Raw genomic sequence first — 56,027 nt, 5'->3', positions numbered from 1 at the left:
TGCCTGGCCAGTCGCAGCTGGAGAATGGCGTGAGCCCGCCGATGCGGGCTGCTGCGGGGTCAGCGGGCAGCATCTTCACTGAAGCAGACCCGTTCGTCGAATTCTCCTCGCTTGCCGATATTGAAGGACTGCACCGGGCGGTGATAGCCCATCACGCGGGTCCAGATTTCGCAGCGGGTGCGTTGCTCGTCATTGAGGGGAGCGGCGTCTTGGCCGGGGAGGCGGGTGGGAGGAGTCATGTGCTTTTCCTTTCTTAACAGGGCTTATGAAGACTGGCGCGCCAGCAGTTCCGCGTCGCAGCGCGGGCAGAATTCGTGATGGCCGGACAGATAACCGTGCTTGGGGCAGATCGAGAAGGTGGGGGTCACCGTGATATAAGGCAGGCGGAAGCGGGACAGCGCGCGCCGCACCAGTTCGCGGCAGGCGTCGGCGCTGCTGACCGCCTCGGTCATATAAAGGTGCAGCACGGTGCCGCCGGTGTATTTGCGTTGCAGCAGCTCCTGGCGTTGCAGGGCTTCGAACGGGTCGTCGGTGAAGCCCACCGGCAATTGGCTGGAGTTGGTGTAATAAGGATGAGCGTCGCTGCCGGCTTGCAGGATGCCGGGATAGCGTTTGCGGTCTTCCTTGGCGAAGCGGTAGGTGGTGCCTTCCGCCGGGGTGGCTTCCAGGTTGTACAGATGGCCGGTGCTTTCCTGGAACTCGACCATGCGCTGGCGGATGTGGTCCAAGTAGTCGCAGGCCAGCTGGTGGCCCTCGTCGCTGGTGATGTCGATGCGATCGGCGCTGAAGTTGCGGATCATTTCATTGATGCCGTTGACGCCTATGGTGCTGAAATGATTGCGCAGCGAGCCCAGGAAGTGACGGGTGTATGGATAGAGGCCGTCGTCGATGCGCGCTTGCACTTCGCTGCGCTTTTTCTCCAAGGCGTCGCGGGACAACTCTAGCAAGCGGTCGGTTTCGGCCAGCAGCGCGGCGTAGTCGCCGGCGAAGCGGTGGCCCAGACGCGCGCAGTTGATGGTGATCACGCCGACGGATCCGGTTTGCTCGGCGCTGCCGAACAAGCCGTTGCCGCGTTTGAGCAGTTCCCGCAAGTCCAGTTGCAGCCGGCAGCACATACTGCGCACCATCTGCGGCTCCAGGTCGGAGTTCACGAAGTTCTGGAAATAGGGCAGGCCGTATTTGGCGGTCATTTCGAACAAGAGGTCGGTATTCTCGCCGTGCCAGTCGAAGTCGCGGGTGATGTTGTAGGTGGGGATGGGGAAGGTGAAGGAGCGCCCCTTGGCGTCGCCGGCCAGCATCACTTCGATGTAGGCGCGGTTGATCATCGCCATTTCGCGTGCGCAATCGCCGTAGCGGAACGGCATCTCCTCTCCACCCAGCACCGGAATCTGCTCGGCGATGTCGTCCGGGCAGGTCCAGTCGAAGGTCAGGTTGGTGAACGGGGTTTGGGTGCCCCAGCGGCTGGGCACGTTGAGGTTGTAGATCAGTTCCTGGACGCACTGGCGCACGTCGGCGTAGCTCAGCCCGTCTTTTTTGACGAAGGGGGCCAGGTAGGTGTCGAAGGAACTAAACGCCTGGGCGCCGGCCCACTCGTTTTGAAGGGTGCCGAGGAAGTTGACGATTTGGCCGCAGGCGGAAGACAGATGGCGCGGCGGCGCGGATTCCACCTTGCCGGGAATGCCGTTGAAGCCATTTTGCAACAGGGTGCGCAGCGACCACCCGGCGCAGTAGCCTGACAGCATGTCCAGATCGTGGATGTGCAGATCCCCCTGACGGTGGGCCATGGCAACTTCCGGCGCCAGCACCCGCTCCAGCCAGTAATTGGCGGTGAGCTTGCCGGCGATGTTGAGGATCAGGCCGCCCAGGCTGTAGCCCTGGTTAGCGTTGGCGTTGACCCGCCAGTCGGCCCGGTCCAGATATTCGTCGATCGCGGAGATGGCATCCACCATGGCGGTGGGCGCGGAAGCTGTGCTCATTTCTATATCTAGTGAAGTTATCGAATGGTTGGCACTATAAATTGTGTTTTATGGCCTGTGTGGCTGAGGTGGCGATAACTTGACGCGGATCAAGCGCGGCGCTTTTGGGCGACGGCGGCGCTTGCCTGGTGGGGGGAAATAGGTCGTGGAGTGCGATTATCGTGTTGTTTGCGGCGACGCATGGCTTATGCTGGATGGGTGCCGTCGTGCTGCCGATGCCGCTCCGCGGCGATCATCGTTGCCCCTGCGGCATATTGTTGCCAACTTGATGCTGTTTCATTGAGTCTGTTGCAACAAACTCATGGCATTCAGCCCGAATCAGGTGCATACTTGGATTGCATAGAAAATAGGGCGATGTATTTTCAACTAGGCTGTAAAAACTATATGACAAAGTGCGCTCCGTGAGCGGTGCAGTGGGGAAGCTGCGGTCGGTTCTGTTCCTGGCGTGGATTTGTCCATGAAGATGCATTCACAACAATTTGCAAGTTCTTCTTTAATCATTAAAGGGTATGGTGTACCCTTTTTAAAGAGATACTACTTAATAATGTTATCAGCATTGTCAAATCCAGGGCGTCCGTCCGGGCGTGAAGGGTAGGCGATGCCGAGCCTGGAACATCCCTGATTATGGACACCTTAAAAGCATTGATGGTCTTCATGACCACGGCGGAAAACGGCAGTTTCTCCGACGCCGCGCGCAAGCTGGGCGTATCCCCGGCCGCTATCAGTCAGAGCATTGCTCGGCTGGAGCAGGAACTGGAGGTTCGCCTGTTCAACCGCACCACGCGCCAATTGACGCTGACCGAGGACGGGCGCCGTTTCTACGCCCAGTGCCGCGGGCCGGTCAACAATCTGGATTCGGCGATCAATCAGTTGAAGGCCAGCCGCGACGAGCCGGCCGGCCATCTGCGGGTCAGCATGCCCAACTCCTTTGGCCGGCGTTTCATCTTGCCCATCATGGGCGAGTTCTGCGAGCGCTACCCCAAGGTGCGGGTCTTCTTTGGCCTGGACGACCACTTTAGCGATTTGATCGAGGACGGCTACGATGTGGGGGTGCGTTCCGGCATGATGCCGGACAGCCGCATGGTGGCGCGCAACTTGGCCCAGATGCCGCTCTACGTGGTGGCGTCGCCGGGGTATTGGGATTTGCATGGCCGTCCGAGCGCTCCGGAGGAGTTGAGCAACCACGATTGCATCAATTTCCAGTTCCCGACTTCCGGCCGCCTGTTCAAGTGGGAGTTCGATCGCAAGGGCGAGCGGATTCCGTTGGAGGTCAACGGCACTTACACGCTGAACGAGATGGAGGCGGTGGCCGAGCTGGCGCGTCTGGGCATGGGCGTGGCCCAGTTGCCGGGTCATGAGGTGGTGCACCTGATCCGTTCCGGCGAGCTGGAGCCGGTGTTGACCGATATGGTGTCGCTGGAGCGCTCGATTTACATCTGCTTCCCGCATCGCGATCACATCGCGCCGCGCACACGGGTGTTCGTTGATTTCGTCGTGGAGAAATTGGCGGATCATCCGGACATCATGGCGGATCTGCCGGGCCTGGATTTGAGCGCCAAACGCAAGGCGGCTCAGAAAAACTCAGTCTGATCCCGTCTCCGCTTCATCCGAAAGTCAGCGCTCGCGCTGGCTTTTTTGTTGTCTTTTTACCGCTGCGAGCCATCCTTTCTCTCTGGTGTTGTTAAATATAATGAGCGCGTGTATTGTGTTTTTATACCAATCATGAACGGACGCCACGCGTTCGCTCTGCCAAGGAGACAGCTATGAACGCGCCGGCCCGACAAGAACATACCCGCTCTTATTACGCCGCATCGGCCAATCCGGCGCCGGAGCGCCCGTCCTTGCAGGGGGCTTTGCAGGTCGATGTCTGCGTGATCGGCGCCGGCTACACCGGCTTGTCCGCGGCGTTGCATTTGGCGGAGCGCGGTTATCAGGTGGCGGTGCTGGAGGCGGCGCGGGTGGGCTGGGGCGCATCGGGCCGCAATGGCGGCCAGATCGTCAACAGCTACAGTCGCGATATGGATGTCATCGAGCGCCGGCACGGCAAAGCGGCGGCCGAGGGGCTGGGCGCGATGGCGTTCGAAGGCGGGCGCATCATTCGCGAGCGCATCGAGCAGTACAACATCCAGTGCGATCTGAAAAACGGCAATGTGTTCGCCGCTTTCACCCAGAAGCAGTTGGATGAACTGGCGGCGAAGAAGCGTTTATGGGAGCGCTACGGCCATACCGGTTTGCAGTTGGTGGATCGCGAGGGCATGCGGGGCATCGTGGCGTCGGATCAGTACGTCGGCGCTTTGCTGGACAATTGGGGCGGGCATATTCACCCCTTGAACCTGGCGCTGGGCGAAGCGGCGGCGCTGGAGTCCCTTGGCGGGCGGATTTTCGAGCAGTCCGCGGCGCTGAAGATTCATCCCGGCGGCCGGGTGCGGGTGGAGACCGCCGGCGGCGAGGTTGGTTGCCGCTTTCTGGTGGTGGCCGGCAACGCTTATCTGGGCGATTTATTGCCGGCTTTGGCGGAGAAGAGTCTGCCTTGCGGCACCCAGGTGCTGACGACCGAACGGTTGCCGGAAGCGCTGGCCAAGAGCCTGTTGCCGGGAGACCACTGTGTCGAGGATTGTAATTTCCTGTTGGACTATTACCGGCTGACCGCCGACAACCGGCTGTTGTACGGCGGCGGCACCGTGTACGGCGCGCGCGATCCGGGCGAGGTGGAGCGGCTGATCCGCCCCAAAATGTTGAAAACCTTTCCGCAGTTGGCGGATTACAAGATCGAGTTCGGGTGGACCGGCAATTTCTCGCTGACCTTGTCGCGGCTGCCGCAGGCCGGGCGCATTGGCGACAATGTCTATTACTCGCAGGGGTGCAGCGGCCACGGCGTGACTTACACCCATCTGGCCGGGCGTTTGCTGGCGGAGGCCATTGACGGCGACAGCCGGCGCTTTGATCGTTTCGCCGGCCTGCCGCACTATCCCTTCCCCGGCGGACGCGCGTTCCGCGTGCCAATGCTGACCATGGGAGCGTGGTGGTACGGGCTCAGGGACCGCTTGGGGCTGTGAGTTAGTCGTCGGGGGCGAGGCGCCGCTCGCGGTTGGCGCTGCCGGCTTCGCCCACCACGCGGTTGCGGCCCGCGTTCTTGGCCGCGTACAGATACATGTCGGCGCGGTGCAGCAGGGTCTCCGGCATGTCGTCCAGGGTTTGGGTGGCCACGCCGATGCTGGTGGTCAGGCGGTTCACCGCCGGCAGTTCGGTCTGCGCCAAGCGCTGGCGGATATCATCGGCCAGCGCCATCGCCCCGCTCTGCTCGGTTTCCGGGCAAATCAGCAGGAATTCGTCGCCGCCCCAGCGCGCCACCGTGTCCAACTGGCGCGCGCGTTTTTGCAGTAGTTGGCCAAAGGCGGCCAGCACTTGGTCGCCTGCCAGGTGGCCGAAATTATCGTTGACGTCCTTGAAGTGGTCGATGTCCAACAGCAGCACGGAGAAGGGCCGTCGGGTACGGTAGGAGCGCTCGGTTTCGCGTTCCAGGATGGTGTTGGCCTGGCGACGGTTGGCCAGGCCGGTGACCGCGTCTTGGCCGGCGATGGTGTTGAGCTCTTGCAGCATGGCGTGGGATTCGCGGGCGCGGCGGTAGGCGAACAGCGCCAGCGATACGGCCAGGTTGACGCAAAGCAGCAGCGCCAGCGCCATGGTTTGCGCATTGACGTCGCCGGAGTTCAGCCACTGGTAACGCTGGGCCAGCCAGAATATCAGCAGATTGGCCAGGAGCAGGGTGGCCAAGTCGAGCAAGATCTGCCGGAGGCTGAACAGGCGTGGCTTCATGGGGCTTGGGCCGTTTCCGATGAGTGCAGGCCGCCGGGAGGCGGTTAGATTGCGTTGATTCTTTTCGGATTAGCCCAAACTTGGCCCGGCCACAAGGAGTGCGCGCCGGCAACACGTTATAAGCACCTGTTCACGAACTGCTGAGCGTTGGCGATACGGCCGTGAAAACAAGCTAAAAACATTCATGCACCACTCGTGTATTCCGCTTTTTCGCTCGTTTTCGCCTTTGCTCGCGAGACGTTTAACAGGTGATTAAACGGCCATGAAGCGCCCCAGCGGCGTGGCGCTCCAGTCCACGCTGTCCAGCAGGTTCTTGACGATGAGCCCCAGCTCGGTGTCGCCTTCAATCAGCAGTTTGCGGTGAAAAAACAGCGTGTCCGGGTCTTCCTCGCGCAGCATCATCCGGGCGAAGTCGGCCAGCGTGGCGGAGAGCTGCAAATCCGGCGCGTGGTCTTCCTGGTCGCGGCGGAAGCCTTGCTCGTCGGCGCGGAAGCGCAGGGTGAGGCCGGCGTCCAGCACGCGGATGGCGAAGCGGCGGCCGGTCAACAGCGCCATGTCCGCGGGCAGCACGCCGCGCCGGGTCAGTTGATTGAGGCTGGCGGCCAGTAGCCAGGCCGGCGGCGCGGCCGGCAGCCGGGACAGCAGTGCCGCGGCGGCGGAGGGCAGGGCTAGATCAGGAATGCGCATGGGAGGCTCCTATGGCTTGGTTGCCGGCCTGGCCGCGCCAATAGCCGTCCACCAGTTCGGCGTCGGCGTGGCGGCTACTGGCGGACAGCAGCGCGTCCGGATCGGCGCCGTCCAGCGCTTGGCGGAACAGGGCGACGATGTCGCCGGTGGCGCGAGATTGCGGGCTGACGCGCACGGCGTCAACGCCGATGGCGGACAGGCCGCGCAGATGCGGCAGCAGGCTATGGCAGCCGGCGGACAGGGTCTGGATGCCGTTGAGGGTGAGGAAGTCCTGCTGGTCCTGGGTGCGCATGGTCAGTCCGTCCGGGTGTTCCAGACAGCGGAACTGGCAGTCGTCCTTGCTCAGATTGTAATGACGGGCGGTGAAGCAACGCGCGGAGAGCGCCAGCGGTAGCTTGCCCCAGGCGAACAACTCGGTGGCGATCGGCGCGCCGATCTCGGCGTAGCGGGCCAGCAGTTGAGCCAAGGTGGCGCGGTCCATTTCCACCGGCGGCATCCAGCGTTCGGCGCCCCAGTCGCGGATCAGCTTCAGGGTGTCGGCGTTGTAGATGTTGAGGTGCGGGCCGGCGACGAAGGGCAGGCCGTGTTCGCGGGCCAGCTTGATCGCGCCCAGGTCGTTGGCTTCCAGCGCGATGTCGCCGTTGGCGGCCAGCTGGCGCGCGCGGCGCAGGTCGGATTCGCTTTCCAGCAGCGCCTGACAGCTGAGGGTGACGCGTTTGCCGGCGGCGGCCAGGTCGCGCGCTAGCGAGATCCAGTCCTGCGGCCGCATCTGCTGGCGGCGCGAGCACACTACTTCGCCCAGATAAATCCGGTCCAGCGGCCAGTCGGCGGCGGCGGCATAGAAGTCCAGCAGGGTGTCGCGCGGCCAGAAGAACAGCACAGGCCCCAGCGTCAATTGCAGATTGAGGGTTGTCATTGTCGGTTTTCCATGGGGGCGGCGCTCATTTCCACGGCCGGTTGTAGGCGCCCAGCGTCTGTTGCTGTCCTTCCGACACCTTGTTCAGCGCCTGGTGCCAGGCCGGGCGCGCCTGGAAGCGCGCACCATCGCGGCCGGCGGCGTCCAGCGCTTCGCGCAGCGCTCGCGTCACCTGAGCCACGTAGGCCGGGCTGCGCTGGCGGCCTTCCACCTTGATGGCGGCCACGCCGCTGGCGATGATTTGCGGCAGCATGTCCAGCACATTGAGGCTGGTGGGTTCTTCCAGCGCGTAATAGGTTTCGTCGCGCACCTGGAAGCGGCCCTTGCACAGCGTGGGGTAGCCGGCGGGTTCGTCGTCGCGGTAGCTGTCGATCAGGATGTGGTTGAGGCGGGCGTTCATGCGCCGCTCGTCCGGTTCCCAGCGCACGAATTTCGCCGGCGAGCACACCCCGTGTGTGTTGGGCGATTCGCCGGTGGCGTAGCTGGACAGCTGACAGCGGCCTTCCACCATCACGCACAGGCTGCCGAAGCCGAAGACTTCGATTTCGACGTCGGTGTGTTCGATCACGTGGCGCACTTGATCCAGGGTCAGCACCCGAGGGAGCACGGCGCGGCGGATGCCGAACATGTCGCGCGCCAGATTGATGGCTTCGTAATTAGTGGCCGAGCTCTGCACCGACATGTGCAGGCGCAATTCAGGGTGGCGTTCTGCGGCGTAGGCCATCAGGCCCAGGTCGGCCAGGATCAGCGCGTCGGCGCCCAGGGCCGCGCCTTGGTCCACCGCCGCGCGCCAGCGGCCGGCGTCTGCGCCTTGGGCGAAGGTGTTGATCGCCAGCAGCACTTTGCGACCGTGGCGATGCGCATAGGCGATGCCTTCGCGCGCGCTGGCGTCGTCGAAATTCAGCCCGGCGAAATTGCGGGCGTTGGTCTGGTTTTTCAGGCCCAGGTAAACGGTGTCGGCGCCGTTGTCCACCGCGGCCTTGAGCGCCGGCAGGCTGCCGGCGGGGCAGACCAGCTCGGGCAGGGATGTGTGCAGAGCCATCTTGGTCGGTCCGGTTTAAAACCCGCCGACGATAACAAGCCCCGCGTCGCGGGGCCTTGTTCTGGGTCAAGCGCAGGCGGGGCGCCTGAAGAGTCAGAAGAAGGGCACCACCATCTTGGTCTTGGCCACCAGCACGATGTAGAACACCGCGGCCAGCGCGCAGAGGAAGGCGATCAGCCGGGTTTGCGGCGTTTTGCCGCGGCGCAGCGCGATGGTGCCTAGCGCCACGTAGAGCACCAGGCCCACGACCTTGGCCAGCAGCCACGGGCTTTGCAGGATGGGCCAGCCGCCCATGACCACCAGCGCAATGGCACAGCCCAGCAGCAGGGTGTCGATGACGTGGGGCAGGATGCGCACCGGCTTTAGCGCCAGGAGGTGCTGTTTGCCGCCCAGCATCAGGCCGCCGCGCACGGCGAACAAGAGAATCGACAGATAGGCGAAGCCCATGTGGGCGTGTTTGACGATCAGATAAGGATACATAGGCGTCCGGAAGTTAAAAACCTGTTGAATGTCCGCTGCGCTTGGTGAAACCTTGGGCAAGCTTTAGGGCTTGAGCGCGCTTAACGATAGCGCGCCCATAATACCCGCGCCGCGCCCGTTTGCGGGTTCGGCGTGCCGCCGCCGTCGCCCGGCAAACCGTTCTGACCGCTGATGTCGATCACGGTTTCCGCGCCCAGGCTGTTCAGTGGCCGGTTCGGCGGCGGAGCGCCGGGCGGCCGGCTTTGCAGCGCCGCGCTGACAGGGCCGTAGATATGCGTGCTGCCGGCGGTGTCCAGCGTGTCGCCGGCCAGCACCGCGCCGTGTATCCGATTGCTGGCGCCCAGCTTGATCTTGCCGCCGCTGAAAGCTTGGGCCGCATCGTAGCCGCCGGCCAGCAAGGCGATGCCGAGCAGAGGGGATTCGCGCAGCGAATTCCGGTCCGCGCCGCAATGGTTCAGCGGATAGACGCCCGGGAAGTCCGCGCTGCGGCATACGCGCGCCGCGCCGGCCTGGCGCAGGCTCCACAGTTCGACATTGCTGCTGGTTTCGATGTGGCCGGTGGCAAGGAGGGTGTTGTCCAGCCGGCCGTACAGCGACAGATTGCCTTCGAACAGCACCACGCCGGGCAGCATGCCCAGCGGCGGTTTGAGGCGCAGCAGCCATTGCTGCGCGTTGCTGCCGGCGAGGCAGCTTTCCGCATCGCTTTCGCACAGACGCAAAACCGGCTGGCCGGTCACCGTCGCGCAGCGCCTGCCGTCGGCCTGCAAGGCTGGACACAGATCATTGCGCTGCCAGTCCTCGGCCCGCTGCCGGCCCAGGCGGTAGACCGCGCCGTCCGGCACGCCGGCGACGTGTTGCAGCCGGATCCGGATGCGCTGCAGCGCGTCGGCGGAGCGGTCCGCCGGGTCCCAGTAGACGATGAGGTTGGCGGCGTCGCGGTAATCGTTGGCATTGATGCGGGTGGCGCCGAGGCGGAATTCCGGCACGGGCTCCAGCGGCACTTTCAAGCCGGCTTGGTGGCGCACCCGCATGGTGTTCGGCGGCGCTTGGCGCGACTGGCCGGCGGCGTCGAAGATCTGCGCGCCGTTGTGGGTGAAAGCGCCGCCAATGATGCCGTCGTCGATGTTGGCGTTGCCGCGGGTGTCCAGCAGGCCCTGGGCGCGTAGCGCGTTCAGCCGGTTGCCGCTGCTGGAGCGCACATCCCCCTGGCTCAGCAATTGCGCGGAAATGGCGACGTTGCCGGCCAACGTCACGTCGCCGATGGCCGTCAGCCGGCCCACCCGCTCGCCGCTGCTGCTGACCGCGCCGTTGGCGGCGGCGGTTTCCACATCGCTGCCATTGCCCATGGTGATGTTGCCGCGCGCTTTCAGCGTCAGAAACTGGCCGCTGTTGACGCGGATGTCGCCGTTGCTCCACAGGCTGAGCGGGGCCTGGCCGTCGCCGCGGGCCGGATTGCCCTGGAACAGGATGTCGCCGGTGGCCTGGATCGCGCTGACGCCGGTCAGGCTGCCGCTGGTGTCCACCGCGCCCTCCACTTGCAGCAGCGCGTCTTTGGCGCCGGTGACCACAATATTGCCGCTGGTGGACAGGCCGCCGCGGATTTGCGCCGCGGCGTTGGCGGTCGGAGGCGGCGGCGCGCCGTTTAATTGGTAAACCACCTCCAGCGTCACCGTGGCGTCGCCGCTGCGAGCGGTGATCCAGGCCGCCGCTTTGTCGTCGTCGACCACGGCGCCGCCGGCGCGCGGCGCCGGCAGCAGTTTGATCTGAAGGGCGTCGGCCAGCCCCTGGCTTGCAAGCGGCAAGCTGGCGCGGTCCAGGCTCAGCGCGGCGCCGTCCTGTTCCAGCGCCTTCAGTTGCGCCGGCGTCAGCGCCGACAGGTATTGCCGTACCAGTTCCGCGCCGGTCCAGGCGCGCCACTGCGCTTCGCTATTGCCGCGCAAGGAGCGGGTCAGTTCCTGCTGGCCGCGCAGGTGGTGCATGCCGCCCAGGGCCAGCGCGGTCAGGGCCATGCCGGTGAGCAGCACCATCAGCACCGCGGCGACGCCGCGTTGCCGGCGCGGCGGGAGGGAGCGAGCCTTCATGAGGGGGCCGCCAGATTAGTCAGGCAACTGGCGAAGCTGCGGCTCTCGCCTTGCTGTGTGTTGTCGTAATTGAGCAGCAGCTGGGGAAAGGTCTGGCTCGCCGCCGTTGCCGCCGCATAGGGCCAGCAGGGCTGCCCCAGCCGCAAAGCCATGTTGAGCCTATGGCGCGGCGGCAGCGGGCCGGTCAGCGCCCGCGCCCGCCATTGCGAAGGCTGGCTTAGAGCGTCTGAGATGACGGCGCAGTCGTCGGCTTGCAGCTGGTACACGACGCTGTTCTGGCCGGCTTCGCCCAGCCGGGCCACGCCGCGGCAGGCGTAAGCGCCGGCGTCCAGCTGCGGGCGGTAGCGCCACACCGCGGCGTTGCCGCTGCCGGAGGCCGCCGGCGCGGCGCTGAGCGCGGTGACGGCGCCGTCGGCGTTCAGGCGCAAATCGCTTATCGACAGCAATAGCAGGTTCTGCTCGCGGCCGCCGCCGGCGCCGAAGCCGGCTTCCTGGGCCTGCTGCTGCACGCTAAGCAAGGCCGCCATCAGCTGGCTGTCCCGCTGCGCCAGCTTGGCGCTGCCTTGGTCCGGGTCGAACACGCTGCGCGCGGTCTGTCGATACAGGGTCAGCATCGCCAGGGTGGTGATCAGCGCCAGCAGCATGCCGATCAGCAGCTCCAGCAGGCTAAAGCCAGAGGCGCGTTTATTCATGATTGCTCAGGGTGAGAGTGGACGATGCCGCGTCTTGCAGCTGCAAGGTCTGGCCGCGCAGGGCGGCCTTGGCGGAGATCTCGGCGCCGCCGTTTTGCGCTTGTCCGCGCAAGGTCACCGCGGGCGCGGAACGGCAGGCCAGCCGCGCGGTGGCGTTGACGCCGCTGGCCAGCGGCCAGTTGCCGGCGCTGTCGCAGGGCAGGCCGCCTTGTTGCAATTGTTCCCGCGCCTTGCTCAGGGTCAGCGCGTGCTGTTGCAGTTGCTGTTGGCTGCCCAGACTGCGCGCATTGACAAAAACAATGCCCAGGCCGGTCAGCATCAGCAGCAACATGGCGATCAGGCTTTCCAGCAGGCTGATGCCGCTTTGCGCCTTATAAGTCACCGCTGAGTTCCTGTTGAGTCCCGCGAATGCAGTAGGCGGGCCGTGTGCCGCAGACAACGCCGGCCGCTTGCGTCGTCAGCGGCTGGCCCTGGTTGTTCAAGGCCAGGCATTGCGCGGCGGGCGTCGTCAGGCAACTTGTCCCCAGCGTCACCGGGCGCGGCGCGGCGGCGCGCCACAGCGCCGCGCCGCGGCAGCGTTCGCCCTGGGTGCCGCTGGCCGGCGCGCCGGCGAATACGCACAGCTGGCCTTCGGCGCTGGACATCAATACCGCGGCCGCTTGGTCCGGCGGCGCCGCCTGCGGGTTGCTCAGAGCCGCGGCCTGGGTTTGGGCGTAGGCCCGCGCCAACTGGCTGCGCGCCAGCGCCAGCTTGTGGGCGTCGCTCCAGCCTTGCGCCAGCGGCACGCTTAGCAGGGCCAACAGGCCGATCAGCGCCAGCGTCGCGCACAATTCCATCAGGGTCAGGCCGCGCTGGCGGCGGGGAGGGGTCACCATTGGGTCTGGCACGCGGAGGTGCTGGTGTTGGCGCTGTGATCGGCGCCGCTGAGTTTCAGCACGCAGCCGGACAGCTGCGGACCGACGCCGCTGGCGGTGAGCAGGAAGCTGCCGCTCTGCGGTTGGTAACCGTAGTTGAATTCCGTTTGAGCGGGTTGCCAGCTGTTGTTGCCCAGCGCGGCGCGGATGGCGCTGGCGCTGTCCGCGCTGGCGGCGGGATAAGCCAAGTGCAGCAGTTTGTGGTTTTCCAAGGCCAGGCTCAAGGCCATCAGGTCGCTCTTGGCGGTATTGGCCTTGGCCGCCTGCACATGGCGCTGGTAGGACGGCACCGCCACCAAGAGCAGGATGCCGACGATGGCGGCCACTACCATCATCTCGATCAGGGTGAAGCCGGAATGGCCTTGAGGCCGGACGGACGCGCTCACGACATCGCCTCGTTAAATAAATGTCATATTTTAGCGGCATTGGATTTATATTGGTATTGATTGGCATCAATATGCTTTGTAAGTATCCAATTGAGGGGCTAGCCGCTCACGATGAACAGGGGCGCGGCATAATCTGCCGCGCGCGGCGCATGCGGCCGATCCGGGGCGCGGATGCTACACTTGGCCTGATTTCACCACCCGTCGATTCCCTCATGCTGCTTCTTTACCAGTCCAACCGCTTGGAGCAATTGGGCCAGCTTTTTTGCGGAATGAGCCAGAGCTTGCCGCTGTCCGACCCGTTCGCGCCGGAAACCGTGATCGTACAGAGCCGCGGAATGGGGCGCTGGATCACGCTGGACCTGGCGCGCAGCAACGGCGTGGCCGCTAATCTGGACTTCGTGTTGCCGGCGGCCTTCGCTTGGCGGCTGATGCAGCGGGTGATGCCGGAGCTGCCGCGCAAGTCCTCGTTTGCGCCGGAAGTGCTGAGCTGGAGGCTGATGGAGCTGCTGCCAACCTTGGAGGGCGAGCCTTTTCTCGCGTTGTCGCGTTATCTTGAGGGGGGCGAGGCGGCCTGTTTCGAACTGGCCGGCAAAGTGGCGGACATCTTCGACCAATATCTGGTGTTTCGGCCGGATTGGATCCGCGCCTGGGAAGCCGGCCAGTTGCAGGGCTTGGGCGAGGACGAAGCCTGGCAGGCCGCGCTGTGGCGGCGGCTGGCAGACAGCGACTCCAGCCGCCATCGCGTGCGCATGCTGGATGAATTCTTCGCTGAACTGAAGGCCGAGCACCTGCCGGAACGCGTGACGCTGTTCGGCATCGCCAGCCTGGCGCCCATGTATCTGGCCCTGGTCAAGCGGCTGTCCCAACTCACCGACGTCTGCCTGTTCACCCTCAACCCCTGCGAGGCGTATTGGGGCGACATCGTCGACGCACGCCGCAAGCTCAAGCTGAGGCAAAAGGGCGATTTGTTCGCCACCGAGGGCCATCCCTTATTGGCCTCCTTGGGCAAGCAGGGGCGAGACTTTTTCGAGTTGATCGCCGAAGACAGCGAGTTGGACGCGCGTCCCTTGTTCGAGGTACCGCGCGGCGATGCGCTGCTGGCGCGGCTGCAACGCGACATCCTGCAATTGAACGACCCCAAGGACGCGCCGCGACCGCTGGCGGCGGATGACGATTCGGTGCAGATCCACGCCGCCCACGGGCCGATGCGCGAATTGGAGGTGCTGAAAGACCGCTTGCTGGCGATGTTCCGCGACGACCCGGGGCTCAATCCCGCCGACGTGGCGGTGCTGACACCGGACATCAATAGTTACGCGCCCTATATCGACGCCGTATTCGGCGCCCGTCCGCAGGAGGACGCGGCGCCGGATATCCCTTATAGCATCGCCGACCGCCGCATCGCGCGGGAAGAGCCGTTGCTGGCCAGCTACGCCGCCTTGCTGGATCTGGCGGACTCCCGCTTCGCCGCCGATCAGGTGTTGGCCTTGCTGGATGCGCCGGCGCTGCTGCGCCGCTTTGGTTTGGACGACGCCGACGTGCCCTTTGTGCGTCAATGGGCGCGTGAAGCTGGCATTCGCTGGGGGCGGGACGCCGCGCACAAGGCGGCGCTGGGCTTGCCGGCGGACCCCTTGTTTACCTGGCGCTGGGGTTTGGACCGGCTGTTGCTGGGCGCGGTGTTGCCGCCGGCCTTGGCCGGAGACGACAGCGGTCTGTACGCCGGCCTGCTGCCGCACAGCAGCGCTCAGGGCCAGCTGGCGGAAGCGCTGGGGCGTTTCGCCGCTTGCTACCGCGAACTGGAATGCACGGCGGAGGAGTGGGCGCTCCCGGCCAGCCCGGCGCGGTGGGCTGAGAGGATGCAGCAGGCTTGCGAGCGTTTGTTCGACGCCGACGCTGACGACGAGAAAGCGCTGGAAGTACTGCGTGGCGCGCTGGCGGAATTGGCGGAGGACGCGGAGCTGGCCGGTTTTGAAAAGCAGGTGGGCTTGCCGGTGGTGCGGGATTGGCTCAAGCGCAAGCTCACGCTGGCCTCTCCGCTGGGCTTTCTTTCCGGCGGCGTCACCTTCTGCGCGATGGTGCCGATGCGCTCCATTCCCTTCCGCGTGCTGTGTCTGATCGGCATGAACGACGGCGCTTACCCGCGCGACGAACGCCCGGTCAGCTTTGATCTGGTGGCGCGCCATCCGCGCCGCGGCGACCGCTCGCGCCGCTTCGACGACCGCTATCTGTTTCTGGAGGCCATCCTCTCCGCGCGCGAAAAACTGTATTTGTCCTATGTGGGGCAGTCCGCCCGCAGCGGAGAGACCCTGCCGCCGTCGCCGCTGATCGCCGAGTTGCTGGACTGCTTCTCCGCCATGTGCGGCCAGGATCTCGGCCGGACGTTGACGGTGCGCCATCCGCTGCAGCCATTTTCGCCCGCCGCCTACGACGGCGCGGATCCGCGGCTGGCCAGTTTCGAGCCCACCTTCGCGGCGGCCTTGTCGCAGCCGGAGGCCGCGCCACGCTCCTTCGCCGGCGCTTTGCCGCCGGCTGCGCTCAGCGGCGTGGTCAATCTGCATGACTTCATCCGCTTCTGGCGCAATCCGGTGCGCGCTTGGCTCGCGGACCGGCTTGCCATCCGTCTGTTTGGCGGCGACGAGGAATTGCCGGTGCGCGAGCCCTTTGCCGTGGACGGAGACGCCAGCCAGGCGGTGCGCAGGCAACTGGTGGACGCCATGTTGCACCGCCGTCCGCAAGCGCCGGTGCGAGAGCGCGTCGCCGCCGCCGGCCTCTTGCCCCCGGCCGCGTTGGGCCGGGCCTGGCTGGTGGAGGAGGCGCGTTCCAGCGTCAAGCTGGCGGCGCGGCTGCCGGCCGCTCTGAGCCGGGACGTTCTGCCGCCGCAGCCGGTCCATCTGCACGCGGCCGGTCTCACCCTGGTGGGCGAGCTCACCGGATTGCGTCCCGAAGGTCAGCTGGACTTTGTCGTCGGCAAGATCAACGCCGCCCAGCGCGTGGCCCTGTGGCTGAGCCACCTGATTCTGTGCGCGGCGCGGCCGCCTGGCGTGGCTTGCCGCACCGTCTGCTACGACGACACCGGCAGCCTGCTGCTGGAGGACGAGCCGGAGGCTCTGGCCTTGCTGGAGCCGTGGCTGGCGCGCTGGCGCCAGGGCCAGGATCAGCCCTTGCCTTGGTTCGGCCGCACCAGTTGGGCTTACGCCGAGACCTTGGCGGCGGAGCCGGAGCGGCGCGACAAGGCGATGCAGAAGGCGCTGGAGAAGTGGGATCCAAGCTTTGTTCGCGAAGGCGGCATGGCGCAAAAGGACGAGGCCGCGATCGCATTGGCCTTTCGCAATCAGCAGCCGCTGGACGACCCTCTGTTCGCCCAATTGGCGGAAACACTGCTGCTGCCGCTGGCGGAACGGCTGCAGGGCGGCGGCGAGGATTGAGGCGGCAGACGCCGGTTTATTCCTCCGGATACGGCGCTTCGAAGTGCTGCTGGTACAGGGCCTGGATCGCCCCGTCCCGCCGCATGCTGGTCAAGGCCTGCTGAAAGGCCTCCACCACCGGCCGCGGCACGCTGCTTTTGCTGAAGATGAAATAAGCGCCTCCGGTATTCCAGACTGGAGCGAGCGGCACGACCTCCGGTTCCGTAGCCTGGGCCTGCAGCGCTGCGCGCATGGTGGCGCTATTGGCCAGCAACAGGTCTAGCCGCTTGGCCCGCAGTTTTTGGACATTGATGTCCAGAGTCGGCCCGATATCCACGCTGACCGTGGGCGGCGGCTGTTTCAGCCAAGCGTCTATATTCGTCCCGTAGCTATCGCCGCGGGTGACGCCGAGGATGAGCTTGCCGTGCTTGCCCAGGTCCTCCAGCCGGTGCGTCGGCCATTGCGCGACGCGGCTGCGCAGGCCCCACAAACGCACGGTGGTGGGGCTGTAAGCCCAGACGAAGCGGGCGAAAGACTCGCGCTCCGGCGTTTTCAGCGCTTCCATCGCCAGGTCCACCAATCCGTTTTTCAGGCTCAGCAAGGTCCGCGGCCAGGGCATCTGCTGATAGTTGAGCCGGCAGCCGGTCCGGCGAGCGGCTTCGTTGAGCACGGCGACGGAGTAGCCGTCCAGCTGTTGGCGCGCGGACAGGTAGTGGTATGGGGGCCAACTGTCCCACCCTACGCTCAACTCCCGGCTGCAGACGCTGGGTGTCAGCGGAGGTGCGGCCTGAGCCAGGCCGACGCATAGCGCCGCGGCGCAGATCAATCCGTGGACAGCGGCGCGGAGAGTTCCGGCTTGCAGGCGGCGCATGGCTAGGCTCCAGCGGGAAATGCTTCACTATAGCTGGGCGGTTGGGGATAACTTGACGCTCTCGCTTCAGCCTGTGGATAAGGCTCGCTCATAACACCCCTGACCCTGCGTTGCGCTTCCTGAGGGTGCGACTTGTACTGTGTGGGAGGTTCTCTGCGAGGTGCGGCTCTGGGCGGGGAGGCGGAGGGCGGCGGAAATGCGAAAAGGGTCAGCTTGCGCTGACCCTTTTCATTTTGGTGGCGAATCAGGGACTCGAACCCCGGACCTGCGGATTATGATTCCGTCGCTCTAACCGACTGAGCTAATTCGCCATGAAGACTTGTCGAAAACAATTCTTCGCAAACTGTGGTGGCGAATCAGGGACTCGAACCCCGGACCTGCGGATTATGATTCCGTCGCTCTAACCGACTGAGCTAATTCGCCACGTTTTTCGATGCACGAGTGCACCGAGACGCGAAATATACGCAGCCGAAAGCCGGCTGTCAACAAGATTCTCGCGGCGGCCGTCTCACAGTGTGTAGCAGCGATCGCCGCGCAGAAACCCGCTCCAGTCTATGCTCACGCCCTTGCCGAAGCCTATGGCTTTGAACAGCTCGCCCATTTCCGACGGAGATAGTAGTTTTTGGACCGCTGCGGCATGCGGCAGATAACCGGCGGCGTCTGCCGGGTCCAGTTGCTCCAGTAATTGAGTGATGCCGGCGTTGATCAGGAACTGGGCTTGGGTGGTGTAGCCGATCAGGTCCAGGCCGGCGTCTATGCCGGCTTGGGCCGCCGCGCTGAAATCAACGTGGCAGGTCAGGTCCATCAGGCCGGGAAGGAAGAAGGGATCGTCCACGGTATGGTGGCGGTAATGGCCTATCAGTGTGCCCATATGGCGCTGCGGGTGATAGTACTCGGCGGCGGGGAAACCGTAATCCAGCAGCAGCACGGCGCCGCGCGCCAGCTTCTGCGCCAGGGTGTGGATGAAACCGATATTGGCCGGGCTGATTTCCGACAGATAGTCGTTGTGACGCGGCTCGATGGCCTGGGCCAGTTGCAGTAGTTGCGGGTCCTCGATGGCGCGGTCCGCCCAGATGAAGCGTTCGCCGTCCAGCGCCACGCCGCGCTGTTGTGGTTCGGGGGTCCAGTGGATCAGCTCGCAGGGCATGGCGTCCAGCACTTCGTTGCCGATGATCACGCCGTCCAACTGCTCCGGCAACTGGTCCAGCCACTGCACGCGCTCGGCCAGATGGGGCAGAGCTTGGCGGATATTATGTTGCTGGCGCTCGATCAGGTCCGGGGACAGGTCGACGATGCAATAGCGTTCCGGCAGCGCGTCCAGCGCTTGCAGTTCGCTGAGGATGTCGATGGCGAGTTTGCCGGTGCCGGCGCCGAATTCGTAGAGAATGTTGGCGGTTTGCGGCAGCAGCTCCGCTAGCTGGCGCGCCAGCGCGCGGCCGAACAAGGCGCTCATTTCCGGCGCGGTGGTGAAGTCGCCGGCCGCGCCCAGTTTACGGCTGCCGGCGGCGTAGTAGCCAAGGCCGGGCGCGTACAGCGCCAGTTCCATGTAGCGGGAGAACGGCATCCAGCCGCCGCGCTGGCGGATTTCCGCCTGGATGGCGTGGACGAGGCGTTGGCTGATGGCCAGCGCGTCGGCGCTGGCTGCGGGTAAGGTGGTCATGGCGGGCATCCTGCTACAATGTGCCGCGATTGTGGTGGAAACTGGCGGACAGGAGAAGAGGGTGACGCTATTTTACCGTTGGATGGCCGGCTGCGCCGGCGGCCTGATGCTGGGACCGGCGCTGGCGGCGCCGCAGTGGACGGTGAGCAAGCCGTATCCCGACAACCCCTTGCAGGTGGCCAGCCTGGACGGCGAGGCGACGGTGGGGCGCAGTCGTTTTCCAGTGATGCTGGAGCTGGCCTGCCGAGCCGACAGCCCGCCGCTGCGGATGTCGCTGCATGTGTCCGACCAACTGGGCGGTTGGGACGTGCGCCCGTTCGAGGGGCCGGGCGGCCTGGGCGAGCGCCGCAAGCTCAAGCTGGACATGGCGGGTTTGCGCCGCGGCACGGACAGCCACTTCGCGGGTTGGTACGAGGCGGACGGGCGCTTTGTCTTCGAGTGGCCGTCGCAGGGTGAATTCTTCGCCTGGCAGTCCGCCACGCACAAGGAGTTGTTGGTGACGATAGACGGAGCTAGCCGCAAGCACGGCAAGTTGGAGGCGCGCTTCACGCTGCCGCCGTCCAGCGAGGCGGCTCTGGCGGTGGCCCTGCCTTGCATGGGCAAGAAGTAGGCGTTGCGGCCGGCGTCATCGCGGCGCAACGCGTGTATGGGAGCCTGCGGCTGCAGGCGGAGATTCAGAGGAGCGGGAATGGCGGGTCAGGGGACGACAGGGGAACAGAGAGTGGCGCTGATCAGCGGCGCGGCGCGGCGCGTGGGCGCGGGCATCGCCCGCCATTTGCATGCGCGCGGCCTGCGGGTGGTGTTGCACTATCGCGGTTCGCGCGGCGAGGCGGAGGCCTTGGCGGCGGAGTTGAACGCGGCGCGGCCGGACTCCGCGCGGCTGCTGCAGGGGGATTTGCTGGACACGGCGGCCTTGCCGGCGCTGGCGGCGCGGGCGGTGGCGGCATTTGGGCGGCTGGACGGTCTGGTCAACAATGCATCCAGTTTCTTCCCCACTGAGGTGGGCCGGATCGACGAGGCGGCCTGGCATGATCTGATGGGCAGCAATTTGAAGGCGCCATTATTCCTGTCCCAGGCGCTGGCTCCCGAGCTGGCCAAGCGTCGCGGGGCCATCGTCGGCATCGCCGATATCCATGTGGAGCGGCCAATGGCTCGGCATGTGGTCTACAACCTGGCCAAGGCTGGTCATGCCCAGCTGATTCGCAGCCTGGCGATAGAGCTGGCGCCGTCGGTGCGGGTCAACGGCGTCTCGCCCGGGGTGAATCTGTGGCCGGAGGATGACGCGTCTTTCGATGCGGCGGAGCGCGCGGCGATAGAGGCCAGTATTCCCTTGCGCCGCACCGGGGTGCCGGAAGACATCGCTCAGGCGGTGGCCTTCTTGTTGTTGGACGCCGGCTACGTCACTGGCCAGATTCTGGCGGTGGACGGCGGCCGCAGCGTGGTGTTGTAGGCGCGGGAGGGATCGGCCGCGCCCGCGCCATATTCGTCGTCATGGATTTCGCCGCGGAAAAACAGTAAAATCGCCTGTTTTTCAATTTCTTAGCCGTACTCCATGTCCGAAGCAAGTAGCGTCCTCGACGACAAGGCCAAAAAGGCCGTGTTTGAAGGCAATAAACTGGCCAAGCGCCTGCGCCACCATGTGGGTGACGCCATCAATGACTTCAATATGATAGAAGAGGGCGACCGCGTGATGGTCTGCCTGTCCGGGGGCAAGGACAGCTATACCTTGCTGGACATTCTGCGCGGCTTGCAGAAGTCCGCGCCTATCGATTTCTCCATCGTGGCGGTCAATCTGGACCAGAAACAGCCGGGCTTCCCCGAGCATGTGCTGCCGGAATATCTGGACTCCATCGGCGTGGAGTACCGCATCGTCGAAGAAGATACCTATTCCATCGTCAAGCGGCTGGTGCCCGAAGGCAAGACCACTTGCAGCCTGTGTTCGCGGCTGCGCCGCGGCATTCTCTACCGCGTGGCCGACGAATTGGGCGCGACCAAGATCGCGCTGGGTCATCACCGCGACGACATCCTGCACACTCTGTTCCTGAATATGTTCTACGGCGGCAAGCTGAAATCCATGCCGCCCAAACTGGTGTCCGACGATGGTCGCCACATGGTGATCCGCCCGCTGGCTTATTGCCGCGAGAAGGATATTGAACGCTACGCCGCGCTGCGCGAATTCCCCATCATTCCATGCAATCTGTGCGGCTCGCAGCCCAATCTGCAGCGCCAAGTGGTCAAGGAAATGGTCAACGACTGGGACCGTCGCTTCCCCGGCCGGCTGGAGAGCATGTTCCGCTCGCTGCAAAATGTGGTGCCGTCCCACTTGGCCGACACCGCGTTGTTCGACTTTGCCGGCCTGAAGACCGGCGACGCGCCGTTCGAAGGCGGCGACACTGCTTTCGACAAGGAAGAATTCCGCGATCCGCCGCCGCCTAGGGACGACGAGGCCGAAGCAGCCCCGAAGAAGCGCACCATCAGCATTCTGGATTCGCGTAATCCAGCGGGCGAGGGCTCCGGCTGTGGCGCGTAGGGCCTTGCATCCGTTCCGCCGCCGCGTGCGCGCCGCTGTGGATGAAATGCCGGAGGTGGAGATATCGGAGGCCGGCAATATCCGCTCGCTGCATCTGGGTTCGGAAACCATACAGAGTTCTATGGATCTGGATGACCCCGCCGAACTGGTGTTGTCGTATAGCCGGGCGATGATGGGTTTCCTGTTGTGGAACGACGAACCGCAGCACATTTTGCAGATTGGGCTGGGCGGTGGTTCGCTGGCGCGCTTCATCGATGAATATCTGCCGGACACGGTCAGCGTGGCGGTGGATATCAACCCTCAGGTGATCGCGGTGGCGCGGGCTTTTTTCCAGCTGCCGGAGGAAGGCGACTTTTTCGAGATCATCGAGGCCGACGGCGCGGACTACGTGAAAATTTTCCGCGGTTCCACCGATGCCATCCTGGTGGATGGTTTCGATGGCTTGCAGATTGTTGACGAGTTGACCACCGAGGACTTCTTTGAGGACTGCAAGCGCGCCTTGAGTCCCAAGGGAGTGTTCGTCACCAATTGGTGGAGCGGCGACAAGCGCTATCAAAGCTTCGTTGAACGTTTGCTCAATGTGTTCGAGGGCAGGGTGCTGGAGTTGCCTTCCGCCAGTCATGGCAATGTGGCGGTCATGGCTTTCCGTCAGAGCCCGACGCTGACTCAATGGGAGGCCTTGAAGGAGCGGGCCGACCGGATGGAGTGCCGTTTCGGTTTGGAGTTCGGAGAGTTCGTCAATCGCTTGAAGTTGACTAATCAGCACACAGCGGGCCATCTGCTGATTTGAACGATGTCGCCCGGCGTACATTTGCTTACTCAATGGCTGTGGGTAAGCGGCGTATAATGCCGGCATACATGCCGTCAGCGGGCGGTTAACTGCGGCCAAGGGTGTTTGCGGGACGGTTTGCACCCTCGCCTCAGCTGCGAAGAGAATCCGCTTGAGCGGTTTCTGAGGCAGATCAGTACAGACAGAAACGGAAGGCGGCAAGCTGGCTTGCCGTTGAATGAACTTTATGGCGGTGGATCGGACAGTTTAGGGCAGGCGCGGCGCGGGCGGTTTCGCTTCCGCGCCGCTTGCCGTGAATGTCGTCGGATCCGCCGCTATCGTATTTACATACTGTTGGGACTTACACCGTGATCAAGCAGCAACTGCTCAATCGGATTGCAGATAAATCCGCCGTCATCGGCATTGTGGGCCTGGGCTATGTGGGCCTGCCGCTGATGCTGCGCTTCGCCGAAGTCGGCTACAAAGTGCTGGGCTTCGATATCGACCAGGGCAAGGTGGACGCCCTGATGGCGGGCCAAAGCTATATTGAACACATCGGCGCGGACAGCATCGCCACCGCGCTGAGCCGCGGCTTCGAAGCCACCACCGACTTCTCCCGCGCGGGCGAAGCCGACACGCTGATTTTGTGCGTGCCGACGCCGTTGAACAAATACCGCGAGCCGGATCTGTCCTTCGTGCTGAACACCATAGACAGCCTGGTGCCCTATCTGCGCGAAGGCCACCTGGTGTCGCTGGAGTCCACCACTTATCCGGGCACCACCGACGAAGAACTGTTGCCGCGCATGGAATCGCGCGGTTTGAAGGTGGGCGAAAACGCCTTTCTGGTGTTCTCGCCGGAGCGCGAAGATCCGGGCAATCCGGACTTCACCACCCGCACTATTCCCAAGGTCTGCGGCGGCGTGACCCCCGCCTGCCAGGAAATCGGCGTGGCGCTGTATGGCGCGGTGATCGACAAGGTGGTGCCGGTGTCCTCCACCCGCGCCGCGGAAATGACCAAGCTGCTGGAAAATATCCACCGCGCAGTGAACATCGGTCTGGTCAACGAGATGAAGATCGTGGCCGACAAGATGGGCATCGACATCCACGAAGTAATCCGCGCCGCGGCCACCAAGCCTTTCGGCTTCGTGCCCTACTATCCGGGTCCGGGCCTGGGAGGCCATTGCATCCCGATCGACCCGTTCTATCTGACCTGGAAAGCGCGCGAATATGGCGTGAATACCCGTTTCATCGAGCTGGCCGGCGAAGTGAACAGCAATATGCCCGACTACGTGGTGTCCAAAGTGGCGGCAGCGCTGAACCTGCGCAAGAAGTCCATCAACGGCAGCCGCGTGCTGGTGCTGGGCATCGCCTATAAGAAGAACGTCGACGATATGCGCGAAAGCCCGTCGGTGTTCCTGATGGAGAAGCTGCGCGATCTGGGCGCGGAAGTGGCTTACAGCGATCCGCACGTGCCGGTCTTCCCCAAGATGCGCGAGCATCATTTCGAACTGTCCAGCGTGGCGCTGAGCGATGCGGCCATCGCCAGCTACGATTGCGTGCTGCTGGCCACCGACCACGACAAGTTCGACTACGCGCAGATCAAGGCACATGCGCAACTGGTGGTGGACAGCCGCGGCAAGTATCTGGAACCGGCTGACAATATCGTCAAGGCCTGATCCATGTGGCGGCGCTATCCGCGTTTGGGGGCGGTCCTGGCCTGGCTGGGGCTGTGCGCGCTGTTGGCAGGCGTCGTCGCGCTGCCGTTGCTGCGCTATTCCAAGAACTGGTTGCCCGTGGAGGCGCCGCTTGCCAAGGCTGACTGGATCGTGGTGCTGGGCGGCGAGAGCGGCCAGCGCGTGATCGGCGCCGCCGAACTGTATCATCGCGGCGTGGCGCCGCGGGTCTTCGTCAGTGGCGAAGGCGATTGCAAGCTGATCGTCAATCGGCTAGTGATGGCCGGCGTGCCGGCACCGCGCATCGCTTATGAGTGCGTGTCGCGTAACACCTTCCAGAATGCCGAGCAGACTAGGGTTTCGCTGCAGGCGTTCCAGCCGAAGCGGGCGCTGTTGGTGACCTCTTGGTACCATTCCGCGCGCGCTTTGACCACTTTCCGCCAGGTGTGGCCGGAAGTGAGCTGGGGCATGCATTTCGTCTACCCCGGCAATGATCTGTACCATACGCTGGCAGTCAACGAAGCCGGCGCGGTGCTGTCCGAATATGTGAAGACACTGGTGTATTCAGTGCGTTACTGGACTTTCAAATGATAGTTACCCCTCCGATTACCGATCGCAAGATCCGCTTTGCGCTGGTGGGCTGCGGCCGCATTGCCCAGAACCACTTCGGCGCGCTGGAAAAGCACGCCGACCGCGCCGAACTGGTGGATGTCTGCGATATCGACCCGGCCGCTTTGAAGGCGGCGGTGGAGCGCACCGGCGCGCGCGGCCACGCCAGCCTGGCCGACATGCTGGGCAAGACCGACGCGGACATCGTTATCCTGACCACGCCCTCCGGCTTGCATCCGAGCCAGAGCATCGCCTGCTCTGAGGCCGGTTTCCACGTGATGACGGAAAAGCCGATGGCGACCCGATGGGAAGACGGCCTGGAAATGGTCAAGGCCGCCGACCGCGCCAACAAGCATCTGTTCGTAGTCAAGCAAAACCGTCGCAACGCCACCTTGCAGCTATTGAAGCGTGCGATGCAGGAGAAGCGCTTCGGCCGTATCTACATGGTCAACGTCAATGTGTTCTGGACCCGTCCGCAGGAGTACTACGACGCGGCCGGCTGGCGCGGCACTTGGGAGTTCGACGGCGGCGCCTTCATGAACCAGGCCAGTCATTACGTGGATCTGCTGGACTGGCTGATCGGCCCGGTGGAAAGCGTGCAGGCTTACACCGCGACGCTGGCGCGCAATATCGAGGTGGAAGACACCGGGACCGTCAGCGTCAAATGGCGCAGCGGCGCGCTGGGCAGCATGAACGTGACCATGCTGACCTACCCGAAGAACCTGGAAGGCAGCATCACCATTCTGGGCGAGAAGGGCTCGGTGCGCGTCGGCGGCATGGCGGTCAATGAAATCCAGCATTGGGAGTTTGCCGAGCCGCATGAGATGGACGAAGACATCAAGCAGGCAAGCTACGCCACCACCAGCGTTTACGGTTTCGGCCACCCCTTGTACTACGACAATGTGATCAAGACCATGCGCGGCGAAGCCGAGCCGGAGACGGACGGCCGCGAAGGCTTGAAGTCGCTTGAGCTGCTTATCGCGATGTACCTGTCCGCGCGCGACGGCCGCCGTGTCAGCCTGCCTTTGGATTATTGATGGCGGTTTTCGGCCGGCCCTTGCCTGGGCGGCCTTGTTACATTGAAATTGGTTAGCGATGGCGGAAGAAAAGAAAGATCCCTGGCTTAATTACCTGGCATTGTGCACCGTGATTCTGGCGGTGTGCGCTACGCTGTCTACCTTCAAAGGCGGCGGCTATTCCACCCGCAGCGTGATCGCGCAGGCTCAGGCTTCCGATCAATGGGCCTATTATCAGGCCAAGGGAATCAAGGGCAATCAATACGAGATTGAGCGTGATCGCCTGCAACTGGAGCTGGACACGCTGCCTGCCGCCGACGCCGCCAAGCGAGAGCGCTATCAGGCCGCGGTGGCAGAGGCCGACAAGCGAGCCCGGCGCTACGCTGCAGAGCGTAAGCAGATCGAGCAGAGCGCCCGCCGGCTGGAAGAGGAACGCGACCAGGCGCAGCGCCAGGGCAAACCGTTTGGCATGGCGGTGATCTTCTTGCAGGTGGCTATTCTGGTTTCATCAATAGCGGGCTTGTTCAAGCGCAAGCAGATCTGGTACGCCGGCTTGCCCATCGGCGCTCTCGGCCTCGTGTATTTCGCCGATGGCTTTTTTCTGTTTTTCTGAACAAGGTTCCCGACATGGAATACACCGTACACCCCAGCGCCATTGTTGACGACGGCGCCCAAATCGGCGCGGGCACTCGCGTCTGGCACTGGGTCCATATTTGCGGCGGCGCTCAGATCGGCGCGGGCTGTTCCTTCGGCCAGAACGTGTTCGTGGGCAATGACGTGCTGATCGGCGACAACGTCAAAGTGCAGAACAATGTGTCCATCTACGATGCGGTGACGCTGGAGGACGATGTGTTTTGCGGCCCGTCCATGGTGTTCACCAATGTCAACAATCCGCGCAGCCATGTCGCGCGCAAGAATGAGTACCGCCGCACCCTGGTGAAACGAGGCGCGTCCATCGGCGCCAACGCCACTGTAGTGTGCGGCCACACCATAGGCGAGTACGCCTTCGTCGGCGCCGGCGCGGTGGTGACCCGCGACGTGCCGGCTTACGCGCTGATGGTGGGCACGCCGGCCAAACGCATCGGCTGGATGTGTTCCTGCGGCGAGAGGCTGGCCAACGACATCGGCACCCATAGCTGCCCGGCCTGCGGCAAGCATTACGAGGTGGGCGGCAATCACTGCTCGCCGCTCAAGAACGACTGATAAGCATTCCTGATGAGGCCTTGCGCTGGCTTGTCGTACAGGGGTACTGACTGCGCTGGCGCGCCTTGCCTCAGGGCGCTGCTCAGTTGTTCTGCGTGTCGCTATTGATGCGATATCTTTCAAAAAATTGATTTGGGGTTGATCCCGTTATGTCCATCCAGTTCATTGATCTGAAAGCGCAGTACCAGCACCTGAAAGCCGACATCGACGCCCGCATCCACGCGGTGCTGGACCACGGCCAGTACATCATGGGGCCGGAAGTGAAGGAGGTGGAGCAGAGGCTGGCTGAGTATACCGGCGCCAAGCACGCCATCGGCGTTTGCGACGGCACCAAGGCGCTGCTGATCGCGATGATGGCTTTGGACATTGGTCCCGGCGACGAAGTGATCACCACCCCGTTCACCTTCATCGCCACCGGCGAGATGATCGCGTTGCTGGGCGCCAAGCCGGTGTTCGTCGACATTGATCCTGTCAGCTACAACTTGGATCCGGCGCGCTTGGAAGCGGCGATCACGCCCCGCACCCGCGCCATCATGCCGGTGAGTCTGTATGGCCAGTGCGCTGATTTCGACGCCATCAACGCCATCGCCGCCAAACACGGCATCGCGGTGATCGAGGACGGCGCGCAGAGCTTTGGCGCGGGCCAGCGCGGCAAGAAGTCCGGCAACCTGTCCACCATAGGCTGCACCAGCTTCTTCCCCAGCAAGCCCCTGGGCTGCTACGGCGACGGCGGAGCCTGCTTCACCAGCGACGACGCTCTGGCCAAGAAAATGCGCGAGATCCGCGTGCACGGCCAGGACCGCCGCTATCACCATCCCATCATCGGCCTGAACGGCCGCTTGGACACCATACAGGCGGCGGTGCTGCTGGCCAAGCTGCCCAGCTTCGCGGACGAAGTGGCGGCACGCGAACGTATTGGCGCGCGCTACAGCTTGCTGCTGCGCGACGTGGCGCGGGTGCCGGTGATCGCCGAAGGCAACAGCCATGTTTACGCGCAGTACACCATTGAGGTGGATGATCGCGAAGCGGTGCAGGCCAAGTTGAAGGAGCTGGGCGTGCCCACCGCCGTGCATTACCCGATTCCGCTGCATCTGCAGCCGGCTTTCGCTCACCTGAACCTGCCGGAAGGCAGCTTCCCGCTGTCGGAGGCCGCCGGCCGCCGGGTGATGAGTCTGCCGATGCATCCCTTCCTGGACGAGGCGACGCAAGACGCCATCGTCGCCGCGGTCAAACAGGCGCTGGCCTGAGCGCATGAGCTTGTTGCTGTCCCGCCTGCCCAAGAGCGGCTTCATCCGTCACATCATCACCCTGGTCACCGGGGCGGCGGTGGCGCAGGTGATTCCGTTGCTGGTGTCGCCGCTGATCACCCGTTTGTATAACCCGCACGAGGTGGGGGTGCAGGCGGTCTACGTCTCATGGCTGTCCACGCTGGCGGTGCTGGCCACCGCGCGTTACGAGATGGCCATCGTGCTGCCGGCGGAGGAGAGGCGGGCCAGCAATCTGATGGGCTTGTCCATCGTCTGCGCATTGGCTCTGTCTTTGCTGGTGGGCGTGGTGGTGGCCTTTGACGGCAACGTCCATATCGCCCGCCATCTGGGCGCGCCGGAACTGGAACCCTGGTTGCTGCTGTTGCCGTTGTCCGTGGCGCTGGCGGGCTTGATGCAAGCCTGGACCAACTGGAACAACCGTCATCGACGCTACCAGGCCAACGCGAACGGCCGCATGTTGCAGTCCTTGAGCATGGCGGCCACTCAAGTGGGGCTGGGCTGGATAGGAGCCGGCGCCGCCGGCCTGATTCTGGGCCAATTGGCCGGCCAGCTAGGCTCCCTGCTGGCGCAAACCTGGCAAGACATCAAGGCTCGTTTCGCTTGGCGTCATGAGCTCAGCCGCGTCGACATGCGCGAGGTGGCGCGCGCTTATATCGAGTTTCCCAAGATCAACGCGCCGCACGCCTTGAGCACTGCCTTGCTGGATTCAGCGACCTTGGTGGCGCTGACCATGCTGGCGGGCACCGCCTCCGTGGGCTTCTACGGCCTGATGATGCGTGTGTTGAAGCTGCCGGCGGCGCTGATCGGCCAGGCGGTGGCGCAAGTGGCCTATCGCGAGCTGGCCGACGCCCGCAATCAGCGCCAGCCGCTGCGGCCCATTTTGCGCAAGATGATGCTGACGCTGGGCGGCATGGCCTTGCTGCCCTTTCTGGTGATACAACTGGCCGGGGAACCCTTGTTCTCGCTGGTGTTCGGACAGAACTGGGCTACCGCCGGACGTTATGCGGAGGCGATGTCGCTCTATATCCTGTTCCACTTCGTCGCCTCGCCGTTGGGCATGGTGCCGCCGGTGATCAATCGCCAGCGCCAGGCTTTTCTGTGGTCCTTGCTGCAGGCTGTGTTGTTTCTGGGCACGATGTGGGCCGGTTTCATGCTGTGGAACGACGCGGTGGCCACCTTCCAACTGGTGTCGGTGGTGATGGCCGCGTACTTCCTGGCTTATTTTTCATGGCTTTACAAGGCAGCCCGATGAATTGGCACGCTCTATTCCGCCGCATCCGTTTCCGCCTGTCGGCATGGGTGCAGCCCAGAATGGTGTATGGATTCACCCGCGGCGACGGGGTGTTCCTCAAACGCACCCGGGTGTCCAACATGACCCGCATCGAACATGTCGGCAAGCTGATGGTGGACGACAACGTCTACATCGGCCATTTCAATCTGATCGACGCCTCCGGCGGCCTGTATATCGGCGAAGGTTGTCAGATCACCAACTATGTTTCGCTGCTGACCCACTCCAGCCATGTGGCCATTCGCCTGTATGGCGACCGCTACCTGGAGAGCAACAATCATTTGGGCTATCTGAAAAAGCCCACCAAGCTGGGCCCGTACAGTTTCGTCGGCCCGCACTCCGTGCTGATGCCGGGCGTGGAGCTGGGCAAGGGCAGCATGGTGTCGGCTTACAGTTATGTGCCGGCCGGCGTTTATCCCGATTTCGCCATCCTGGCCGGCAACCCGGCGCGGGTAGTGGGCGATACCCGCGAGATGGACGCCAAGTGGCTGGACGAGCATCCGGAATTGCTGCCCTTGTACGAGGCCTGGGCGCATGACTGAGCCTGTGAGAAGCAAGATCGCCAGCGTTGCGGTGGTGGGGTCCGCCTCGGTGCATACCTGGCGTTTCTTGCGCGGCATCGCGCCGCATGTGGATCAATTATTCCTGGCCTGCAATGGCGAGATTCCGGCGGACGTGGCCGCCTTGCTGGCCGGCAGCCTGAAAGTGGATTTCCGTCTGGCGGCGCTGGGCACGGCGGGGCGTTTGCGCGCTTGGCTGCGCGAGACGCGGCCGCGGCTGCTGCATATCCACCAGGCCAATAGCGTGGCTTGGCACGGCAGCCGCGCGGCCGCCAGCCTGGGCTTGCCCATGGTGTTGACCGCCTGGGGTTCCGATGTGCTGTTGCTGCCGGACAGCAACCCGCTGATGCGGGCGATGGTGCGCGCCAATCTGGCCGCCGCCGACGCGATGACCTCGGATTCGCTGCACATGGCGGCGAAGATCCGCGAGCTGGCCGGCGAGGACTGCCGCATCCGCCTGCTCAATTACGGCATGGACGCCATGCCGGCGCCGGCGGCCAGCGCGGGCAAGGGCAAGACAGTGCTGTCCTGCCGGCTGCACAAGCCCTTGTACCGCATCGACGCCATTCTGCGCGCCTGGGAGCGGGTGGAACGCGGCGATCGCTTTGGCGATTGGCGCTTGACCGTGGCCGCCAGCGGCAGCGAAACCGAAGCGCTGTGGCGCCTGGCCGCCGAGCTGGGGCTGCAACGTGTCGACTTCGCGGGCTTCGTCGACAGCGCGACGCTGGGGCGGATGTACGCGGAGTCCAGAGTCTTTGTCAGCGTGCCGCGCTCGGACGCCACCAGCATCAGCCTGCTGGAAGCGATGGGCCACGGCTGCTTGCCCTTGCTGTCCAATCTGCCGGCCAACGGCGAATGGGTGATAGACGGACTCAACGGCGTGATCGCCGAGGACGTGGGGCGTTTGGACGAGGCCTTGCTGCGCGCGATGGAATGGGCCGGCGAGGACGCGAAGCTGGACGAGGCCGCCGCGCTCAACCGCCGGCTGGTGGCCGACAAGGGGCTGCATCAGCCGAATATGGCCGGCTTTGCTCGGCTGTACCGGGAACTGCTGGGTTCCGACAACTAGGATTTTGCCGCGGGCCCGAGATCGTTGCGGGCCGGGCGGCCGCAAAACAGAGCTTAATATGAAAATTGCCCATCTCACTTCCGCTCATCCCCGTCACGACATCCGCATCTTCGTCAAGGAGTGCGCGAGCCTGGCCGCGGCAGGGCATGAGGTGACGCTGATCGTGGCCGACGGCCAGGGCGAGGAGATCAACCGCGGCGTGCGCTTTCACGATGTGGGCCCCAAATCCGGTGGCCGGCTGGCGCGGATGACCGGCACCGTCAAGCGCGTCTACCAGGCGGCGCTGAAGCTGCGCCCGGACGTGGTCCACTTTCACGACCCGGAGCTGATCCCCGCCGCGCTGCGCCTTAAGCAGGCCGGCATCAAGGTGGTCTACGATGTGCACGAGGACGTGCCGCGCCAGATCCTGGCCAAGCACTGGATACCCGGCGCGGTGCGGCCCCTGGTGTCCAGCGGCTTTGAAACGCTGGAGGACTGGGCGGCGCGCCGTTTCGACGCGGTGGTGACTTCGACGCCGCACATCCGCAAGCGCTTCGAGAAACTGGGGGCGCGCGCGCTGGACGTGTGCAACTTCCCCATCCTGGAAGAACTGGTGCGCGACACGCCGTGGGAACAGCGCCGCAACGAGTTGTGCTATATCGGCGGCATCTCGCGCATCCGCGGCATCGAACCCATCGTCGAGGCGCTGCCGGATACCGCGACGCGCTTGAACCTGGCCGGGCCGTGGAGTGAGAGCGACCTGAAGGCCCGGGTGTCGGCCCGGCCCGGCTGGGCGCGGGTCAATGACCTGGGCGTGTTGGACCGCAAGGGCGTGGCCGAGGTGCTGGCCAAGAGCAAGATCGGCCTGGTGACGCTGTTTCCGACGCCGAATTATGTCGATGCCTTGCCAATCAAGTTGTTCGAATACATGGCCGCCGGCATGCCGGTGATCGCGTCGGATTTTCCGGTGTGGCGCGAAATCGTGGACGATGCCGGCTGCGGCCTGCTGGTGGACCCGCAGGACCCGGCGGCCATCGCCGCCGCCGTCAATGAACTGATGGCTGACGAAGCGCGCATGCGCGCGCTGGGCGAAGCCGGCAAGCAGGCGGTATTGAACAAATACAGTTGGGCGGCGGAGGCCGACAAGCTGGTCAAGCTGTACGCGACCTTGTAAATCATGAAAATTCTCTACATCAACCACTATGCCGGCAGCCCCCGGCATGGCATGGAGTTCCGCCCCTATTATCTGGCGCGGGAATGGGTGAAGGCCGGCCACGAAGTCAATATGCTGGCCGCCGATGTGTCCCATCTGCGTCAGACCCACCCGCAAGTGGACGGCAAATACCGCGACGAGGATATCGACGGCATCCGTTACACCTGGTGCCGCACGCGTCCTTACGAGGGCAACGGCGTGGGCCGCGTGCTCAATATCTTCAGCTTCCTGGCTCGGGTAATGGGCTTGTCCGGCCGCTATCGGAAACACTGGAAGCCGGACGTGGTGATCGCTTCGTCCACCTATCCGCTGGACACGGTGCCGGCGGCCTGGATCGCCGCCAAGACCGGCGCGCGCTTGGTGTACGAGGTGCATGATCTGTGGCCGCTGACGCCGGTGGAGGTGGGCGGCATGTCGCCCAAGCATCCCTTCATCCGTCTGCTGCAGTGGGCCGAGGATTTCGGCTATCGCAAGGCCGACACCGTGGTGTCCATGCTGCCCTGCGCCAAGGACTATATGGTGGCGCACGGCATGGACCCGGCCAAGTACGTGGTGATTCCCAACGGCGTCGATGTCGGGGAATGGCGGGGGGGGGCTGAGGCGCTGCCGGCCGAGCACCGGATGCGGCTGGCGGAACTGAAAGCGCAGGGTCGTTTCCTGATCGGCTATGCCGGCGGGCATGGCTTGGCTAATGCGTTGGATTACTTGCTGGAGGCTGCGGCCCGGCTCAAGGACGCGCCGCTGAGCTTCGTGCTGGTCGGCGACGGGCCGGACAAGCCGGCCTTGGCGGCGCGCGCCGCCGAACTGGGGCTGGACAATGTGATGTTGCTGCCGGCCATCGCCAAGCGCGCGGTGCCGGGCTTCCTCGCTGAAATGGACGCCTTGTTCATAGGCTGGCGCAAACTGCCGATCTATCGCTTTGGCATCAACCCCAATAAACTGTTCGACTACCTGATGGCCGGCAAGCCGGTGATCCATTCGGTGGAGGCCGGCAACGATATGGTGAAGGACGCCGGCGCCGGCATCAGCGTGGGCGCCGAGGATCCGGCCGCGATCGCCGACGCGGCGCGGCGGATGGCGGAGCTGCCTTTAGCCGCACGCGAAGCGATGGGCGTGGCCGGCCGCGCTTATGTGCTGGAACACCATGATTACGCGGGACTGGCGCTGCGGTTTCTGGCGGCGGTGAAGCGGTAGCGTTGTCGAAGGGCGGAAGCCTGCTTGTGGTCGCTCCGTTGTTGCAAGCGATAAGTGGTGATGGCGGAAGGCCCCGTAGGGGCTTAAGCCCTATGGGGGAGTGTTTTGACACTGGATTATGCCGAATATGGCTCAGGCCACCCTCTATTGCTCTTGCTTGGCTTCGGCATGAGCCATGAGGATGTTTTGGCGCTTGGCTATGTGGAGGTGTTGCAGGACCGCTATCGCTTGATTTGTGTCTCTCCGCGCGGTCATGGCGCAAGCCCGGCACCCAGCGCAACATCTGCTTATGCTTTGGAATCCATCGTCTTGGACATTGCGGATTTATTGACGCAGTTGGGGATTGAAAGGGTATCGGTATGGGGTTACTCATTGGGTGCCAAACTAGCGCTGGGATTCGCAGCTTGGTATCCGCATCGCACTGAGAGTCTCTTGCTCGGCGGTTTCGAGCGAAAAAGCGATTTTGAGCCGAAGACGGACATTGTCCTGACAAGCTTGCGACAGGGTGGTGACGCCTGGCGAGATTTGTGGCAAAGCCTGATGGTTGTCCCCATGGCTATGGCGCGACGTTTACAAGACGCCAATCTGGATGCTTTGCAAGCCTTGAGGTTGGGTGAGCGTGAGTGGCCCGACATGTTGGACTTATTAAAACAGGCGACGTGTCCCGTGCAATTGTATGTGGCGGAAAATTGTTTTGCCAAAGTCGACATGCTGGAGATGGCCAGACAAGCCGGTAGACAATGTGAAGTGGTTTCGGATGTCGACCACTTTTCATTGCTGCATTGTCATATTGCACCAGTGGCATTGCTTAAGCATAAGTAGGGCGGAAGCCCGTTTGAGGGCATTCCGACAAGTTATCGACGTCGTGGATAGAAATAGCGGAAGGCTCCTCTGGGGCCTCCTCTCTACGAATGATTTTGTAGGCCGTGCGCGGGGCGTGCGGCAATGGACATGGATGGCGGCCGAGAGCGGCTGCTCAAAGACGAAAGACTGAGAAATGAGCGAACAAAAATTCCTGCCGTTCGCCTTGCCGGACATCGGCGAGGAAGAGATCAACGAAGTGGTCGACGCGCTGCGTTCCGGTTGGGTCACCACCGGTCCCAAGACCAAGCAGTTCGAGTCCGACTTCGCGCAATTCATCGGCGACGGCGTCGAGGCGATCGCCGTCAACTCGGCCACCGCCGGCCTGCATCTGGCGCTGGAAGCGATCGGCATCGGCCCTGGCGACGAGGTCATCGTGCCCAGCTACACCTTCACCGCCACCGCCGAAGTGGTGCGCTACTTGGGCGCGCATCCGGTATGCGTGGACGTGGACGCGGCCACCTTCAACATCAGCCCGGATGCGATCCGCGCCGCGATCACCGCCAAGACCAAGGCGATCATGCCGGTGCACTTCGCCGGGCTAGCCTGCGAGATGGACGAGATCATCGCCATTGCCCGCGAGCATGGGCTGAAGGTTGTTGAAGACGCCGCCCATGCGCTGCCTACTTATTACAAGGGCAAGCTGGTGGGCACCTTGGACTCCGACGTCACCGTGTTCAGCTTCTACGCCAACAAGACCATGACCACCGGCGAAGGCGGCATGGTGGTGTCCAAGAACAAGGACTTGATCGCGCGTTGCAAGGTGATGCGTCTGCACGGCATCAGCCGCGACGCCTTCGACCGCTATGTGTCCAAGACCCCGGCCTGGTTTTACGAAGTGGTGGCGCCCGGCTTCAAATACAATATGCCGGACACCGCCGCGGCAATGGGCATTCACCAGTTGAAGAAGATCCGCCGCTTTCAGGAGTTGCGCGAGGGGATGGCCCAGCGCTTCGACCGCGAGCTGGCCGATCTGCCGCTGATCCTGCCGGCGCGGCCGAAGGACGCGGGCAGCAACCACGCCTGGCATCTGTACCCGGTGCGCATCAAGCCGGAAGCCGGCGTCAGCCGTGATGATTTCATCGCTCGGATGGCGGAAAAGGGCATCGGTTGCTCGGTGCACTTCATTCCCTTGCATCGCCAGCCGGTGTGGCGCGATGGCTATCAGCTGACGCGCGAGCAGTTCCCGGTGGCCGACGCCGCCTTCGAGGCCGAAGTGACTTTGCCGCTGTACACCCGGATGACGGATGATGACCAGACCCGGGTCATCGCCGCGGTGCGCGAGATTCTGAGCGCATGAGCGAGCGTGGTTCAGACCGCGGTGGCTTGCTGCCGCCGTGCTGCCGTCCGCGCCGCCACGGTTCGCGGCTGCTGAAGCGAGGTTTCGACATCGTCGCGGCGGGTCTGGGCCTGGCCGTGCTGGCGCTGCCGCTGCTTGCGGTGGCGCTGTGGGTGAAGCTGGATTCGCCGGGGCCGGTGTTTTTCCGCCAGGTACGTGTGGGGCGGAACGGCACACTGTTCCGTATCCACAAATTCCGCACCATGCAGGTGGACACCGAACGACACGGCCAACTGACCGTCGGCGCGGACGCGCGCGTCACTGGCGCCGGCCGCTTGTTGCGCAAGACCAAGCTGGATGAACTGCCGCAGTTGATCGACGTGCTGTTCGGCGATATGAGCTTGGTCGGCCCGCGGCCCGAGGTGCCCAAGTACGTTGCCCACTATCCGGACGAAGTCCGCGACATCGTGTTGTCGGTGCGCCCCGGCATTACCGACTGGGCGTCGATCAAGATGATAGACGAGAACGAAATCCTGGGCCGAGCCGAGGATCCGGAGCGCGCCTACATTGAGCAGGTATTACCGGAAAAACTGGCGTATTACGTGCGCTACGCCGAAAGCCACAGCTTATTTGAAGATGTCCGCATCATCGTCGCCACGCTGATGAAGATCGTCAGCCGATGACGGTTTCCATCCGCTTGGCCGGACCCGCCGATGCCGTCGCTCTAACGGATATCTATCTGGCCTGCCGCCGCGAGATGAACTACGCGCCGCTGGCGAATGCCGAGGCGGAGGTGAGAGCCTGGTTCGCCGACACGCTCTTGCCGTCCGGCGGAGCATGGTTGGCGGAACGGAACGGCGATATCGCCGGCTTCGCCGCCGCGTCGTTGCAAGGTGATGTGCTATGGCTGGACCAGCTATATGTCCGCGCCGGACATCGCGGCGTGGGCGTCGGCGGAATGCTGCTGCAACGGTTGTTGTCGCCCCCGGCGCCGGCCTGCCGACTGTTCGTGTTCCAGGCCAATCTGGGAGCGCGCCGTTTCTACGAGACGCATGGCTTCGCGCTGCTGAGCCTGAGCGATGGCCAAGATAATGAGGAATGTTGCCCGGATGCGCTGTATCAACGGCCGCCGGACGCGAAAGAATGACCATGTTTGAAAAACTGCTCGCCTTCTCCCGCCATAACAAGATGGCGATGCTGGCGCTGATGGACGCGCTGCTGTTGCCGCTGGCGCTGTGGAGCGCGGTCTTCCTCCGCCTGGGCGGTTATTGGGACCCCAAGCTCAATCCGCATTTGTGGATTTTCATCGTGCCGCCGCTATGGGCGATTCCCATCTTCATCAAGCTGGGCCTGTACCGCGCGGTGCTCAAATATCTGGACGACAAAATCATCCTGACCGTGTTCTCCGGGGTGACCTTGTCGGTGTTGGTGTTGCAGGCGGTGCTGCAGATGGCCCATATCTGGGCGATGCCGCGCACCTCGGTGATCATCTTCTGGGTGTTCGCCATGGCCTATATCGGCGGCAGCCGTTTTCTGCTGCGCGGCCTGGTGCGTCGCATCGACGCGGTGGACGCGCCGCGCGAGCACGTGATCATCTACGGCGCCGGTCGTGCCGGCGTGCAGTTGATGTTGGCCTTGCAAGCCGGCCGCGAATATCGGCCGATGGCCTTTGTCGACGACAATCCCGAGCTGCATCGCCGCACTTTCCGCGGCGTGGCGGTGCATCCGCCGCGTGATCTGCCGCAGCTGGTCAAAGACCTGGAGGCCAAGAGCATTTTGTTGGCGATGCCTTCGGTCAGCCGCAGCCGTCAGCGGGAGATACTGGAGACCCTGGAACTGCTGCGAGTGCCGATCAAGCGTTTGCCGGGCATGGCGGACCTGGTGTCCGGCGAGGCGAGGGTGGAGGAGTTGAAAGAGGTCGAGATCGAAGACCTGTTGGGTCGCGACCCGGTGCCGCCCAAGCCCGATCTGCTGGCGCGCAATATCCGAGGCAAGGTGGTGATGGTCACCGGCGCCGGCGGGTCCATCGGCTCCGAACTGGTGCGCCAGATCGCCAAGAACCAGCCGGCGCGCATCATTTTGTTCGAGCAGTCCGAATACGCGCTGTACGCCATCGATCAGGAATTGGATCGCGCCGCGGGTTCGCCGGCGCGCACGCCGGTCCTGGGCTCGGTTACCGATTACCAGCGGCTGGTGCAGGTGATGCGCGCTTTCAAGGTGGATACCGTTTATCACGCCGCCGCCTACAAGCATGTGCCCATGGTGGAGCACAATCCCGTAGCCGGCATCGTCAACAATGTGTTTGGCACAGACACCACCGCGCGCGCGGCCGAGGATTGCGGCGTGGACACCTTTGTGCTGATTTCCACCGACAAGGCGGTGCGGCCCACCAATGTGATGGGCGCCACCAAGCGCATGGCGGAGCTGACGCTGCAGACCCGGCACGCGCGCGGCAGCGCCACCCGCTTCGTGATGGTGCGTTTCGGCAATGTGCTGGGCAGCTCCGGCTCGGTGGTGCCCTTGTTCCGCGCCCAGATCAAGGCAGGCGGACCAATCACGCTGACCCACGCCGACATCACCCGTTATTTCATGACGATTCCGGAAGCGGCGCAGCTGGTGATACAGGCCGGCGCGATGGGCGACGGCGGCGACGTGTTTGTGCTGGATATGGGGCAGCCGGTGCGCATCATCGACTTGGCGCGGCGCATGGTCCATCTGTCCGGCCTGGAGTTGAAGGACGCGAGCCGGCCCGGCGGCGACATCGAGATCTGCATCACCGGCCTGAGGCCGGGGGAGAAGCTGTACGAGGAGCTGTTGATCGGCGACAACGTGCTGGCCACGGATCACGAGCGCATCATGCGCGCTCAGGAATACTGTCTGCCGGAAGCGGAAATGCGGGATGTGCTGGCGAACATGGACGAGGCTTGCCGGCGTCTTGACGCGCCCGCGGCGTTTGCCTTGCTGCAAAAAGCGGTACGCGAGTTCCACGCCGCCAAGGCCACTCAGGACTGGGTGACGCTGGCGAACGCGGCTTCGTGAGGCTAGCGGCCTACCACTTGCAGCCGTCCTCGCGCGCGCTTTGCACTGCCAAGATAGGGATCGCCAGCAGGCCAAATGAGGAGTAACGGGTCTTGCAGTCCGGTTTTTCGGCCCGCTCAATAGAGCGGGCCAATTTCGTTTTGGCGGGGTCGGCCTGCAGCGGGCTGATTTTTTCCGGCGCGGCGGCGGCTTGTTCGCGCACTTGCTGGCGCAGGCCTCCCAAGGTCAAGCCCGGGTTCGGGGCTGAAGCTTCGCGTTGGTTTCGCTCGAGCCTGCCTTGATTGCGACTCTCGCCGGGGACGGGCGCGTGTATCCGCGCCGCGGCCGGCGGATGCCTCGGCGCCACAGCAGGTTTTCGGGAAGGGGGCTCGGACGCGACGGCGCGCGCCGGGGGCGGAACAATGGCTGGAGCTGGCGGATTCAGCTGTATTCGCAGCGGCGGGACCGCATCGGCGTTCGGGCGGCCGCCGGGCTTGGCCAGCCACAGCAGCGCGCCATGGGCCAACAGGCTGAGCAGCAGCGCGGCGGCGACGCCGCGAGGGCGGGGACGGGACGAGGCGGTGAGAACGGTCATGCCGTCAACGATAAGCAAACTCGCCCGACGGGTAAAGCGTCAGTCGGAGATCACGACCTGGTTGCGGCCGGCTTGCTTTGCCCGATACATGCGGGTATCCGCCAGATCCACCAGCGCGCGCCAGTCGGCGCAGCCATCCTGAAACAGCTCCGCCACGCCGATGCTGGCGCTCAGCGGCAGGCCTTCAGGCCGCTCGCCCAGGCCCTGAGCGCGCAGCCGAGCGATGACCTGGGCGGCGTGGACCAGCTGTGCGCCGGGCATCAGCAGAACGAACTCCTCGCCGCCCCAACGCACCAGCACGTCGCTGCGTCGCAGCTTTCCTTCCATCAGCTCGGCGAAATGGCGCAAGACCTGATCGCCGGCCAAGTGGCCGTAGTGGTCGTTGATCGCCTTGAAGTGATCCAGATCGATAAAGGCCAGGCTCAGCGGCTGTCGGCTGCGTTGAGCCTGCAATTCCAGCAAGCCCAGCATCTCCTCGCCGCTGCGGCGCGAGAAGACTCCGGTCAGCGGGTCGCGTATCGCCTGGTTGACCAGCACGATGATGAAGGCCAACTGGCTGACGCTGGCGATGGCGGAGACGCCGGCCAGTAGAGACAGCAGCCAGAATTCGCCTCCGAAGCCGGGCAGGTTGTCGCCGTTCAGATCCAGCAGGCTGGTCAGCACGAAGCCGAGCAAGGCCGGGCTGGCGAAAGCCAGGCTCTCCAGCAGCGTTAGCGGAAAGATCGCCAGCCCGGCCAGCAGCACGAAGGGGAGGAAGGCGTAGCCGGCGCCGATGGCGGCGGACAAGCCCTCCAGATGATAACGGCGCAGCATCAAGTGAGAGGCGATGTAAAACAGGGTGGGGATGGCGAACAAGAGCGAGATGCCGCGATAGGCCGCAGGCAGGCGGCCGTCCATCGGCTGCCAAACCGCCAGTGCGACGAAGGCGGCGGAGATCAGCAAGCGCAGCGCCGCCAGCTGTAGCGACAGCGGATAGGGCAGGGTCAGCAAGTCGATCACCGCCCAAGCCGGGGTGAGCGCGGAGAACAGGATGGCGAACAGCCGGCAGCGGTTGACCAGCATCAGCGCGCGTCGCTGGGTCAGCAAGGGCATGTGCTGGCGAGGGCTCAGCAGCCAGAGCGTGTCGCCGCTCTGGATCTCGCCGGGCGCCAGGCCCAGCAGCTTTTGCCAGATGAAGTGAGTAATATGCATGCGGATGGTGCCAGATAGTTGCGTTATTCTACCCCGGTTTATGACTTTGGGTTTGCAGCAGGTCAAAGTCGCCGGCTTGCGCTGCGTTTGCGCTACTATCGCAACTCCTGATCAACCTAGCGGAACAGCGCGATGGAAACCCGGTGGCTTGAAGACTTCCTGGTGCTGGCGGAAACCGGCAGCTTTACCCGCGCGGCGGAACTGCGCCATCTGACCCAACCGGCGTTCTCGCGGCGGATCAAGTCGCTGGAGAGCTGGCTTGGAGCCGACCTGATCGACCGCACCACTTATCCTACGCGTTTGACCGAGGCCGGCGCGCTGTTTCGCGAGCAGGCGGTGGCCATGCTGTCCCAGCTCAACACCAGCCGCGCCCTATTGCGCGGTTTGCAGCCCCTGGCTGACGGCACGCTGGAGTTCGCGGTGCCGCACACGCTGTCCTTCTCCTTCTTCCCCAAATGGCTGTCTCAGGCGCAGAGCGGTTACGGCGCCTTGCCCTGTAGGCTGCAGGCCAGCAATGTGCACGACGCGCTGCTGGCTTTCGTGGAGGGCGGCAGCGACCTATTGATGTGCTACCACCACCCTAAGCAGCCGGTGGAGTTGACCGACGCCCGCTATCAGGGACTAAAGCTGGGCGTTGAGCGACTGAGGCCGTTCTCGATCGCAGACGCCGGCCGGCCGCGCTATCTGCTGCCCGGCAGCGCGCAGCAGCCGTTGCCCTTTCTCGGCTATGCCAGCAACGCCTATTTCCGGCTGATGAGCGATCTGATCCTGGAGTCCGCTCCACAGCCGGCCAAGCTGGCGCTGCGCTATGAAACCGATATGGCGGAAGGCCTCAAGCACATGGTGCTGGAAGGGCATGGCTTGGCTTTCTTGCCGGAAAGCTCAGCGCGCAGGGAGACGCAGGAGGGTTTGTTGGCGGCCGCCGGCGACGAGTCCTGGCAGGTGGAGATGGAAATTCGCCTTTACGTGGATCAGAAGCGTCAGCGCCCGGCTTTGCAGGCGTTTTGGCATTACCTGACGCGCCAATACCAGGCTTGTTGAGGAGGGGGGCGGGCCGGTTCGGGCGCCGGCAAGGTTATGCGTTTCCTGCATGACCCCATCGGCATTTCGAATTGGCCAGCCGTCGCGGCATGGCATAAAGTGCGCAGCTTCAAGCCACGCGAGCGCGTGGCGCCATCCGTATCAGGAGAAGCATCCATGACGACTCGCATAGAACATGATCTGTTAGGCGATCGTGAAGTGCCCGCCGATGTCTACTGGGGCGTGCACACCTTGCGCGCAGTCGAAAACTTTCCCATCACCGGCCAGACCATCGCCGGCTACGGCGACCTGATCCGCGCCTTGGCCTGCATCAAGCAGGCCGCTGCCCAGGCCAACCGGGATCTGGGGCTGCTGCCGGCGCCCATCGCCCAGGCCATCATCGCAGCTTGCGAGGAAATCCGCGCCGGCCGCTGGCATGAGCAGTTTGTGGTGGATGCGATCCAGGGCGGGGCAGGCACCTCAACCAATATGAACGCCAATGAGGTGATCGCCAACCGAGCCTTGGAACTGATGGGGCACGCCAAGGGCGAGTATCAGCATCTGCATCCTAACGAGCATGTCAACCTGTGCCAGAGCACCAACGATGTTTACCCGACCGCCTTGCGGCTGGCGGCGTTCTGGGGCGCCAACAAGCTGCTGACCCGGATGGCGGCGTTGCGCGAGGCCTTCGCCGTCAAGGCCGACGAGTTCAAGGACTACCTGAAGATGGGGCGCACCCAACTGCAGGACGCGGTGCCGATGACGCTGGGCCAGGAGTTCATGACCTACACGGTGATGCTGCAAGAGGACGAGCAGCGCTTAATGGAAGCCAGCGCGCTGATGCTGGAGATCAATCTGGGCGCCACCGCCATCGGCACCGGCATTACCGCGCACCCGGATTACGCGCGTCTGGCTTGCCTGCATTTGTCCGAACTGAGCGGCCACACCTTGCTGACCGCGCCTAATCTGATCGAAGCCACTCAGGACTGCGGCGCCTTTGTGCAGCTGTCCGGCGTGCTCAAGCGCATCGCGGTCAAACTGTCCAAGACCTGCAACGACTTGCGTCTGCTGTCGTCCGGCCCGCGCGCCGGCTTCGGCGAGATCAACCTGCCGGCGCGGCAGGCCGGTTCGTCCATCATGCCGGGCAAGGTGAATCCTGTGATTCCGGAAGTGGTGAGCCAAGTGGCCTACGAGGTGATAGGCAACGATGTCACCATCACCATGGCGGCGGAAGCCGGGCAGTTGCAACTCAACGCTTTCGAGCCGGTGATCGCCTACAGTCTGTTCCGCAGCATGGGCCATCTGGCCGCCGCCTGCGCCACGCTGACCGATAACTGCGTCAAAGGCATTACCGCGAATCGCGAACGCCTGCATGCCAGCGTGGAAAACTCCATTGGTCTGGTGACCGCGCTCAACCCCATCATCGGCTACGCCGCGGCCACTAATGTGGCGGCCCAGGCGCACGCCACTGGCGGCAGCGTGGCAGACATTGTGCTGGAACAAGGCCTGCTGAGCCGCGAGCAGCTGGATTTGCTGCTGAAGCCGGAAGAGCTGACCCGGCCGCGCTGGGTGACCGTGTAATTGATTTCCCTTGTATGACTTATCGTTGTGAGCGTTTCAACTTGATCAGGCCGCCTTGCGCGGCCTGTTTTTTTATCGGCGCCGGCGGCGCTTGCGGCGGGAGCGGAATGCGGGTATAAAAATTGTGCACCGCACAATCGAAAGGGCGAAATATGCAAGCTGCGCTATGGTGGAGCTTGGAGTTTCCGCGCGGCCTGTACGCGCTGAGCTCCGAACAGTGGCGCATTCGGCGGCAATGGCTGCGCTCAGGCTGTTTTCACGGCGCCGCGGTGTGGCGCGGCAGAGCGCCGTGGCCGGATAAGCTGCGCCGCGTACTGACGCGCGCGGGGGCGGATTGGCTGGCGCTGTGTTTTGACGACAGCCATGCCGCAGAGGCCTTGCTTGGCGAAATGCGGGCCTATCCCCTTTGGCGCTGCGACGCCGGGGACCAACTACTTGTCTGGCAATTGAACGCTCATCGGCAGTGGCGGGAGGGCTTGCTGAAATGGGGGCGGATGCTGTCCGCTTAGCCGTGGGCGGGGAAACCGCTTCCAGCATCGGCGAATAGCCGCCATAATCGCGGCTTTCAATCGCACAGGGCGGCACGCCATGGCCAATCATTCGATGTTGACCCCCGCTCAGCTGCAAGCGCTGGCTCCTCAATTGCAACAGTATGCGCAAGATCAGTTCGGCATCGAGCTGGGGCAGTTCGACGCGCAATTTCTGCTGGACTTCGTTGCGGACAAAATCGGCAGAGACATTTACAACAAGGCGTTGGACGACGCGCAACTGGCGCTCTCCGCGCGGATGGAGTCCTTGCAGGCGGCGATTTGGGAATTAGAGAAGTAGACGCCGCGCGTGCGGCCTTGCCGCTTGCCTCCGGTTTGCGAGTACAATCGGCGTTCCACCCTTCACTCCTTCACTTGCGGTACCCATGCTCTACTTGCGTTTGATGTTGAAAGGCTTTGTGCTGGCGATTTTGCTAGTGGTGCTGGGCTTTAGCTACATAGCCTGGAGCATCGTCGATTTCGGCGACAGCGCAAACGAACCGCAAGCCGACGCGGCGCTGGTGTTGGGGGCGGCGGCCTGGGGCAAGCGCCCGTCGCCGGTGTTCCGCGAGCGCATCAACCACGCGGTCAAACTGTATAAATCCGGCAAGGTGCGCTGGATCGTGTTTACCGGCGGCACGCCGGAGCCGGGTTATCCATCGGAAGCCGATGTGGGCCGCGACTTCGCCGCCAAGCAGGGAGTGCCGATGACGGCGATGTTGGTGGAAAACCAGTCGCGCACCACATGGCAAAACCTGGAAAACGCGCGCGAGTTGAGCAGCCAGTTCGGCATCCGTTCCTTCCTTTTGGTCAGCGATCCGCTGCATATGCGCCGCTCGGTGCTGATGGCCACCGATATCGGCCTGACCGCCTATCCCGCGCCCACGCAATCCAGCCGCTACCGGACGCTGTCCAGTTGGTCCCGCTTTCTGGCGAGGGAAACGTGGCTCTATATCGGCTATAGAGTGTTCCGCAAGCTGTCCTGACTTTATCGGGATGGCCAGTCCATTGGACTCGACATAAAAAAACCGGCTAGAAGCCGGTTTTTTTACATTGGACGGGGAAAGATCAGTGGTTGTGCCACAGATCGATCAACTCGCCGCCTTCCACCGATTTCACTTCGGCGCGCGCTTGCAGCCAGGACAGCAGTTGCTGGCGCAGCGCGTCGCTGATCTTGACCTCGCCCACCGGGAAGGCCACGCCTTCCAGCTTGCCCGCGCCGTCGAAATGGCCGCCAAAGCTGATGCCGGCGTCGTCCACCTGGACTAGCCAGGCGTCCAGCAAGGCCTCGGAATCCGCGCCGTCGTGCAGCATGGCGATCAGATGGAAACCTAGCTCGCGAAATTCGCCGACGCGCATTTTCTTGCGTTGACGGGTTTTCAGGCGGCTCAGGCGATGCGGGGAATTGGGGTTGCGCAGGGACATTGAAACTTCCTTTCATGAATACGCGCAGATGATACAAGGGCTGTGCTGAATTCGATAGCGCAACCCCGAACTTAGCTGAATTTCTAGCTGGTACAATTGCCAAATGGCTATACAATGCTTGTGTAATATTATATTGGCTTGTTTTCGTTGAAATGAAGAGATGTTATTGAAATGAGCCATTCATCTAAAAAAATTATATTAATTTCCGTGATATCGGCATTGTTGTCAGCCTGCGGCGGTGGAGGAGGTGGTGGTGGCGGAGATGCGCCACAGCCCAAGTCCAACCAGCAAGTGACCCCATCACAGGAGGTCGCCGACATCAGTTGCAACGGCAGCACGTGCGCGCTGCCGGCCTCGGCTGGGGCATCATTGAGCGGCTCGGTTTATCAATACCACAATGCATCGACGCGGTCGCAGATGTTGACTTTGTCTGGCCCGATGACCGTCAACTGGAAGGGGGTCATTACCCAAGTCAGCGCCGATGCCGCCTATAGCCCGAGGATTGCGGGGGCCAAGGCGACCGATTCCGAATCCGAACGCAAGTTGCAGCAGGAACTCGATGCGTTTTACGGCAAAACGAAATTTTGGGCCGGGCTGGCCAAACAGGTTCCCGCCCACGCGCGAGTTCAGGCGCGCATCGCTGCGGCGCGAGCTTACGCACTGGATGACACGCGGCAGTGGTTCGATACCATTTCCCAGTCGCAGCTGTCCAGCAGGCTGAAGGCCAGCCAGGCCTTGCCCAACGGCGGCATGGTCTATGTCTGGGCACAGGATGGCGTGGCTCCCGTCTCTTCCGAGCAGGCCAATTTCCTGGCCGAGCGTTTTGCCAACAGCGTGCATCCCATCGAGTCAGCGGTTATCAGCGAGCCGTGGGGCCCCGTGCATGCCGATTGGCGTAATGGCGTGATCGACAGCGCAAGCAAGGATGTACACCTGGTGTTGGCTCAGCTCAACCAGCCCGCCAGTGCGTTCAAGGGCTTGCTCGGCTATGTGTTCCCTGCCAACGCGATGCTGAAGTCGATGGCGCAAAGCGCGGTATGCCAGCAGCCGGGTGAGGACTGCAGCGCCATCGCCAACAGCAATGAAGCCTTGGTGACTTTCATCAATGTAGACACGCTGGTGGCGAAGGACGCCAATGCCAGCGCCTGGACCGCGCAGTCGGCCGGCGCGAGCCTGGCGTTATCCACGCTGGCGCATGAGTATCAGCATATTCTCTACTCTTACAACAAGCTGTATCGGCGCAGCCTGGGCACCCCTGTTTCCAGCACCTGGGAAGATGAGCTGGCCGCTCAGACCATGGGTTACCTGGTGTCCGCCGATACTTATGGCGGCGGTCGCGGCGATAGCTCCGACGCGCATCCGGACTTGCGCAGCGGCGGCGACTTCAGCCGTTTCCTGTCTCAGCCGGCATGCGATATGAAGGCTTGGTCGTCCCGTTTCAGCTGCTATCCCAAGGCCTTGGCTGCGGGCATGTTGATGCTGCATCAGTACGGCGCGGGGGTGATGAAGCCGTGGGTGACTGGACCGAACACCGGAGAGAGGGCATTGAACGACGGTTTGGCGGCTGTGGGAGGCGGCAACTACGGCAGTCTGATGCAGCGGTTGTCTTCCAGTCTGGCCCTGGCAGGCAATTCGCCATGGCCCAAGGGTTTTGGTTTCCCGGCCGCACAGCTGCAGTTGGCATCGGGTAAGACCATACGTTTGCCACAGGTGAATATTGCCCAGGACGAGGTAGGTTGGAGCAAAAATAGCGCGTCGGAGACTTATGCCCTGGATATGAGCGTGGTCGGCAGTGGGTTGAACGTGTGGTTGCCGGCCAATGCCCGTTTGTCGCTGATCAAGCCATGAGCGGAGCCTGGACGCGAGCCGCCTTGTTGCTGGGAGCGCTAGCCATGATGGGTATGGGCCAGCGCCCCTGGGACAGCGGGTGGTTGGTCAGCGTGGGCAATGCACCGTTTACCAAGTTGGCGATTCAGCAGGCTGGCGGCAAGCAGTTTGTCATTCTGCGCTCAAGTGAGCCGGGAGCGGTCAGCCTGTCTCAGCTCGACGAACTCGCAGGCCATGCCGGCGAGCCGGTTCGTTTCCGGGTGCTGCGCTGGGTGGATTCGCCCTTGCAAGGCAGGGCGGTGGTGCTGGGCCAGATAGAAACGCAGCCCAAGCACTGAAAATCTGTTCACGGTCTACTGCGCGTCGTGAGACAGACTCGGCGAGGACGTCTTCGAAATGCTCATGTACCCTGTGTACACTCTGCATTCTCAGCTGTTTTCGCCTTCCCTCGCGAGATTATGAACAGGCTCTGAGTAGACAAACGGCCCCAATGGATCTTGGGGCCGTTTCTTTTGTCGCTGGCGTTAAATGCCCAAATCCCGCCACATCCCGTCAACGCGTTGTTTGACCGCCTCGTCCATCACGATGGGCACGCCCCATTCTCGGCTGGTTTCGCCGGGCATCTTGTTGGTGGCGTCCAGGCCCATCTTGCCGCCCAGGCCGGACACCGGGCTGGCGAAGTCCAGGTAGTCGATCGGCGTGTGCTCGATCAAGGTGGTGTCGCGCACCGGGTCCATGCGGGTGGTGATCGCCCAGATCACTTCCTTCCAGTCCCGGGTATTGACGTCGTCGTCCACCACCACGATGAACTTGGTGTACATGAACTGGCGCAGGAAGCTCCAGCAGCCCATCATCACCCGCTTGGCGTGGCCGGGGTATTGCTTTTTGATGCTGACCACCGCCATCCGGTAGCTGCAGCCTTCCGGCGGCAGGTAGAAATCGACGATCTCCGGAAACTGCTTTTGCAGGATGGGCACGAACACCTCGTTCAGCGCCACGCCCAGCACCGCTGGCTCGTCCGGCGGCTTGCCGGTGTAGGTGCTGTGATAGATCGCGTTTTCGCGCAGGGTGACGCGGTCCACGGTCAGCACCGGGAAGCGGTCCTGCTCGTTGTAATAGCCGGTGTGGTCGCCGTAAGGGCCCTCCATCGCGGTGTCGTTCGGGTGGATATGCCCTTCCAGCACGATTTCGGCGCGCGCCGGCACTTGAAGGTCCGAACCTAGGCATTTCACCAACTCGGTGCGGCTGCCGCGCAGCAGTCCGGCGAACTGGTATTCGGAGAGGGTGTCCGGCACCGGCGTCACCGCGCCCAGTATCGTCGCCGGATCGCAACCCAGCACTACCGCCACCGGATAGGGACGATCCGGGAATTGCTGGCGGAACTCGCGGTAATCCAGCGCGCCGCCACGGTGGGCCAGCCAGCGCATGATGACGCGGTTCCGGCCGATTAACTGCTGACGATAGATGCCCAGGTTCTGGCGTTTCTTGTTGGGCCCGCGGGTCACGGTCAGGCCCCAGGTGATCAGCGGGGCCACGTCTCCGGGCCAGCAGTGCTGGATCGGCAAGCGCTGCAGATCCACCTCCTCGCCTTCCCAGACGATTTGCTGGCATGGCGCTTTGCCGACTTCCTTCGGCGCCATCGACAGCAGTTGCTTCAGCAAGGGCAGCTTGTCCCAGGCGTCTTTCAGCCCCTTGGGCGGCTCCGGCTCTTTGAGGTAGGCCAGGGTCTTGCCGATCTCGCGCAGTTGCATTACGTCTGCGGCGCCCATGCCTAGCGCCACCCGTTCGGGCGTGCCGAACAAATTGGCCAGCACCGGGTAATCGAAACGCTTGCCGTCCTTGACTGGCTGTTCGAACAGCAGCGCCGGGCCGCCGGCTTTCAGTACCCTGTCGCCGATCTCGGTCATCTCCAGGTGCGGGGAGACCGGGGCCGCAATTCGTTTCAGCAGGCCTTGTTGTTCCAATTGGGAGACAAACTCCCGTAAATCTGCATATTTCATGACCATCTCATGATCTGGCGCAAAGTTTGATATTAGGTGCTTGGATAATCTGCCACCGGACGCCGAACGCTACTGCTGCCCGCAGTCAAAGTCAACGATGGCGGCAAGCGCCAGGCCTGCATTCGACCAAACATGACAGGAGAACCCAATATGAAAAAGCTCGCTCTCGCCGCAATGATCGGCCTGGTTTCCGCTAGCGCCTTTGCCGCCCAAGGCGACATTCTGGCGCGCTTCCGCGTGATCAATGTTAACCCGGACGCCAGTTGGAGTAACTCTGGCGCGGTGGCGGGCTTGAATGTCGATGCCAAAGACTCTTGGGCGCCGGAAGTCGACTTCACCTACATGATCACCAACAATATCGGCGCCGAGCTGATTCTGGGCACCACTCGCCACGAAATCACCACTAACGCTTTCGGTTCCGTCGGCAAAGTATCGGTGCTGCCGCCGACCCTGACCCTGCAATACCATTTCGCGCCGGACGCCACCTTCCGTCCGTATGTGGGCGCCGGCATCAACTACACCCGCTTCTATAATGATGGCCTGAAAGTGGCTGGCGTGACGGATCTGAGCGTGAAGAAAAACAGCTGGGGCCCGGCGCTGCAACTTGGCGCCGACTACGCGATCAACAAGAATTGGTTCGTCAACCTGGACGTTAAGAAAATCTGGATCAAGACAGACGTGACCGCCGATCAACTGGGCGGCGCCAAACTGGGCGAACTGAAAATCAACCCGTGGGTATTCGGCATCGGCTTCGGCACCAAGTTCTGATCGTAAAACCATATACGAGCCCAAAACGCCCTACGGGGCGTTTTTTCTTGCTTGTCGCGTTAGAATGGCCGATTGAGAACTTTCCGACACTGGAGAAGCAAGATGACTGATTGGGTTGCCCAGGCAGTGCGCAAGATCGAGGCCGATTTCAATCGCTCCAGCGACACGCATCTGATTCCGTTGCCCATCCCCGGCGCGCCGGAGATACAGCTCTATTTCAAGGACGAATCCACTCACCCCACCGGCAGCCTCAAGCACAGGCTGGCGCGCTCCTTGTTTCTGTACGGCTTGTGCAATGGCTGGATACGCGAAGGCAGCACCATCATCGAGGCATCCAGCGGTAGCACCGCTGTGTCCGAGGCCTATTTTTCCCGCTTGTTGGGCTTGCCCTTCATCGCGGTGATGCCCAAGAGCACCTCGCAGGAAAAAATTCGCGCCATCGAATTCTATGGCGGGCGCAGCCACTTGGTGGACGATCCGGCCACCATTTACGACGAATCCAAGCGTCTGGCGCAGGAGCTGAATGGTCATTACATGGACCAGTTCACCTATGCCGAGCGCGCCACAGACTGGCGCGGCAACAATAATATCGCCGACACCATTTTCACCCAAATGGCGTACGAACCCAATCCGGTGCCGGACTGGATCGTCTGCGGCGCCGGAACCGGCGGCACTTCGGCCACTTTTGGCCGCTACGTGCGCTACCAGAAGTTGCCGACCAAGGTTTGCGTGGTGGACCCGGAAAACTCGGTGTTCTACGACAGTTTCCATACCAGCAGCATGGATTGCCGCTGCGAGGGCGGCTCCGGGGTGGAAGGCATTGGTCGGCCTCGGGTGGAACCCTCTTTCATTCCAACAGTCATCGACAGTGTGATCCGGGTGCCCAATGTTGCCAGCTACGCCGCCATCCACTTTCTGGAAGAAGTGCTGGGTCGTCGTTGCGGCGGTTCCACCGGCACTAATTTTTACGGCGTTTGCGAACTGGTGGGGCAGATGCGCAGTCAGGGCCGCAGCGGCTCCATCGTCACGCTGATCTGCGATGACGGCAACCGCTACCTGGGCAGCTACTACGACCACGACTGGCTGAAGGCCAACGGTTTCGACATCTCGAGCTGGGTGGAGCGCTATCGCCGTTTCTTTAATGAAGGGCAGTGGTAAGCGTCGTTTGGCGGCTCGTAGACGGCGAGATGCCGACCGTTGTTGTCAAAAAGCATCAATTATTTGAATTGGAACCATGTTGCGCCGCATCGAAAATCAGCGGACCGCGCGTGGTTTTCTGCTGAGAAAATAGCAACTTACCGCCCCGGTTCGAACGCTTGGCACGCACAATGGAAAAAATGCGCTGAGGTCTTGAATTTTCAAGGGATTTCAACGGCCTCAGCTTTATCTTTTTTGTTAAACTGGCGCCCTTTTTCTTGGGCGGGGAAGATAATGGCTCTCCTTGAAATCAAAAATGTCGTCAAGCGCTTCGGCGACTACACGGCGGTCAACAATGTCAGCTTGTCGGTAGAAGCTGGCGAGTTCTTCACCCTGCTCGGGCCCTCCGGTTGCGGCAAGACCACCTTGCTGCGCATGTTGGCCGGTTTCGAGCAGCCGGATTCCGGCCAGATTCTGCTGGACGGTCAAGACATGTCGCAGGTGCAGCCGGAAAAACGTCCGGTGCATACCGTGTTTCAAAGCTATGCCTTGTTCCCGCATATGACAGTGCGCGAGAACATCGCTTTCCCGCTCAAAATGGCCAAGTGGGACAAAGACAAGATCGCCGCCCAGGTGGATGAGTTGCTGGAAGACGTGCGTCTGACCCAGTTCGGCGACCGCTACCCGCATGAGATGTCCGGCGGCCAGCGTCAGCGCGTGGCCATCGCCCGAGCGCTGGTGGACCGCCCGCGGCTGCTGCTGTTGGACGAGCCCTTGTCCGCGCTGGACGCCAAGCTGCGCGAAGAAATGCAGCTGGAACTGATCAATCTGCAAAAAGAAGTGGGCATCACCTTCGTTTACGTCACCCACGACCAGGGCGAAGCGCTGGCGCTCAGCCATCGCATCGCGGTGATGAGCCATGGTCAGGTGGAGCAATTGGACGCGCCGGAAACCATTTACAGCAAGCCCAAGAACCGCTTCGTCGCGGACTTCCTCGGCCAGTGCAATGTGCTGGAGGGCAAGGTCAAGAGCGTGGATGGCGACACGATGCTGGTAGACCTGAAAGGCTGCGGCGAAGTGCGCTGTCTGACCGTGCCGGACGTGCGCGAAGGGCAGACCGGCTGGCTGGCGTTGCGGCCGGAGAAGGTCAAACTGGACAAAAGTCTGCCCGCTCACAACGACGAGGCTTATTTCAAGGGCCGCGTCCACGACTGCCTGTACCTGGGCGACGTCACGCTCTACGTGGTGGAAGTGGGCGAAGGCGTGATGGTGGAAGCGATGCTGCCCAACAGCATCCCGGGCGTCGCCAAATTCTTTGACGACAACGACATCGTGGAACTGGCCTGGCGCTTCGACGCCGGCAGCTTCCTGACGGAGTAAACGCGCATGGCGATTCGAGATCGATTCGGCAAGTGGGCGCTGTCGTGGCCGCCGCTGGTCTACCTGATCCTGTTTTTCCTGGTGCCGTCGCTAATCATGGTGGTGGCGGCTTTCCGCAATCCGGGCGATTACGGCGGTCTCGCGCCGATGTATTACCTTGAGGAAGGCAAGCTGGTCTGGGATCTGACCCTGGACAACTTCTACCGGCTAGTGGATGAACCGCTCTATATCGAGCTGTTCATCAAATCCGCCGGCTACGCGGGGATCACCACGGTGGTCTGCCTGCTGATGGCCTACCCGCTGGCCTGGCTGATCGCCCGTTCCGGCAAGAAATACCGCGACTTGATGCTGTTGCTGGTGATCCTGCCGTTTTGGTCCAACTTCCTGATCCGCATCTACGCCTGGATGATTATCCTGGGGCCGCAGTCGGCGTTCACCAAGATGCTCAATGTGGCGGTGACGTCGCTGGGCTTCGAGCCGGTGCGCCTGCTGTTCACCCCGTTCGCCGTCATCGTCGGCCTGGTCTACGTGCACCTGCCCTTCATGGTGTTACCGTTGTACGCCAATCTGGAAAAGCATGACATGGCCTTGTTGGACGCGGCGCAGGATTTGGGCGCCAACGCCTGGCAACGCTTCTGGCGAGTTACATGGCCGCTGTCGCTGCCCGGTGTGTTCGCGGGCTCCGCGCTGGTGTTCATTCCCGCGCTAGGCATGTTCGCCATCCCTGACATCTTGGGCGGCACCGATTCCATCATGATCGGCAACCTGATCAAGCAGCAGATCCTGGACACTCGTGATTGGCCGTTCGGCTCGGTGCTGTCCATCATGTTGACGGGCGGCGTGCTGCTGATCGCGGCCTTGGGCGCGATGGTGGGCAGAGGAGGTAAAAAACGTGGCTAAGAAACAATCCCGTTGGTTGTGGGCGTCGGCGCTGCTGACCTATCTCTTCCTCTACCTGCCGTTGGTCATCGTGGTGCTGTACTCGTTCAACGACTCCAGGCTCAACGCGGAATGGGTGGGCTTCACTCTCAAGTGGTACGACAAGCTGTTCCACAACGAGAAGATGCTGAGCGCGGCGGCCAACTCGCTGATCATCGGCATCATCGCCAGCGCGTGCTCCACCGTGCTGGGCACGCTGGCCGGTATCGCCATGCATCGTTACAAGCTGCGCCTGCTGCCCTTCCTGGTGCTGACGCCCATTGCCATCCCGGAACTGCTGATGGGGGTGTCGCTGGTGATCTTCTTCGTCATCGTCAATCAGCTCATCGGCATTCTGGAACTGGGTATGATCACCATCCTGCTGTCCCATGTGGCCTTCTGCATCGGCTTTGTCGCCATCGTGGTGCGGGCGCGGATGCAAGGCATGGACGACAGCTTGGTGGAAGCGGCGCGAGATCTGGGCGCGACGCCGTTCCAGGCCTTCCGACTGATCACTCTGCCGGTGATCAAGCCTGGCATCATTGCCGGCGCGTTGATGGCCTTCACCCTGTCCATTGACGACTTCGTGATCACCTTCTTCACCGCCGGCGCCGGCGCCAGCATGCTGCCGTTGGAGATCTACTCGATGATCAAGATCGCGGTGACGCCGGAGGTGAACGCGGTTTCCAGTTTGCTGATGTTGTTGACCTTGGTGCTGATCGTCATTGCTTCGCGCGTGTCGCCCAGCGCATTGCGGGCCAATGGCTAAAAGCCTGTTTTAAGAGCCGCAAACAAAACCGCGCAGCATACCTGAGCCAAGGCGTGCCGACGCAGGCAGTACCCGTCGTACGACAAGTCGGCGCAACGCTGGACCAGGGGTTTTGTTGGCGGGTCTAAGTAGTAGGGCCCCGGCCGGGCACAAGGGAGCCGGCCGGTTTTTCATGTAGTCGCAACGCACTTGTGCGAATAGAAGGAAAAACGCAATGAAAAAAGTCCTCGTGACGCTTGCCCTGGCCGTATCTGCTCAGGCGTACGCAGCGGAAGAACTGCACCTCTACAACTGGAACAACTACCTGTCGGAAAGCACCGCCAAGAGCTTCGAAGCCTACTGCAAGTGCAAGCTGGTGCAGGACTTCTACGGCGATAACGAAGAAATGCTGGCCAAGCTGGCCGCCGGCGCCAAGGGCTACGACATCGTGGTGCCTACCGGCTTCGCGGTGGAAGCGCTGATCAAGCAGGGTAAGGCTCAGCCGCTGGATAAAAAGCAGCTGCCCAATTTCAAGAACCTGAACGCAGGCTATCTGAACAGCTTCTTCGACAAGGGCAACCAGTATTCCGTACCTTACGCCTTCACCACCACGCTGCTGGGCTACAACGAAACCAAGCTGAAAGAGCTGGGCTTGCTGGATAAGGCCAATAGCTGGGCCTTGATCTTCGATCCAGCCGTATTGGCCAAGCTCAAGGGCAAGATCACGGTGCTGGATTCTCAGCGCGAATTGGTGTCCGCCGCCTTGATGTATCTGGGCAAGCCGGCCAACTCCACCAATCCGGCGGACTGGAAAGCCGCGCGCGACGTGATTCTGAAAGCCAAGCCTTACTGGGCGGCTTTCAACAACCAGAGCTATATCAAGGAGCTGACCGTGGGCAACATTTATGTTGCGCTGGGCTATTCCAACGATATGTACCAGGCACAGCAGGACGCCAAGAAGGCCGGCCGCAAGTTTGGCGTCAATTTTGGTTTGCAGAAAGAAGGCAACACCCTGTCGCTGGACAACTTCGTGGTATTGAAGGATGCGCCGCGCAAGGACCTGGCCTACAAGTTCATCAACTTCATGCTGGACGGCAAGAACGCTTCCGGTCTGACCAACGAGATGGGCTCGGGCAATCCCAACGCCGCCGCTGGCAAGTTCGTCAAACCGGAACTGACCAAGGTGCATGCGATCTTCCCGACCGCCAGCGAACTGCCGCGTCTGCAGCAGCTGAAAGACCTGAACGCCAAGGACCGCCGCGAGCTGAACAAGGTGTGGTCCGAGATCAAGTTGAAGTAAGCGGGACACTCTCTATATAGGAAAGGCCGGGAAACCGGCCTTTTTTCATTTCAGTCCCAGCGTCGGCGCGCCAGTTCTCCAATGGAGGAGATGCGGATATCCACATGCGCTGGTCGCCGAACCTGCTTGCTGACCCAGATTGTTTTCATGCCCAGCTTCTTCGCCGTCAGCAGATTGGGCAGCGAGTCCTCCACCATGATGCAGTGTCGCGGATCCAGTTTCTCTCTGGCCAGCACTTTACGGAAGGCGCTCACGTGAGGCTTGGGTACATAGTCTAGTTGCTCGACGCCGTAAATAGAATGGAAATGCCGTTCTATCGCCAAACGCTGCAAGATGCCTTCCACATAGTGATGCGGCCCGTTGGAGAAAATCACCTTGCGACCGGGCAGGGCGCGCAGCGACTCCGCCAGATTGTGTTCGGCGAACAACCACTGCTCCAGCTCCTCCAATTTATGGGTTTCCAATAGAAAGTCGTGCGGATCGATGTTGTGATGGGTCACCAGGCCGTGCATGGTGGCGCCGTACTGCGCCCAGTAACGCTCCCGCAACAAGCGCGCTTCCACGGCGTCCACCTGCAGATGTTTCATCATATAGGCTGACATCGCATGGCTGATGTGGGCGAAAATGCCGCCGCTGGCGTGGTGCAGCGTGTCGTCCAGGTCGAAAATCCAGGTTTTGTTGCGCATTATCGTGCTTCTAGAAGGGCGGACGAGGGGAGGAATTATCGTTTTTTCAATCCGAAAGCGACAGTCCTTATCAGTGCCGGTGGCCAGGCTTAAATTTGTTTGCGCGGGTGATTCAATATAAATCATGGAGATAGCTTACATGGGGCGGGTGTTGTCAAAAAACTTTCACAAAAGGTGTTGACGGGTTTAGGGGTGTGACGTATAGTTCGCCTCCTCAGCAGACAACGCAGCGACGGAAACGAAACGCAGCGGTCCGCACCGATCTTTAACAGAACGAATAACCGATAGGTGTAAGTGCTCGGTCGATGACCAAACACTTGCACTGCAAGACGAGAAATGTCTCGATGTTTCTTTGATCTTGCGTGCCAGAAAATTTGCTTGGAATTGAACTGAAGAGTTTGATCCTGGCTCAGATTGAACGCTGGCGGCATGCTTTACACATGCAAGTCGAACGGTAACAGGGTGCTTGCACC

The 56,027-nt window shown here is 62.8% G+C and carries 54 protein-coding genes, 2 tRNA genes, 1 rRNA gene and 1 pseudogene (1 of these 58 running past the window's edge); 37 read left to right on the top strand and 21 right to left on the bottom strand.

Going from position 1 to position 56,027, the window contains the following annotated elements; genetic code table 11:
• Positions 1-73: the beginning of an anaerobic ribonucleoside-triphosphate reductase activating protein gene (locus BR71_RS09565; RefSeq protein ID WP_244269608.1), read on the bottom strand. 629 nt of this gene lie to the left of the window's left edge; 73 of the gene's 702 nt are visible here — the first part of the coding sequence; the start codon lies at positions 71-73; the stop codon falls past the left edge of the window.
• Positions 60-1,976, bottom strand: a pseudogene (locus tag BR71_RS09555) (ribonucleoside triphosphate reductase). The gene BR71_RS09565 and the pseudogene BR71_RS09555 overlap by 14 nt, the downstream one beginning before the upstream one ends.
• Positions 1,977-2,600: 624 nt before the next feature.
• Between BR71_RS09555 and BR71_RS09550 the strand changes: the two are divergent.
• A complete protein-coding gene (locus tag BR71_RS09550; protein ID WP_039755418.1) occupies positions 2,601-3,566 on the top strand; it encodes a LysR family transcriptional regulator in 966 nt (321 codons plus the stop codon).
• 173 nt (positions 3,567-3,739) lie between these two features.
• Entirely contained in the window at positions 3,740-5,032 is a 1,293-nt protein-coding gene (locus tag BR71_RS09545) for an NAD(P)/FAD-dependent oxidoreductase (RefSeq protein ID WP_043636231.1), read from the top strand.
• 1 nt (position 5,033) lies between these two features.
• Here the strand turns inward: BR71_RS09545 and BR71_RS22890 are convergent, their stop codons facing one another.
• The 10 genes from BR71_RS22890 to BR71_RS22885 all read right to left on the bottom strand — a co-directional run bounded on the left by BR71_RS22890 (position 5,034) and on the right by BR71_RS22885 (position 12,990).
• A complete protein-coding gene (locus tag BR71_RS22890) occupies positions 5,034-5,792 on the bottom strand; it encodes a GGDEF domain-containing protein (protein ID WP_019102348.1) in 759 nt (252 codons plus the stop codon).
• A gap of 252 nt (positions 5,793-6,044) precedes the next feature.
• Positions 6,045-6,479 carry a ubiquinone anaerobic biosynthesis accessory factor UbiT gene (gene ubiT, locus BR71_RS09535; protein WP_043636228.1) on the bottom strand — a complete coding sequence of 145 codons (435 nt, stop codon included), beginning with the start codon at positions 6,477-6,479 and terminating at the stop codon, positions 6,045-6,047.
• Complete coding sequence (locus BR71_RS09530) at positions 6,466-7,395, bottom strand: U32 family peptidase (protein ID WP_043636224.1); 930 nt, start codon at positions 7,393-7,395, stop codon at positions 6,466-6,468. Before BR71_RS09530 ends, ubiT begins: the two co-directional genes overlap by 14 nt.
• Before the next feature lie 25 nt (positions 7,396-7,420).
• Positions 7,421-8,437 carry a ubiquinone anaerobic biosynthesis protein UbiU gene (ubiU, locus tag BR71_RS09525; protein WP_019102351.1) on the bottom strand — a complete coding sequence of 339 codons (1,017 nt, stop codon included), beginning with the start codon at positions 8,435-8,437 and terminating at the stop codon, positions 7,421-7,423.
• A 93-nt stretch (positions 8,438-8,530) separates the two neighbouring features.
• Entirely contained in the window at positions 8,531-8,917 is a 387-nt protein-coding gene (locus tag BR71_RS09520; RefSeq protein ID WP_043636220.1) for a SirB2 family protein, read from the bottom strand.
• A gap of 80 nt (positions 8,918-8,997) precedes the next feature.
• Positions 8,998-10,998, bottom strand: coding sequence for a hypothetical protein (locus BR71_RS09515; protein ID WP_043636215.1), 2,001 nt, complete (start codon positions 10,996-10,998; stop codon positions 8,998-9,000).
• Complete coding sequence (locus tag BR71_RS09510; RefSeq protein ID WP_043636211.1) at positions 10,995-11,690, bottom strand: hypothetical protein; 696 nt, start codon at positions 11,688-11,690, stop codon at positions 10,995-10,997. Before BR71_RS09510 ends, BR71_RS09515 begins: the two co-directional genes overlap by 4 nt.
• Positions 11,683-12,072, bottom strand: a complete 390-nt coding sequence (locus BR71_RS09505) for a hypothetical protein (RefSeq protein WP_043636208.1) — start codon at positions 12,070-12,072, stop codon at positions 11,683-11,685. Before BR71_RS09505 ends, BR71_RS09510 begins: the two co-directional genes overlap by 8 nt.
• A complete protein-coding gene (locus BR71_RS09500) occupies positions 12,062-12,565 on the bottom strand; it encodes a prepilin-type N-terminal cleavage/methylation domain-containing protein (protein WP_043636203.1) in 504 nt (167 codons plus the stop codon). Before BR71_RS09500 ends, BR71_RS09505 begins: the two co-directional genes overlap by 11 nt.
• A complete protein-coding gene (locus BR71_RS22885; RefSeq protein ID WP_019102695.1) occupies positions 12,559-12,990 on the bottom strand; it encodes a type IV pilin protein in 432 nt (143 codons plus the stop codon). The genes BR71_RS09500 and BR71_RS22885 overlap by 7 nt, the downstream gene beginning before the upstream one ends.
• A gap of 212 nt (positions 12,991-13,202) precedes the next feature.
• Between BR71_RS22885 and recC the strand changes: the two genes are divergently transcribed.
• On the top strand, positions 13,203-16,412 hold the full coding sequence (recC, locus tag BR71_RS09490; RefSeq protein WP_043636199.1) for an exodeoxyribonuclease V subunit gamma: 3,210 nt from the start codon (positions 13,203-13,205) through the stop codon (positions 16,410-16,412).
• A gap of 16 nt (positions 16,413-16,428) precedes the next feature.
• On the opposite strand, the gene BR71_RS22880 is transcribed toward recC, so the two are convergent.
• From BR71_RS22880 to BR71_RS09470, 4 genes are all read right to left on the bottom strand, one after another.
• On the bottom strand, positions 16,429-17,262 hold the full coding sequence (locus BR71_RS22880; protein ID WP_052370456.1) for a substrate-binding periplasmic protein: 834 nt from the start codon (positions 17,260-17,262) through the stop codon (positions 16,429-16,431).
• Positions 17,263-17,496: 234 nt separating this feature from the next.
• Positions 17,497-17,573 (bottom strand) — tRNA-Met (locus tag BR71_RS09480).
• A 35-nt stretch (positions 17,574-17,608) separates the two neighbouring features.
• Positions 17,609-17,685: transfer RNA gene (locus BR71_RS09475), tRNA-Met, on the bottom strand.
• Between the two features lie 85 nt (positions 17,686-17,770).
• Positions 17,771-18,922, bottom strand: coding sequence for a class I SAM-dependent methyltransferase (locus BR71_RS09470; RefSeq protein ID WP_043636196.1), 1,152 nt, complete (start codon positions 18,920-18,922; stop codon positions 17,771-17,773).
• 61 nt (positions 18,923-18,983) lie between these two features.
• Between BR71_RS09470 and BR71_RS22875 the strand changes: the two genes are divergently transcribed.
• The 20 genes from BR71_RS22875 to BR71_RS09370 all read left to right on the top strand — a co-directional run bounded on the left by BR71_RS22875 (position 18,984) and on the right by BR71_RS09370 (position 38,472).
• Positions 18,984-19,532 carry a hypothetical protein gene (locus tag BR71_RS22875; RefSeq protein ID WP_156038920.1) on the top strand — a complete coding sequence of 183 codons (549 nt, stop codon included), beginning with the start codon at positions 18,984-18,986 and terminating at the stop codon, positions 19,530-19,532.
• 78 nt (positions 19,533-19,610) lie between these two features.
• Positions 19,611-20,372, top strand: a complete 762-nt coding sequence (locus tag BR71_RS09460) for a pteridine reductase (RefSeq protein WP_043636192.1) — start codon at positions 19,611-19,613, stop codon at positions 20,370-20,372.
• Between the two features lie 102 nt (positions 20,373-20,474).
• Positions 20,475-21,452 carry a tRNA 2-thiocytidine(32) synthetase TtcA gene (gene ttcA / locus BR71_RS09455; RefSeq protein WP_019102701.1) on the top strand — a complete coding sequence of 326 codons (978 nt, stop codon included), beginning with the start codon at positions 20,475-20,477 and terminating at the stop codon, positions 21,450-21,452.
• Positions 21,442-22,242, top strand: a complete 801-nt coding sequence (locus BR71_RS09450; RefSeq protein WP_039755638.1) for a polyamine aminopropyltransferase — start codon at positions 21,442-21,444, stop codon at positions 22,240-22,242. The genes ttcA and BR71_RS09450 overlap by 11 nt, the downstream gene beginning before the upstream one ends.
• A 350-nt stretch (positions 22,243-22,592) precedes the next feature.
• Positions 22,593-23,897: a nucleotide sugar dehydrogenase gene (locus BR71_RS09445; RefSeq protein WP_043636371.1), complete on the top strand. Its 1,305-nt coding sequence runs from the start codon at positions 22,593-22,595 to the stop codon at positions 23,895-23,897.
• Between the two features lie 3 nt (positions 23,898-23,900).
• Complete coding sequence (locus BR71_RS09440; RefSeq protein WP_043636189.1) at positions 23,901-24,485, top strand: YdcF family protein; 585 nt, start codon at positions 23,901-23,903, stop codon at positions 24,483-24,485.
• Positions 24,482-25,540 (top strand): Gfo/Idh/MocA family protein, encoded by a 1,059-nt coding sequence (locus BR71_RS09435; protein WP_043636186.1) that lies wholly within the window; start codon positions 24,482-24,484, stop codon positions 25,538-25,540. Before BR71_RS09440 ends, BR71_RS09435 begins: the two co-directional genes overlap by 4 nt.
• Before the next feature lie 58 nt (positions 25,541-25,598).
• Positions 25,599-26,132 carry a DUF4337 domain-containing protein gene (locus tag BR71_RS09430; protein ID WP_043636175.1) on the top strand — a complete coding sequence of 178 codons (534 nt, stop codon included), beginning with the start codon at positions 25,599-25,601 and terminating at the stop codon, positions 26,130-26,132.
• Positions 26,133-26,146: 14 nt separating this feature from the next.
• Positions 26,147-26,722: an acyltransferase gene (locus BR71_RS09425; RefSeq protein ID WP_043636172.1), complete on the top strand. Its 576-nt coding sequence runs from the start codon at positions 26,147-26,149 to the stop codon at positions 26,720-26,722.
• A gap of 149 nt (positions 26,723-26,871) precedes the next feature.
• Positions 26,872-27,969, top strand: coding sequence for a DegT/DnrJ/EryC1/StrS family aminotransferase (locus tag BR71_RS09420; RefSeq protein ID WP_043636169.1), 1,098 nt, complete (start codon positions 26,872-26,874; stop codon positions 27,967-27,969).
• A 4-nt stretch (positions 27,970-27,973) separates the two neighbouring features.
• Positions 27,974-29,242 (top strand): lipopolysaccharide biosynthesis protein, encoded by a 1,269-nt coding sequence (locus BR71_RS09415; protein ID WP_043636166.1) that lies wholly within the window; start codon positions 27,974-27,976, stop codon positions 29,240-29,242.
• The gene (locus BR71_RS09410; protein ID WP_043636162.1) at positions 29,239-29,820 is read left to right on the top strand and encodes an acyltransferase; all 582 of its coding nucleotides are present in this window, start codon (positions 29,239-29,241) and stop codon (positions 29,818-29,820) included. The genes BR71_RS09415 and BR71_RS09410 overlap by 4 nt, the downstream gene beginning before the upstream one ends.
• Positions 29,813-30,907 carry a glycosyltransferase family 4 protein gene (locus BR71_RS09405; RefSeq protein ID WP_043636159.1) on the top strand — a complete coding sequence of 365 codons (1,095 nt, stop codon included), beginning with the start codon at positions 29,813-29,815 and terminating at the stop codon, positions 30,905-30,907. Before BR71_RS09410 ends, BR71_RS09405 begins: the two co-directional genes overlap by 8 nt.
• A gap of 58 nt (positions 30,908-30,965) precedes the next feature.
• Complete coding sequence (locus BR71_RS09400) at positions 30,966-32,060, top strand: glycosyltransferase family 4 protein (protein ID WP_043636156.1); 1,095 nt, start codon at positions 30,966-30,968, stop codon at positions 32,058-32,060.
• Between the two features lie 3 nt (positions 32,061-32,063).
• Positions 32,064-33,293 carry a glycosyltransferase family 4 protein gene (locus BR71_RS09395; protein ID WP_043636154.1) on the top strand — a complete coding sequence of 410 codons (1,230 nt, stop codon included), beginning with the start codon at positions 32,064-32,066 and terminating at the stop codon, positions 33,291-33,293.
• Positions 33,294-33,398: 105 nt separating this feature from the next.
• On the top strand, positions 33,399-34,115 hold the full coding sequence (locus BR71_RS22870) for an alpha/beta fold hydrolase (protein ID WP_143330341.1): 717 nt from the start codon (positions 33,399-33,401) through the stop codon (positions 34,113-34,115).
• A 175-nt stretch (positions 34,116-34,290) separates the two neighbouring features.
• Positions 34,291-35,454 carry a DegT/DnrJ/EryC1/StrS family aminotransferase gene (locus tag BR71_RS09385; protein ID WP_043594544.1) on the top strand — a complete coding sequence of 388 codons (1,164 nt, stop codon included), beginning with the start codon at positions 34,291-34,293 and terminating at the stop codon, positions 35,452-35,454.
• A complete protein-coding gene (locus BR71_RS09380; protein ID WP_019103664.1) occupies positions 35,451-36,116 on the top strand; it encodes a sugar transferase in 666 nt (221 codons plus the stop codon). Before BR71_RS09385 ends, BR71_RS09380 begins: the two co-directional genes overlap by 4 nt.
• Entirely contained in the window at positions 36,113-36,580 is a 468-nt protein-coding gene (locus BR71_RS09375; protein ID WP_043636150.1) for a GNAT family N-acetyltransferase, read from the top strand. The genes BR71_RS09380 and BR71_RS09375 overlap by 4 nt, the downstream gene beginning before the upstream one ends.
• A complete protein-coding gene (locus BR71_RS09370) occupies positions 36,577-38,472 on the top strand; it encodes a polysaccharide biosynthesis protein (RefSeq protein WP_425265934.1) in 1,896 nt (631 codons plus the stop codon). The genes BR71_RS09375 and BR71_RS09370 overlap by 4 nt, the downstream gene beginning before the upstream one ends.
• A gap of 10 nt (positions 38,473-38,482) precedes the next feature.
• Here BR71_RS09370 and BR71_RS09365 read toward each other — a convergent pair whose 3' ends face one another.
• A complete protein-coding gene (locus BR71_RS09365; protein ID WP_162179207.1) occupies positions 38,483-39,064 on the bottom strand; it encodes a hypothetical protein in 582 nt (193 codons plus the stop codon).
• A 21-nt stretch (positions 39,065-39,085) separates the two neighbouring features.
• Entirely contained in the window at positions 39,086-40,237 is a 1,152-nt protein-coding gene (locus tag BR71_RS09360) for a GGDEF domain-containing protein (protein ID WP_043636139.1), read from the bottom strand.
• Between the two features lie 132 nt (positions 40,238-40,369).
• Between BR71_RS09360 and BR71_RS09355 the strand changes: the two genes are divergently transcribed.
• The 5 genes from BR71_RS09355 to BR71_RS09335 all read left to right on the top strand — a co-directional run bounded on the left by BR71_RS09355 (position 40,370) and on the right by BR71_RS09335 (position 44,351).
• Positions 40,370-41,278 (top strand): LysR substrate-binding domain-containing protein, encoded by a 909-nt coding sequence (locus BR71_RS09355; RefSeq protein ID WP_043636136.1) that lies wholly within the window; start codon positions 40,370-40,372, stop codon positions 41,276-41,278.
• Positions 41,279-41,434: 156 nt separating this feature from the next.
• On the top strand, positions 41,435-42,838 hold the full coding sequence (aspA, locus tag BR71_RS09350) for an aspartate ammonia-lyase (protein WP_043636132.1): 1,404 nt from the start codon (positions 41,435-41,437) through the stop codon (positions 42,836-42,838).
• 152 nt (positions 42,839-42,990) lie between these two features.
• Positions 42,991-43,347: a hypothetical protein gene (locus BR71_RS09345; protein WP_043636129.1), complete on the top strand. Its 357-nt coding sequence runs from the start codon at positions 42,991-42,993 to the stop codon at positions 43,345-43,347.
• Between the two features lie 79 nt (positions 43,348-43,426).
• The gene (locus BR71_RS09340; RefSeq protein WP_043636126.1) at positions 43,427-43,666 is read left to right on the top strand and encodes a DUF2164 domain-containing protein; all 240 of its coding nucleotides are present in this window, start codon (positions 43,427-43,429) and stop codon (positions 43,664-43,666) included.
• A gap of 85 nt (positions 43,667-43,751) precedes the next feature.
• Positions 43,752-44,351 carry a YdcF family protein gene (locus BR71_RS09335; protein ID WP_043636123.1) on the top strand — a complete coding sequence of 200 codons (600 nt, stop codon included), beginning with the start codon at positions 43,752-43,754 and terminating at the stop codon, positions 44,349-44,351.
• Positions 44,352-44,433: 82 nt separating this feature from the next.
• On the opposite strand, the gene BR71_RS09330 is transcribed toward BR71_RS09335, so the two are convergent.
• Positions 44,434-44,790 (bottom strand): 50S ribosome-binding protein YggL, encoded by a 357-nt coding sequence (locus tag BR71_RS09330; protein WP_043636121.1) that lies wholly within the window; start codon positions 44,788-44,790, stop codon positions 44,434-44,436.
• A gap of 171 nt (positions 44,791-44,961) precedes the next feature.
• Between BR71_RS09330 and BR71_RS09325 the strand changes: the two genes are divergently transcribed.
• Entirely contained in the window at positions 44,962-46,638 is a 1,677-nt protein-coding gene (locus BR71_RS09325) for a M30 family metallopeptidase (RefSeq protein ID WP_156038918.1), read from the top strand.
• Entirely contained in the window at positions 46,635-46,955 is a 321-nt protein-coding gene (locus BR71_RS09320) for a hypothetical protein (protein WP_043636117.1), read from the top strand. Before BR71_RS09325 ends, BR71_RS09320 begins: the two co-directional genes overlap by 4 nt.
• A 186-nt stretch (positions 46,956-47,141) precedes the next feature.
• Here BR71_RS09320 and ubiD read toward each other — a convergent pair whose 3' ends face one another.
• Positions 47,142-48,617: a 4-hydroxy-3-polyprenylbenzoate decarboxylase gene (ubiD, locus tag BR71_RS09315; RefSeq protein WP_043636115.1), complete on the bottom strand. Its 1,476-nt coding sequence runs from the start codon at positions 48,615-48,617 to the stop codon at positions 47,142-47,144.
• A 150-nt stretch (positions 48,618-48,767) separates the two neighbouring features.
• Here ubiD and BR71_RS09310 point away from each other — a divergent pair, with 150 nt between their 5' ends.
• The 6 genes from BR71_RS09310 to BR71_RS09285 all read left to right on the top strand — a co-directional run bounded on the left by BR71_RS09310 (position 48,768) and on the right by BR71_RS09285 (position 54,868).
• A complete protein-coding gene (locus tag BR71_RS09310; protein ID WP_043636113.1) occupies positions 48,768-49,385 on the top strand; it encodes an OmpW/AlkL family protein in 618 nt (205 codons plus the stop codon).
• 102 nt (positions 49,386-49,487) lie between these two features.
• The gene (locus BR71_RS09305) at positions 49,488-50,543 is read left to right on the top strand and encodes a PLP-dependent cysteine synthase family protein (RefSeq protein ID WP_043636111.1); all 1,056 of its coding nucleotides are present in this window, start codon (positions 49,488-49,490) and stop codon (positions 50,541-50,543) included.
• Positions 50,544-50,816: 273 nt separating this feature from the next.
• Complete coding sequence (locus BR71_RS09300) at positions 50,817-51,902, top strand: ABC transporter ATP-binding protein (protein WP_043636108.1); 1,086 nt, start codon at positions 50,817-50,819, stop codon at positions 51,900-51,902.
• A gap of 6 nt (positions 51,903-51,908) precedes the next feature.
• Entirely contained in the window at positions 51,909-52,802 is an 894-nt protein-coding gene (locus BR71_RS09295; RefSeq protein WP_162835142.1) for an ABC transporter permease, read from the top strand.
• On the top strand, positions 52,795-53,589 hold the full coding sequence (locus tag BR71_RS09290) for an ABC transporter permease (RefSeq protein ID WP_039755527.1): 795 nt from the start codon (positions 52,795-52,797) through the stop codon (positions 53,587-53,589). The genes BR71_RS09295 and BR71_RS09290 overlap by 8 nt, the downstream gene beginning before the upstream one ends.
• 214 nt (positions 53,590-53,803) lie before the next feature.
• Positions 53,804-54,868, top strand: a complete 1,065-nt coding sequence (locus BR71_RS09285) for an ABC transporter substrate-binding protein (RefSeq protein WP_043636105.1) — start codon at positions 53,804-53,806, stop codon at positions 54,866-54,868.
• A 50-nt stretch (positions 54,869-54,918) separates the two neighbouring features.
• Here the strand turns inward: BR71_RS09285 and BR71_RS09280 are convergent, their stop codons facing one another.
• Positions 54,919-55,554 carry a pyrimidine 5'-nucleotidase gene (locus BR71_RS09280; protein ID WP_043636102.1) on the bottom strand — a complete coding sequence of 212 codons (636 nt, stop codon included), beginning with the start codon at positions 55,552-55,554 and terminating at the stop codon, positions 54,919-54,921.
• 386 nt (positions 55,555-55,940) lie between these two features.
• Between BR71_RS09280 and BR71_RS09275 the strand changes: the two genes are divergently transcribed.
• Positions 55,941-56,027 (top strand): 16S ribosomal RNA (locus BR71_RS09275); the annotation flags it as partial.

This window comes from Chromobacterium haemolyticum DSM 19808 (assembly GCF_000711885.1).
GTDB lineage: Bacteria > Pseudomonadota > Gammaproteobacteria > Burkholderiales > Chromobacteriaceae > Chromobacterium > Chromobacterium haemolyticum.
The sequence above is the reverse complement of the archived record's forward strand: the minus strand, read 5'-3'. Positions and strand labels throughout refer to the sequence as shown.

Coding starts and splice junctions, on each gene's coding strand:
- BR71_RS09550 (WP_039755418.1), top strand. CDS start 2,601: ATGGACACCTTAAAAGCATTGATGGTCTTCATGACCACGGCGGAAAAC.
- BR71_RS09545 (WP_043636231.1), top strand. CDS start 3,740: ATGAACGCGCCGGCCCGACAAGAACATACCCGCTCTTATTACGCCGCA.
- BR71_RS22890 (WP_019102348.1), bottom strand. CDS start 5,792: ATGAAGCCACGCCTGTTCAGCCTCCGGCAGATCTTGCTCGACTTGGCC.
- ubiT (WP_043636228.1), bottom strand. CDS start 6,479: ATGCGCATTCCTGATCTAGCCCTGCCCTCCGCCGCCGCGGCACTGCTG.
- BR71_RS09530 (WP_043636224.1), bottom strand. CDS start 7,395: ATGACAACCCTCAATCTGCAATTGACGCTGGGGCCTGTGCTGTTCTTC.
- ubiU (WP_019102351.1), bottom strand. CDS start 8,437: ATGGCTCTGCACACATCCCTGCCCGAGCTGGTCTGCCCCGCCGGCAGC.
- BR71_RS09520 (WP_043636220.1), bottom strand. CDS start 8,917: ATGTATCCTTATCTGATCGTCAAACACGCCCACATGGGCTTCGCCTAT.
- BR71_RS09515 (WP_043636215.1), bottom strand. CDS start 10,998: ATGAAGGCTCGCTCCCTCCCGCCGCGCCGGCAACGCGGCGTCGCCGCG.
- BR71_RS09510 (WP_043636211.1), bottom strand. CDS start 11,690: ATGAATAAACGCGCCTCTGGCTTTAGCCTGCTGGAGCTGCTGATCGGC.
- BR71_RS09500 (WP_043636203.1), bottom strand. CDS start 12,565: ATGGTGACCCCTCCCCGCCGCCAGCGCGGCCTGACCCTGATGGAATTG.
- recC (WP_043636199.1), top strand. CDS start 13,203: ATGCTGCTTCTTTACCAGTCCAACCGCTTGGAGCAATTGGGCCAGCTT.
- BR71_RS22880 (WP_052370456.1), bottom strand. CDS start 17,262: ATGCGCCGCCTGCAAGCCGGAACTCTCCGCGCCGCTGTCCACGGATTG.
- BR71_RS09470 (WP_043636196.1), bottom strand. CDS start 18,922: ATGACCACCTTACCCGCAGCCAGCGCCGACGCGCTGGCCATCAGCCAA.
- BR71_RS09460 (WP_043636192.1), top strand. CDS start 19,611: ATGGCGGGTCAGGGGACGACAGGGGAACAGAGAGTGGCGCTGATCAGC.
- ttcA (WP_019102701.1), top strand. CDS start 20,475: ATGTCCGAAGCAAGTAGCGTCCTCGACGACAAGGCCAAAAAGGCCGTG.
- BR71_RS09440 (WP_043636189.1), top strand. CDS start 23,901: ATGTGGCGGCGCTATCCGCGTTTGGGGGCGGTCCTGGCCTGGCTGGGG.
- BR71_RS09435 (WP_043636186.1), top strand. CDS start 24,482: ATGATAGTTACCCCTCCGATTACCGATCGCAAGATCCGCTTTGCGCTG.
- BR71_RS09430 (WP_043636175.1), top strand. CDS start 25,599: ATGGCGGAAGAAAAGAAAGATCCCTGGCTTAATTACCTGGCATTGTGC.
- BR71_RS09425 (WP_043636172.1), top strand. CDS start 26,147: ATGGAATACACCGTACACCCCAGCGCCATTGTTGACGACGGCGCCCAA.
- BR71_RS09420 (WP_043636169.1), top strand. CDS start 26,872: ATGTCCATCCAGTTCATTGATCTGAAAGCGCAGTACCAGCACCTGAAA.
- BR71_RS09415 (WP_043636166.1), top strand. CDS start 27,974: ATGAGCTTGTTGCTGTCCCGCCTGCCCAAGAGCGGCTTCATCCGTCAC.
- BR71_RS09410 (WP_043636162.1), top strand. CDS start 29,239: ATGAATTGGCACGCTCTATTCCGCCGCATCCGTTTCCGCCTGTCGGCA.
- BR71_RS09405 (WP_043636159.1), top strand. CDS start 29,813: ATGACTGAGCCTGTGAGAAGCAAGATCGCCAGCGTTGCGGTGGTGGGG.
- BR71_RS09400 (WP_043636156.1), top strand. CDS start 30,966: ATGAAAATTGCCCATCTCACTTCCGCTCATCCCCGTCACGACATCCGC.
- BR71_RS09395 (WP_043636154.1), top strand. CDS start 32,064: ATGAAAATTCTCTACATCAACCACTATGCCGGCAGCCCCCGGCATGGC.
- BR71_RS09385 (WP_043594544.1), top strand. CDS start 34,291: ATGAGCGAACAAAAATTCCTGCCGTTCGCCTTGCCGGACATCGGCGAG.
- BR71_RS09380 (WP_019103664.1), top strand. CDS start 35,451: ATGAGCGAGCGTGGTTCAGACCGCGGTGGCTTGCTGCCGCCGTGCTGC.
- BR71_RS09375 (WP_043636150.1), top strand. CDS start 36,113: ATGACGGTTTCCATCCGCTTGGCCGGACCCGCCGATGCCGTCGCTCTA.
- BR71_RS09370 (WP_425265934.1), top strand. CDS start 36,577: ATGACCATGTTTGAAAAACTGCTCGCCTTCTCCCGCCATAACAAGATG.
- BR71_RS09360 (WP_043636139.1), bottom strand. CDS start 40,237: ATGCATATTACTCACTTCATCTGGCAAAAGCTGCTGGGCCTGGCGCCC.
- BR71_RS09355 (WP_043636136.1), top strand. CDS start 40,370: ATGGAAACCCGGTGGCTTGAAGACTTCCTGGTGCTGGCGGAAACCGGC.
- aspA (WP_043636132.1), top strand. CDS start 41,435: ATGACGACTCGCATAGAACATGATCTGTTAGGCGATCGTGAAGTGCCC.
- BR71_RS09345 (WP_043636129.1), top strand. CDS start 42,991: ATGCAAGCTGCGCTATGGTGGAGCTTGGAGTTTCCGCGCGGCCTGTAC.
- BR71_RS09340 (WP_043636126.1), top strand. CDS start 43,427: ATGGCCAATCATTCGATGTTGACCCCCGCTCAGCTGCAAGCGCTGGCT.
- BR71_RS09335 (WP_043636123.1), top strand. CDS start 43,752: ATGCTCTACTTGCGTTTGATGTTGAAAGGCTTTGTGCTGGCGATTTTG.
- BR71_RS09330 (WP_043636121.1), bottom strand. CDS start 44,790: ATGTCCCTGCGCAACCCCAATTCCCCGCATCGCCTGAGCCGCCTGAAA.
- BR71_RS09325 (WP_156038918.1), top strand. CDS start 44,962: ATGAGCCATTCATCTAAAAAAATTATATTAATTTCCGTGATATCGGCA.
- BR71_RS09320 (WP_043636117.1), top strand. CDS start 46,635: ATGAGCGGAGCCTGGACGCGAGCCGCCTTGTTGCTGGGAGCGCTAGCC.
- ubiD (WP_043636115.1), bottom strand. CDS start 48,617: ATGAAATATGCAGATTTACGGGAGTTTGTCTCCCAATTGGAACAACAA.
- BR71_RS09310 (WP_043636113.1), top strand. CDS start 48,768: ATGAAAAAGCTCGCTCTCGCCGCAATGATCGGCCTGGTTTCCGCTAGC.
- BR71_RS09305 (WP_043636111.1), top strand. CDS start 49,488: ATGACTGATTGGGTTGCCCAGGCAGTGCGCAAGATCGAGGCCGATTTC.
- BR71_RS09300 (WP_043636108.1), top strand. CDS start 50,817: ATGGCTCTCCTTGAAATCAAAAATGTCGTCAAGCGCTTCGGCGACTAC.
- BR71_RS09295 (WP_162835142.1), top strand. CDS start 51,909: ATGGCGATTCGAGATCGATTCGGCAAGTGGGCGCTGTCGTGGCCGCCG.
- BR71_RS09285 (WP_043636105.1), top strand. CDS start 53,804: ATGAAAAAAGTCCTCGTGACGCTTGCCCTGGCCGTATCTGCTCAGGCG.
- BR71_RS09280 (WP_043636102.1), bottom strand. CDS start 55,554: ATGCGCAACAAAACCTGGATTTTCGACCTGGACGACACGCTGCACCAC.